This window comes from Streptomyces sp. NPDC041200, from assembly GCF_055591805.1.
In genome coordinates this window covers 55,282-112,952 of record NZ_JBVIZF010000018.1, presented here as the reverse complement: position 1 = coordinate 112,952, position 57,671 = coordinate 55,282, and the positions used below count along the sequence as shown (strand labels likewise).

The 57,671-nt window shown below is 68.8% G+C and carries 47 protein-coding genes and 5 pseudogenes (2 of these 52 only partly in view); 19 read left to right on the top strand and 33 right to left on the bottom strand.

Features of this window, described 5'->3' with window-relative positions; all coding sequences use genetic code 11:
• On the bottom strand, positions 1 to 772 hold the 5' portion of the coding sequence (locus ACZ6CL_RS30260) for a PP2C family protein-serine/threonine phosphatase (protein ID WP_468941266.1). Its footprint begins 431 nt before the window's first position; the window shows 772 of its 1,203 coding nt (coding positions 1–772); it begins with the start codon at positions 770 to 772; the stop codon falls past the left edge of the window.
• 1,191 nt (positions 773 to 1,963) lie between these two features.
• On the opposite strand from ACZ6CL_RS30260, the gene ACZ6CL_RS30255 reads away from it, so the two are divergent.
• Positions 1,964 to 2,671 (top strand): tyrosine-type recombinase/integrase, encoded by a 708-nt coding sequence (locus ACZ6CL_RS30255; RefSeq protein WP_468941263.1) that lies wholly within the window; start codon positions 1,964 to 1,966, stop codon positions 2,669 to 2,671.
• Between the two features lie 106 nt (positions 2,672 to 2,777).
• Positions 2,778 to 3,467: a GntR family transcriptional regulator gene (locus ACZ6CL_RS30250; protein WP_468941260.1), complete on the top strand. Its 690-nt coding sequence runs from the start codon at positions 2,778 to 2,780 to the stop codon at positions 3,465 to 3,467.
• 308 nt (positions 3,468 to 3,775) lie between these two features.
• Here ACZ6CL_RS30250 and ACZ6CL_RS30245 read toward each other — a convergent pair whose 3' ends face one another.
• The 12 genes and pseudogenes from ACZ6CL_RS30245 to ACZ6CL_RS30190 all read right to left on the bottom strand — a co-directional run bounded on the left by ACZ6CL_RS30245 (position 3,776) and on the right by ACZ6CL_RS30190 (position 15,594).
• Positions 3,776 to 3,910: a hypothetical protein gene (locus ACZ6CL_RS30245; protein WP_468941257.1), complete on the bottom strand. Its 135-nt coding sequence runs from the start codon at positions 3,908 to 3,910 to the stop codon at positions 3,776 to 3,778.
• Positions 3,911 to 4,044: 134 nt separating this feature from the next.
• The gene (locus ACZ6CL_RS30240) at positions 4,045 to 4,812 is read right to left on the bottom strand and encodes an SDR family NAD(P)-dependent oxidoreductase (protein ID WP_468941255.1); all 768 of its coding nucleotides are present in this window, start codon (positions 4,810 to 4,812) and stop codon (positions 4,045 to 4,047) included.
• A gap of 64 nt (positions 4,813 to 4,876) precedes the next feature.
• Complete coding sequence (locus ACZ6CL_RS30235) at positions 4,877 to 5,902, bottom strand: transketolase family protein (RefSeq protein ID WP_468941252.1); 1,026 nt, start codon at positions 5,900 to 5,902, stop codon at positions 4,877 to 4,879.
• Entirely contained in the window at positions 5,899 to 6,813 is a 915-nt protein-coding gene (locus ACZ6CL_RS30230) for a transketolase (protein ID WP_468941249.1), read from the bottom strand. Before ACZ6CL_RS30230 ends, ACZ6CL_RS30235 begins: the two co-directional genes overlap by 4 nt.
• A 44-nt stretch (positions 6,814 to 6,857) precedes the next feature.
• Positions 6,858 to 8,210, bottom strand: coding sequence for an MFS transporter (locus ACZ6CL_RS30225; RefSeq protein WP_468941246.1), 1,353 nt, complete (start codon positions 8,208 to 8,210; stop codon positions 6,858 to 6,860).
• 182 nt (positions 8,211 to 8,392) lie between these two features.
• Entirely contained in the window at positions 8,393 to 9,181 is a 789-nt protein-coding gene (locus tag ACZ6CL_RS30220; protein ID WP_468941244.1) for a cyclase family protein, read from the bottom strand.
• Between the two features lie 31 nt (positions 9,182 to 9,212).
• A complete protein-coding gene (locus ACZ6CL_RS30215; RefSeq protein ID WP_468941241.1) occupies positions 9,213 to 10,256 on the bottom strand; it encodes a substrate-binding domain-containing protein in 1,044 nt (347 codons plus the stop codon).
• Between the two features lie 133 nt (positions 10,257 to 10,389).
• Positions 10,390 to 11,415 carry an ABC transporter permease gene (locus ACZ6CL_RS30210; protein WP_468941238.1) on the bottom strand — a complete coding sequence of 342 codons (1,026 nt, stop codon included), beginning with the start codon at positions 11,413 to 11,415 and terminating at the stop codon, positions 10,390 to 10,392.
• On the bottom strand, positions 11,412 to 12,953 hold the full coding sequence (locus ACZ6CL_RS30205) for an ATP-binding cassette domain-containing protein (RefSeq protein ID WP_468941235.1): 1,542 nt from the start codon (positions 12,951 to 12,953) through the stop codon (positions 11,412 to 11,414). The genes ACZ6CL_RS30210 and ACZ6CL_RS30205 overlap by 4 nt, the downstream gene beginning before the upstream one ends.
• A 349-nt stretch (positions 12,954 to 13,302) precedes the next feature.
• Positions 13,303 to 14,395, bottom strand: a pseudogene (locus ACZ6CL_RS30200) (integrase core domain-containing protein).
• 310 nt (positions 14,396 to 14,705) lie between these two features.
• Positions 14,706 to 15,222 (bottom strand): annotated as a pseudogene (locus ACZ6CL_RS30195) (deazapurine DNA modification protein DpdA family protein).
• Positions 15,223 to 15,435: 213 nt separating this feature from the next.
• Positions 15,436 to 15,594, bottom strand: a complete 159-nt coding sequence (locus ACZ6CL_RS30190) for a hypothetical protein (RefSeq protein WP_468941232.1) — start codon at positions 15,592 to 15,594, stop codon at positions 15,436 to 15,438.
• 205 nt (positions 15,595 to 15,799) lie between these two features.
• Here ACZ6CL_RS30190 and ACZ6CL_RS30185 point away from each other — a divergent pair, with 205 nt between their 5' ends.
• Complete coding sequence (locus tag ACZ6CL_RS30185) at positions 15,800 to 16,111, top strand: STAS domain-containing protein (RefSeq protein WP_468941331.1); 312 nt, start codon at positions 15,800 to 15,802, stop codon at positions 16,109 to 16,111.
• Positions 16,112 to 16,219: 108 nt separating this feature from the next.
• Here ACZ6CL_RS30185 and ACZ6CL_RS30180 read toward each other — a convergent pair whose 3' ends face one another.
• Together ACZ6CL_RS30180 and ACZ6CL_RS30175 are read right to left on the bottom strand one after the other, a co-directional pair.
• Positions 16,220 to 17,662, bottom strand: a complete 1,443-nt coding sequence (locus ACZ6CL_RS30180; protein ID WP_468941229.1) for an NF041680 family putative transposase — start codon at positions 17,660 to 17,662, stop codon at positions 16,220 to 16,222.
• Between the two features lie 265 nt (positions 17,663 to 17,927).
• A complete protein-coding gene (locus tag ACZ6CL_RS30175) occupies positions 17,928 to 18,353 on the bottom strand; it encodes a MerR family transcriptional regulator (RefSeq protein WP_468941226.1) in 426 nt (141 codons plus the stop codon).
• 61 nt (positions 18,354 to 18,414) lie between these two features.
• On the opposite strand from ACZ6CL_RS30175, the gene ACZ6CL_RS30170 reads away from it, so the two are divergent.
• Complete coding sequence (locus ACZ6CL_RS30170; RefSeq protein WP_468941328.1) at positions 18,415 to 19,185, top strand: methyltransferase domain-containing protein; 771 nt, start codon at positions 18,415 to 18,417, stop codon at positions 19,183 to 19,185.
• 158 nt (positions 19,186 to 19,343) lie between these two features.
• On the opposite strand, the gene ACZ6CL_RS30165 is transcribed toward ACZ6CL_RS30170, so the two are convergent.
• A complete protein-coding gene (locus ACZ6CL_RS30165; protein ID WP_468941224.1) occupies positions 19,344 to 19,688 on the bottom strand; it encodes a hypothetical protein in 345 nt (114 codons plus the stop codon).
• 51 nt (positions 19,689 to 19,739) lie between these two features.
• Between ACZ6CL_RS30165 and ACZ6CL_RS30160 the strand changes: the two genes are divergently transcribed.
• Entirely contained in the window at positions 19,740 to 20,330 is a 591-nt protein-coding gene (locus tag ACZ6CL_RS30160) for a LysR substrate-binding domain-containing protein (RefSeq protein ID WP_468941221.1), read from the top strand.
• A gap of 336 nt (positions 20,331 to 20,666) precedes the next feature.
• On the opposite strand, the gene ACZ6CL_RS30155 is transcribed toward ACZ6CL_RS30160, so the two are convergent.
• On the bottom strand, positions 20,667 to 22,298 hold the full coding sequence (locus ACZ6CL_RS30155) for an MFS transporter (RefSeq protein ID WP_468941219.1): 1,632 nt from the start codon (positions 22,296 to 22,298) through the stop codon (positions 20,667 to 20,669).
• A 300-nt stretch (positions 22,299 to 22,598) separates the two neighbouring features.
• Between ACZ6CL_RS30155 and ACZ6CL_RS30150 the strand changes: the two genes are divergently transcribed.
• Positions 22,599 to 23,183 carry a TetR/AcrR family transcriptional regulator gene (locus ACZ6CL_RS30150; RefSeq protein WP_468941326.1) on the top strand — a complete coding sequence of 195 codons (585 nt, stop codon included), beginning with the start codon at positions 22,599 to 22,601 and terminating at the stop codon, positions 23,181 to 23,183.
• 549 nt (positions 23,184 to 23,732) lie between these two features.
• Here ACZ6CL_RS30150 and ACZ6CL_RS30145 read toward each other — a convergent pair.
• The 5 genes from ACZ6CL_RS30145 to ACZ6CL_RS30125 form a co-directional block, all read right to left on the bottom strand.
• The gene (locus tag ACZ6CL_RS30145) at positions 23,733 to 24,383 is read right to left on the bottom strand and encodes a TetR/AcrR family transcriptional regulator (protein ID WP_468941216.1); all 651 of its coding nucleotides are present in this window, start codon (positions 24,381 to 24,383) and stop codon (positions 23,733 to 23,735) included.
• A 539-nt stretch (positions 24,384 to 24,922) separates the two neighbouring features.
• The gene (locus ACZ6CL_RS30140) at positions 24,923 to 25,930 is read right to left on the bottom strand and encodes an NmrA family NAD(P)-binding protein (RefSeq protein WP_468941213.1); all 1,008 of its coding nucleotides are present in this window, start codon (positions 25,928 to 25,930) and stop codon (positions 24,923 to 24,925) included.
• 225 nt (positions 25,931 to 26,155) lie between these two features.
• Positions 26,156 to 27,172: an NAD(P)/FAD-dependent oxidoreductase gene (locus tag ACZ6CL_RS30135; RefSeq protein ID WP_468941323.1), complete on the bottom strand. Its 1,017-nt coding sequence runs from the start codon at positions 27,170 to 27,172 to the stop codon at positions 26,156 to 26,158.
• 186 nt (positions 27,173 to 27,358) lie between these two features.
• Positions 27,359 to 27,598, bottom strand: a complete 240-nt coding sequence (locus ACZ6CL_RS30130; protein ID WP_468941210.1) for a hypothetical protein — start codon at positions 27,596 to 27,598, stop codon at positions 27,359 to 27,361.
• 615 nt (positions 27,599 to 28,213) lie between these two features.
• Positions 28,214 to 29,155 carry an alpha/beta fold hydrolase gene (locus tag ACZ6CL_RS30125; protein WP_468941207.1) on the bottom strand — a complete coding sequence of 314 codons (942 nt, stop codon included), beginning with the start codon at positions 29,153 to 29,155 and terminating at the stop codon, positions 28,214 to 28,216.
• Between the two features lie 293 nt (positions 29,156 to 29,448).
• Between ACZ6CL_RS30125 and ACZ6CL_RS30120 the strand changes: the two genes are divergently transcribed.
• The 3 genes from ACZ6CL_RS30120 to ACZ6CL_RS30110 all read left to right on the top strand — a co-directional run bounded on the left by ACZ6CL_RS30120 (position 29,449) and on the right by ACZ6CL_RS30110 (position 31,026).
• Positions 29,449 to 30,072 carry a TetR/AcrR family transcriptional regulator gene (locus ACZ6CL_RS30120; protein WP_468941206.1) on the top strand — a complete coding sequence of 208 codons (624 nt, stop codon included), beginning with the start codon at positions 29,449 to 29,451 and terminating at the stop codon, positions 30,070 to 30,072.
• Between the two features lie 239 nt (positions 30,073 to 30,311).
• Entirely contained in the window at positions 30,312 to 30,677 is a 366-nt protein-coding gene (locus ACZ6CL_RS30115) for a linalool dehydratase/isomerase domain-containing protein (RefSeq protein ID WP_468941203.1), read from the top strand.
• Positions 30,678 to 30,741: 64 nt separating this feature from the next.
• The gene (locus tag ACZ6CL_RS30110; protein WP_468941334.1) at positions 30,742 to 31,026 is read left to right on the top strand and encodes a hypothetical protein; all 285 of its coding nucleotides are present in this window, start codon (positions 30,742 to 30,744) and stop codon (positions 31,024 to 31,026) included.
• 48 nt (positions 31,027 to 31,074) lie between these two features.
• Here ACZ6CL_RS30110 and ACZ6CL_RS30105 read toward each other — a convergent pair.
• Positions 31,075 to 31,308, bottom strand: a pseudogene (locus tag ACZ6CL_RS30105) (integrase core domain-containing protein); the annotation flags it as partial.
• 297 nt (positions 31,309 to 31,605) lie between these two features.
• A complete protein-coding gene (locus tag ACZ6CL_RS30100; RefSeq protein ID WP_468941202.1) occupies positions 31,606 to 31,779 on the bottom strand; it encodes a hypothetical protein in 174 nt (57 codons plus the stop codon).
• A gap of 1,286 nt (positions 31,780 to 33,065) precedes the next feature.
• On the opposite strand from ACZ6CL_RS30100, the gene ACZ6CL_RS30095 reads away from it, so the two are divergent.
• The 6 genes from ACZ6CL_RS30095 (at position 33,066) to ACZ6CL_RS30070 (ending at position 44,775) form a co-directional block, all read left to right on the top strand.
• Positions 33,066 to 34,499, top strand: coding sequence for an arabinofuranosidase catalytic domain-containing protein (locus ACZ6CL_RS30095; protein WP_468941199.1), 1,434 nt, complete (start codon positions 33,066 to 33,068; stop codon positions 34,497 to 34,499).
• Positions 34,500 to 34,823: 324 nt separating this feature from the next.
• A complete protein-coding gene (locus tag ACZ6CL_RS30090) occupies positions 34,824 to 36,656 on the top strand; it encodes an RICIN domain-containing protein (protein WP_468941322.1) in 1,833 nt (610 codons plus the stop codon).
• A gap of 140 nt (positions 36,657 to 36,796) precedes the next feature.
• A complete protein-coding gene (locus tag ACZ6CL_RS30085) occupies positions 36,797 to 39,205 on the top strand; it encodes a ricin-type beta-trefoil lectin domain protein (protein ID WP_468941197.1) in 2,409 nt (802 codons plus the stop codon).
• Positions 39,206 to 39,273: 68 nt separating this feature from the next.
• A complete protein-coding gene (locus ACZ6CL_RS30080; protein WP_468941195.1) occupies positions 39,274 to 41,256 on the top strand; it encodes an alpha-L-fucosidase in 1,983 nt (660 codons plus the stop codon).
• A gap of 305 nt (positions 41,257 to 41,561) precedes the next feature.
• Complete coding sequence (locus ACZ6CL_RS30075; RefSeq protein WP_468941192.1) at positions 41,562 to 43,205, top strand: glycoside hydrolase family 27 protein; 1,644 nt, start codon at positions 41,562 to 41,564, stop codon at positions 43,203 to 43,205.
• A 130-nt stretch (positions 43,206 to 43,335) separates the two neighbouring features.
• Positions 43,336 to 44,775, top strand: coding sequence for a glycoside hydrolase family 43 protein (locus ACZ6CL_RS30070; protein ID WP_468941190.1), 1,440 nt, complete (start codon positions 43,336 to 43,338; stop codon positions 44,773 to 44,775).
• 100 nt (positions 44,776 to 44,875) lie between these two features.
• Here ACZ6CL_RS30070 and ACZ6CL_RS30065 read toward each other — a convergent pair whose 3' ends face one another.
• The 5 genes from ACZ6CL_RS30065 to ACZ6CL_RS30045 all read right to left on the bottom strand — a co-directional run bounded on the left by ACZ6CL_RS30065 (position 44,876) and on the right by ACZ6CL_RS30045 (position 48,073).
• A complete protein-coding gene (locus ACZ6CL_RS30065; protein WP_468941319.1) occupies positions 44,876 to 45,220 on the bottom strand; it encodes an FCD domain-containing protein in 345 nt (114 codons plus the stop codon).
• 134 nt (positions 45,221 to 45,354) lie between these two features.
• Positions 45,355 to 45,678 (bottom strand): hypothetical protein, encoded by a 324-nt coding sequence (locus ACZ6CL_RS30060; RefSeq protein WP_468941186.1) that lies wholly within the window; start codon positions 45,676 to 45,678, stop codon positions 45,355 to 45,357.
• Positions 45,679 to 45,766: 88 nt separating this feature from the next.
• The gene (locus ACZ6CL_RS30055) at positions 45,767 to 46,498 is read right to left on the bottom strand and encodes a FadR/GntR family transcriptional regulator (RefSeq protein ID WP_468941184.1); all 732 of its coding nucleotides are present in this window, start codon (positions 46,496 to 46,498) and stop codon (positions 45,767 to 45,769) included.
• A 78-nt stretch (positions 46,499 to 46,576) separates the two neighbouring features.
• Positions 46,577 to 46,912, bottom strand: coding sequence for a transposase (locus ACZ6CL_RS30050; protein WP_468941182.1), 336 nt, complete (start codon positions 46,910 to 46,912; stop codon positions 46,577 to 46,579).
• Between the two features lie 147 nt (positions 46,913 to 47,059).
• On the bottom strand, positions 47,060 to 48,073 hold the full coding sequence (locus ACZ6CL_RS30045; protein ID WP_468941179.1) for a LacI family DNA-binding transcriptional regulator: 1,014 nt from the start codon (positions 48,071 to 48,073) through the stop codon (positions 47,060 to 47,062).
• 425 nt (positions 48,074 to 48,498) lie between these two features.
• On the opposite strand from ACZ6CL_RS30045, the gene ACZ6CL_RS30040 reads away from it, so the two are divergent.
• From ACZ6CL_RS30040 to ACZ6CL_RS30030, 3 genes and pseudogenes are all read left to right on the top strand, one after another.
• Positions 48,499 to 49,464 (top strand): glycoside hydrolase family 6 protein, encoded by a 966-nt coding sequence (locus tag ACZ6CL_RS30040; RefSeq protein WP_468941176.1) that lies wholly within the window; start codon positions 48,499 to 48,501, stop codon positions 49,462 to 49,464.
• A gap of 212 nt (positions 49,465 to 49,676) precedes the next feature.
• A pseudogene (locus ACZ6CL_RS30035) lies at positions 49,677 to 50,579 on the top strand (non-reducing end alpha-L-arabinofuranosidase family hydrolase); the annotation flags it as partial.
• Positions 50,580 to 50,631: 52 nt separating this feature from the next.
• Positions 50,632 to 50,910, top strand: a pseudogene (locus ACZ6CL_RS30030) (integrase core domain-containing protein); the annotation flags it as partial.
• Between the two features lie 117 nt (positions 50,911 to 51,027).
• Here the strand turns inward: ACZ6CL_RS30030 and ACZ6CL_RS30025 are convergent.
• Together ACZ6CL_RS30025 and ACZ6CL_RS30020 are read right to left on the bottom strand one after the other, a co-directional pair.
• Positions 51,028 to 52,329, bottom strand: a complete 1,302-nt coding sequence (locus ACZ6CL_RS30025; protein ID WP_468941317.1) for an RICIN domain-containing protein — start codon at positions 52,327 to 52,329, stop codon at positions 51,028 to 51,030.
• Between the two features lie 100 nt (positions 52,330 to 52,429).
• Positions 52,430 to 53,860, bottom strand: a complete 1,431-nt coding sequence (locus tag ACZ6CL_RS30020; protein ID WP_468941174.1) for an endo-1,4-beta-xylanase — start codon at positions 53,858 to 53,860, stop codon at positions 52,430 to 52,432.
• Positions 53,861 to 54,766: 906 nt separating this feature from the next.
• On the opposite strand from ACZ6CL_RS30020, the gene ACZ6CL_RS30015 reads away from it, so the two are divergent.
• Positions 54,767 to 56,233, top strand: a complete 1,467-nt coding sequence (locus ACZ6CL_RS30015) for a non-reducing end alpha-L-arabinofuranosidase family hydrolase (RefSeq protein WP_468941171.1) — start codon at positions 54,767 to 54,769, stop codon at positions 56,231 to 56,233.
• 85 nt (positions 56,234 to 56,318) lie between these two features.
• On the opposite strand, the gene ACZ6CL_RS30010 is transcribed toward ACZ6CL_RS30015, so the two are convergent.
• Positions 56,319 to 56,567: a hypothetical protein gene (locus ACZ6CL_RS30010; protein WP_468941169.1), complete on the bottom strand. Its 249-nt coding sequence runs from the start codon at positions 56,565 to 56,567 to the stop codon at positions 56,319 to 56,321.
• Between the two features lie 44 nt (positions 56,568 to 56,611).
• A protein-coding gene (locus tag ACZ6CL_RS30005; RefSeq protein WP_468941166.1) for an integrase core domain-containing protein crosses the window boundary here: on the bottom strand, positions 56,612 to 57,671 show its 3' portion. The gene runs 29 nt beyond the window's last position; the window shows 1,060 of its 1,089 coding nt (coding positions 30–1,089); its start codon lies beyond the right edge, outside the window — the gene reads right to left on this strand; the stop codon is at positions 56,612 to 56,614.

Genomic DNA, 57,671 nt, shown 5'->3' with positions numbered 1-57,671 from the left:
ACTGATCTGGGAGCCAGGTCGACAGCGCCGAGTCCACGGCACCGACGAGCGAGGCCAGGTCGGCGCCCGTGCGCCGGGCATTGCGTGACCCCGCCATTGCCACGGAGGTGGCGAGGCCGGACGCCAGATCGTGGCCCATGGCGTCGAGGATCGTGGCGTGCAGCACGTCCTCGGTGAACGAATGGTCGAAGGCATCGCCTCCCAGCTCGTACGCGGGCTCCAGGACCGCGGTGGAGATCACCCGGCCGGTGCCGATCGAACGTGGTGGCAGAAAGGCCCGCACCATCTCCGTGGACAGCTGCATGGGCCGGGTCCGGGTGCGCTGCGCGAACGTGTCGATGTAGGTGCGCTTGGAGGTGATCACCAAGCCGAGGAGCGAGGCCAGCGCCCGCGAGCGCCACAGCCGCAGCCCGTCCAGGGACTCCATCCGCAGTCGCAGGACTCCCAGCCGCTCGGCCCCGTTGGCCAGCGGCAGCCATACGACCAGCCCGCCCGAACCGTCCTCCTCCACCCGCAGGGAGTCCGTGCGGTACGCCCATCCTGCGAGGGAGGCGTCTACCGGGAGTTCCGTCTCGTCCTCGGCCAGCGGCAGCAGCAGCCTCTGCTGGAGATCGATCAGATGGACGACGGCACGGCCCAGGCCCATGGCCCCGGCATAGCGGTTCAGGACCTCCGGGAACTCCGCAGGGGAGGCTTGCTGGGTGGCGCTGACCAGCTCCTCGAGCAGCTGTTCGGCGGCCCCGGCCGAGGTCGACACATCCGCGTCCACCATACGAGCAACTGTACGGCGGGCTCTCTTCCGACGTCGTCCGCGGCCACCGTCCCGGCCGCCCCGCGGGGCGGCCCAGCCGTCCTCCGTCGGCGGCCGGGGCGCACCCTCGCGCTCCGCACGGGCCACCTGTCTCTCCGCCTCATCCAGCTGAGCACGCCGCTCCTGCCGGGCCGACTCGACGTCTCGCCCCCGAAACCCCCGAGCAGGCCGACAGCAAAGGCGAGGCCGGCGCCGGCGCCGCAGCATGACCCCGAGCCCCGGCAACTGACGTACCAGTTGAGCCACACCGTGGACACCCCGTCCACTCCGTACGGTCCATCGGACACCGATCGTCCCACCTGGGTACCAGAACTCCCGCTACCTCGGCACCCTGCACGCCCAGCCCAACATCGACGGCCAGCGGCAGGTCCAACCCGAGCGCGAAGCCCACATCCTCCTCGGCGACGCCGTGCGCGCACTGTGCCGCCCTGTATCCTGGCCCGGCGCCCGACGACCGCGACGCGTACGCCGGTAGGCTCCTCAGCGCCCCCGGCTACTCGTTCTCAACGTACAGACGACCGACCTCGCCGTGGGACTCGGCCTGAACCGTCGGCGTCGGGTCGGGCCCCGAGCCCGGAGTGAATGCCTGCTCGGGGCCCTGCTCACTGCCGCCGGGGGCGTACGAGCAGCGTGCCTCCACGCTTCATGACTGCCGCCCACGGTGACAGCGACTGGCTGTGGGTGAGCGGCATGCTCACCTCCTCGGCGGGGTGAACCTTCCGATCCCGTCGTGCGGTGGGGCTCTCCTTCGGACACCCCGCGCGACGGGGTCTGCGAGCTGTCCTTGGCGGCGAGGAGCCTGGCCAGGTGACAGTGCAGTGTCGTCACCAGTGGGGCCCAGAAGGCAGCCGCTTCACGGGCGAGCAGTTGTGCCGTCAGCGGACCGACCACGAGAACTCTGGCGTCAAGCCGAGGAGGCAGCGTGCCTTGCCCGACAGCACTGGCAGCGCTGCCGCGGCTGGCGAGCATCGGATCACGCCGACGCGAGGTCACCGACCGCGCCCTTGAGCACGCGGACAGGGTCTGACACTCATGAGTCGCTTGGCACTCTATTTATGAGGCAACACAACCTTCGGCCATCGGAACACCGACGACCGCTGCTCCGCACTTGTCGCCCGACCAAGGGATCGCCGCAGGTCAAGAAGGCTACAGATGCCGTTGTGGTCGCATGCGGTCGCAGAATCGCCCGGGCCGTGCGCGACAATGGGCGTAGCGGTTCAATGTGCAACTTTTGGAAGCGATCACCATGCGCTCCGCCACCGCGCCCGGGAGAAGTGCTCCTCGGCGACACAGGGACTTCGGGGCTACTTCGTCTTCCACCGCCCCGACGGCAGGCCGCTCCACCCGCAATACGCACTCAACCGCTTCCACCTACTGTGCCGAGACGCCCACGTCCCCCGCACGACACTTCACGACCTCCGCCACCTCGCGGCCACCATCTCGATCATCGCCGGCGTCCCGCTGACCGTGGTCTCGAAAACCCTGCGGCATTCGACCCCGTCCACCACTGCGAACATCTACAGCCACCTCACCGCGCAAGCAGCACGCGAAGCCGTTGACGCCATCGACAAAACCCTCACCCAGGCCGCCCGGCCGACCACTCCCCCACAGCCAATACCGGCACCGCGACCACCCTGCGACCACATCCCGAAACGGCACAACCAGGTGACCATCATCAGGCGGCCCAAAGGAGCCACGAGTTGCAGCAGCCCGGCCCCGAAACGCTCGGGCGCATGCGACCACCTTGCGACCACAAGCCGACAAAACGTCAGGAAGGTCGTTCCCTCACTTCGAGGAAACGGCCTCCGACCTGCGAAAACGCTGGTCGGGACGACAGGATTTGAACCTGCGACCCCTTGACCCCCAGCGCGAAGCTTCGCGCCGATACCGCTCCCTGCCGACCGTCAACAGATGACACCATTTCCGGCTACTATGATCACGCGAGGACTTGAAGGAGGGTTAAGCCGTGTCTGGTCAGGCGCTTGCCAGTCTCACCCGCTCGACGACCCTCCGGGAGCGTGCGCTCGTGGCGCTGCGGACGGCCATCACCACCGGCCAGTACAAGCCCGGCGACCACCTCGGAGAAGTAGAGATCGCCGAGCACCTGTCGGTGAGCCGCGGCACGGTACGCGAAGCCCTGCGCCACCTCCAGCAGGAAGGCCTCGTCACCGCGGGAGCACGTGGCATGTTGCGCGTGTCCCGGCTGACCTCGACCGAGGTCCGGGAACTCTTCCAGGTCCGGGAAGCGCTGGAAGGACTCGCGGTGGCACAGATCATCGCGTCACCGCGCAGGCAGGACGCGGCCGAGGCCCTGCGCAAGGCCCTGGAAATACTCAAGGAGGCCTTCGCGTCAGGCGCGGATCTGGCCTCGAAGGTCGAGGCCGATCTCGGCTTCCACCTCCTGTTGTGCGAGCTTTCCGGTAACTCGGTACTCCTCAAGACCTGGCGGCAGCTCGAGGGGCCGATGCGCGTGGTGATCATGAGCGCCGCCAGTGAACGCCGCGACGTGGCCATGTCCGCAACAGCCCACGAGCCCATCGCCGACGCGATCGCCCGCGGAGACGCCGCGGCGGCCCGGGAGATCCTGCACACGCACATGGCCTCGGCGATCGAGCAGCTGGGCATCGAACGCGAAGGCACTCGCGAGACCGCCTGACCACCACGACCTGAGGTGCCGTGTTCACGCCGGGGCGCACTCAGCCAGGTCAGGGCGAGGGGCGGGAGTCGGGTCGGCCCGCTCCGGGCATCGGCCAATACGGAGACAACATCTTTCCGGGCTGCGCGCATGGACGCCTCCATTGGTGCGGCGGAAGGCTCGACAGCCCTTTGATCACCCGACCGAGCAGGCCCGCCCGCTGTTCCGTGGAGGGGCCTGCGGGGACGGCGATCCCACGTGGAGTGCGGACGAGCGCCGCCGGGTCTTGCTCGGCCTCGGAGGCGATGACACCGAGCATGCCCTGGAACTCAGGCAGCGGCAGCGCGGCGAACACTCTTCGTCTTCCCGTGCAGGTGGTCGGTGCCCTTGCCGATGCGGGCGCGGCGCGCGATTTCGTCGACGGTGAGCCGCTGCGGATCCTGCTGGGCAGTGACCTGGGCCATCGCTCAGGACCGCCACCAGGGGACCACGGGCCCCGGGCGAGAATGGCGCGGAGCGCTTCCGCCGGAGAGGTCCTGGGTCCGCTCGCCCCCGGGCTCGGGTCCCAGAGGTGAGCGAACGGCCCCGAAGTCTCCTCTCAGTGCAGGTGGGATCCGCCGTTGACGTCGTAGGTGACGCCAGTGAGGTAGCCGGATTCGGGCCGGGACAGGAAGGCGATGACGTCGGCCACGTCGTCGACGCTGCCGGTACGGCGCACGGGGATGTCCGCGATCATGGCTGCCTTGCGGTCCTCGTCCAGCTTGCCCTGGGTGATGTCGGTGTCGATCAGACCGGGGGCGACAGAGTTGACGGTGACCCCGGTGGGCCCGAGTTCGCGGGCAAGCGCCTTGGCGAAGCCGAGCAGGGCGGCCTTGGCGGCCGAGTAGGCCACTCCCCCGAAGACGCCGCCGCCGCGCTCGGCCGAGACAGAGGAAAGGAAGACGATGCGGCCGAACCCACGCTCGGCCATACCCGCGGCCACCCGGTGGGTGACCAGGTAGCTGCCGCGGACGTTCACCTCGAAGATCTTGTCCCACTCGGTGGGCGTGACATCGAGGAAACGGGTCGGCGAGGTGATGCCCGCGTTGTTGACGAGGGCACCGATCGGCGGGAGTACCGCCTCGGTCTGCGTGATCGCCGCTTCCACCGCGTCGGCGTCGGTGATGTCCGCCACCAGGCCCAACGCCTGTACGCCGTGCCGGGCGGCGGCCTCCCGGGCGGTGTCCTCGGCGGCCTCCTTGTCCAGGTCGAGGACGGCGATGTGGTAGCCGGCGGCGGCCAGCGCGTGCGCGGTGGCGCGTCCGATGCCGCGACGTGAGCCCGCCCCGGTGACGACGGCGGTGCGGGGGGTGTGATCGCTGGCCATGCGGTGCTCCTGAGGGGTGGAATGGGGAGTGGAGAAGGGAGTGAGCGCGGATGCCCCGCGCGGGTCAGAGTTCGCGGCGGACGCGTTCCTTGATCGCCGCGACGGAGAGGCCGTAGCGGTCGTGGAGGGTGGGCAGTGCGCCCGCGGCGAGGAACTCGTCGGGCAGTCCGATCGGGACGATGCGGGCCGTCTGCTGGGCGAAGGCCAGGCTGGAAGCCACGGACTCGGCGAGGCCTCCGACGACACTGTGGTTCTCAAGGGTCACCACGAGGCGCCCCGTGCCGGCCTCCCGCAGCACCGTCTCGCGGTCGAACGGCTTGATCGTCGGCACGTGCAGAACGGCGACGTCGACATGGTCGGCTTCGAGTTCCGCCGCCGCCTTCAGGGCCCGTACCGTCATCAGACCGGTCGAGATGAACAGCACGTCACGGCCGCCACGCAGCTGCGCCGCCTTGCCGAGTTCGAACCGGTAGTCGTACTCGTCCAGGACGGTGGGCACCGCCCCGCGCAGCAGTCGTGTGTAGGTGGGGCCGGGGTGGGCGGCCAGTGCCGGGACGGCCTGTGCGATGTCGACGGAGTCCGCGGGGTCGACGATCGTCAGGCCGGGCATGCCGCGCAGGATGGCCAGGTCCTCGGTCGCCTGGTGGCTGGGCCCGTAGCCGGTGGTCAGTCCGGGGAGCGCGCCGACGACGTTGACGTTGAGGTGCGGCTCGGCGATGTCCAGGCACAGGAAGTCGTAGGCGCGGCGGGTGGCGAAGACGGAGTAGGTGGAGGCGAACGGGGTCAGGCCCACCTCGGCCAGCCCCGCTGCCGCGCCCAGCATCACCTGTTCCGCCATGCCCATCTGGAAGAAGCGGTCGGGGTGGGCCTCGCGGAAGATGTGCATGTCGGTGTACTTCGCCAGGTCCGCCGAGAGTCCGACCACGTCGGGGCGTTCCTCGGCGAGCTGTGCCAGCGCGTGCCCGAAGGGTGCCTTGGTGGTGCGCTGTCCCTCTTCGGCGATGGAGGCGATCATCGCGGAGGTGGTGAGCCTCCGCTTGGGGGCCTGGGCCGGCGTGGGTGCGGCGTGAGTCGGCGCGGGGTTGTTCATCGAGCGAGTCCCTCTCCGTGGGTGGTTGCGCGGTCGGAGTCGGCGCCGCCCCGGTGACGCTGGGTCAACTGATCGCGGGCGGCCTGCCATTCGTGTTCCTCCACCCGCATGAAGTGCGCCTTTTCCCGGGTCTCCAGCATCGGCACACCGCACCCGATCCTGGTGTCGCAGATGAGCGCAGCAGGTGATCCGCGGTGTTCGCGCAGGCTGTCGAAGGCCGCGAGGAGCGCGTCGATGTCGTTGCCGTCCACGCGGATGGCATGCCAGCCGAACGCCTCCCACTTGGCCGTGACCGGCTCGGTGCGCAGGACGCCCGTGGTCGGGCCGTCCGCCTGAAGGGCGTTGACGTCGACGATGGCGGTGACGTTGTCCAGCCCGTGATGGGCGCAGGCCAGCGCGGCCTCCCAGGTGGAGCCCTCGTCGAGTTCGCCGTCGGAGAGCAGGTTGTACACGCGGGCGTCGCTGCCCTGGTGGCGCAGGCCGAGGGCCATGCCGGTGGCTACGCCCAGACCGTGTCCCAAGGAGCCACCGGAGATCTCCATGCCGGGGGTGTACGAGGCCATGCCCGACATGGGCAGACGCGAGTCGTCACTTCCGTAGGTGGCGAGTTCGCCGGCGTCCAGCACGCCCGCCTCGGCGAGCGCCGCGTACAGCGCGATCGCGTAGTGCCCGATCGACAGCAGGAACCTGTCACGCCGCGGCCACTCCGGATCGTGGGGACGGTGGTTGAGGACGTCCTGGTAGACGACGGCCAGGACGTCGGCCACGCCCAGGGCCTGTCCGATGTAGCCCTGCCCTTGGGTCTCCCCCATGTCCAGCGCGTGCATACGGATGCGGTAGGCGGATTCCTTCAAAGCGCGCACCCGCTCGGCGGGCGACACCCCCGTCACGGGGGTGGCCTGAGTGGTCATCGCGGACATCCTCTTTTCTTCTCTCGGTGAGCGGTCTTGAGGTCTCAGTGGGCGGCCTTGAGCGCGGGTTCGGTGGACGCCGTCACGGCCCGGTCGGTCTCCCGGCGCTCCGCCTCGCCCCATGTCTCGCGCGTCACCAGCGTCGCCACGAAGCCCAGCAGGCCGTAGCAGGTGAACAGCACGGCGGGGCCGATCCACCCGGTGCCGGAGTACAGCGCGGTCGCGATCATGGGCGTGAATCCGGAGACCACCGCGGACAGTTGATAGGCCAGGGACGTTCCGGCGGTGCGGGTGTTGGTGGCGAACAGCTCGCAGAACCAGGCCCCCTGGACACCGGCCAGGCAGTTCTGGCAGACGACATAGCTGATCACGAAGGCGACCATGACCAGTGCCGCGGTCCCGGTGTTGACGAACAGGAAGAGCGGGATGCCCCAGACGACGCTCACGGCGCAGCCGAACAGGTAGACCGGGCGCCGACCGACCCGGTCCGACAGGCGGCCCCAGAGCGTGGTGGCCGCGATGCCGAGGGCCGCGGCCGTCACCAGCGCGGTGAGGGTGGTGGTGCTCGATACGTCGGGGGCGTCGCCGTCGTCCAGGTAGGACAGGACGAAGGTGACCGAGACGGCGTATCCCGCTGTCTCCGTGGTCCGCAGGCAGAAGGCCCGCAGAACGTTGCGCCAGTCCTCGCGGATCACTGTGAACAGCGGGTTCTTGACGAGTTCGCCGGACTCCTTGACCTCCTCGAACTGGGGCGACTCGTCGATCTTGAGCCGGATGAAGATACCCACGGCGATCAGGACGGCGCTGAGCAGGAACGGCACGCGCCAGGCCCAGGTGTCGTCCAGGGTGTGCCGGCTCAACAGGAACGCGAGGTTGGCGAGCAGCAGTCCGACCGGGAAGCCGGCTTGTGTGATGCCCGTGTACAGGCCGCGCCGGCGCCACGGGGCGTGCTCGAAGGTCATCAGGATGGCGCCACCCCACTCGGCGCCGAAGGCGAGCCCCTGGATCACGCGGACGGCCACCAGCAGGACCGGAGCCCAGACCCCGACCATCTGGTAGGTGGGCAGACAGCCGATCAGCACGGTCGCGATGCCCATCAGCAGCAGGGATCCGACCAGTACGGGCTTGCGGCCGACGCGGTCCCCGAGGTGGCCGGCGACGATACCGCCCAGAGGCCGGGCGGCGAAGCCGATCCCCAGCGTCGCGAAGGACAGCAGGGTCGCCGACAGCGGGTCGGAGTCGGGGAAGAACACGTCTCCGAAGTAGAGCGCCGCGGCCGTCCCGAAGCCGATGAAGTCGTATGTCTCGATGGTCGCGCCGACCCCGCATCCGACGGCGACCCTCAGCCGCTCGGGCGACCCGTGCGCCGCCTGTTGCGGCGCCCTGGACTCAGCCATGCCGATCCTCCTCGATCGTAAGCGGGTCATCTGTCCCCGACAATGGCAACTGCTGTCTGTTGACAGTCAACAGTCGAGAGAGATGCTGCGGCGCTGATGAAGCGCTGTCAACCCATCCGGCGAAGACCTATGTCATCTACTCGGGTAGCGCGCAGTTGCCTCCACGACGGGGAGGCGCCCCTCTACCGGGCCGCGGGCAACCAGCCGACCGCCCTGCCCGGCCCGCCGGACGACCTGGAAATCTTCAGCGGGAGGAACTGGAAGTGGGCTCCGGTGGCGGGAAGTTGGTCGAGTCTGGCGAGCCCTTCGATGAACACGGCACCACCGCCCAGGCCCTCGACATGGACCGGCCCGCCGTCGTGCGCGGCTCCCATGCTGGGGCCGTCCGTGCCGACGCAGCGCACTCCGCGATCGAGCAGGTGACGCATACAGTCGACGTCCGGTGCGGGCCACCCGGGCGACTGTTTCAGCACGGCGACGTCGTAGGCGTATCCGCGCCCGCCGTTACGGCTGGTGTAGTGGCGGTCCCAGCCGGTGCGGAACAGGGCGATGTCACCGGCTCGCAGCGCCCGGTGCCGCTTCTCCCAGGTCTCCACGTCGCTCTTGGTGATGAAGGGGCTGGCACCGGGATCGGCACCGCGCTCCTCGACGGCCGTGACGCCGATGACCGCGGCGGCGCCGCAGAAGACCCGCACATCGACCATGTCACCGGTGATCGGGTCCGATCCCGTGTGGGCGTGCTTCTCGACGAAGTGGGCCGGGGCGTCGAAGTGGGTCCCGATGTGCTCGTCCAGCAGCAGCGCCTCGGTGAAGTACGAGCCGCAGTGGCTGCGCAGCACGTGGTGCCCCTCGTCCACGTCATCGAACCAGTTCCAGATGTGCCGGAGAAAGGGGACATGAGGCGGCCAGGTGGTGGGCAGTCGTTCGTCGAGGGTGAGGGTGAGGTCGACGAGATCGTGATCGGTGAACATATCGGTCTCCGCGATGTCGGTTTCCGGTGGATCAGCTGTAAGGACCTGCCGACGGCGGGTAGGTCCGCCGCAAGACCTTCTGCGAGTCGGGCGAGTTCAGTGACTTGGTGGTGACCAGGGGCTCGGCGAGGGGGATGTTCTTGGTGATCGGCTTGCCGAGCATGGCGTTGACGTCCTGGGTGACCGCCTGCATCCCCTGTCCGACGGCCTCCTGCAAGAACAGTCCCTGGAGGGCGCCCTCCTTGAGCAGCGCGACGGTGGTGGGGCTGCCGTCGGCGGTGGCGAGAGCAACCTTGCCGACCAGCCGACGGGTCTTGAGTACCTTGGCGGCCCCCGTGCCGGCCGCGTCGTACATGCCGTAGATACCGGTAATGCCGGGATGGGCGGTGAGCAGGTCGTTGGTCTGGGAGACCGCCTCGCTGACGGTCAGGGTGCGGGCCTGCAGGATCTGCACCAGCTTGCAGCCCTCGCGGGCGAAGCTCTTCCGCGCTCCCCGCAGGTACTTCTGCGCGTTCTCCCTGTCCTGGGGCAGCGACAGCATGCCGACCTTGTTGCCGCCGCGCTGTTTGGCCTGTTCGCAGACGAAGCTGCCCTCCTCAACGCCGGTGCGGTAGTTGTCGGCGGTGATCGCTGAGGTGTAGTCGGTGGCTCCGGGCTGGGGGCCGATTCCGGCGAAGGAAATGGGCACCTTCGCGGCCTTGGCCGCCGCGAGGACCGGCGGGGTGCTGGTGGAGCTGACCGGACCGATAACGATCATGTCGGCTCCGGCGGCAATCGCGGTCTTGACGTTCGCGAGCTGTGCACCGGGCGAGTTGTTGGCGTTGTACTGGGTCACCCTTATGCCGTGTTTGCGAGCCTCCTGCCGGACCCCCGAGTAGACCCACTGCCAGTATGAGATGTCGAGTGACGGGGCGAGGTAGGCAAGCTTCAGACCCTTGACGGTCTTGGCCTGCCCTTGGGCGGCCGAGTTGCTGTCCTGACATCCGGCCGCGGCCAGGACCGTGGCCAGGACGGTTGCCGACAGGGCGAACGATCTACGAGCCCGACGGGCACTGCGGGAGCGGGTGGAGCGCATGGGGGCGTCCTTTCCGGAGGACGGGATGGGGAACTCGGGAGGGGGATCTGAAGCCGCCCATGGGGAAACCGTGGACAGGGAGCTGGGGCCTTGGTGGAGCCTGGTGGCAGGAGGTCCCTCGTCGGCCGGGTCATCAGGCGCCGCGGGTGCGGCCGCGGCGGGTGACGCGCTCGGCGAGTACCGCGAGGAGGATGACCAGTCCGGTGATGGTGCCCTGGTAGAAGCTGTTGACCCCGAGCAGGTTCACCGCGTTCTGGATCACCGTGACCAGTACCGCGCCGGTGAGGGCGCTGGCCGCGGAGCCCACCCCGCCGAACAGGCTGGCGCCGCCGATGACGACGGCGGCGATGGCCTGTAGCTCCAGGCCGTTCCCGGCGGTGGCTTCGGCGTTGGCCAGATAGGACACCGACAGGACGGCGGCGAACGCGGCCAGGAGCCCGGAGGCGGTGTAGGCGACCAGCTTGATGCCGCGCACCGGCACCCCGATGAGCCTGGCGGCACGCTCGTTGCTGCCCACCGCGTACAGCCAGCGGCCCTGGGTCGTGCCGGACAGCACCAGTTGCAGCAGGACGACCAGCACGATCACGTACAGCAGGTAGTTGGGGACCCCCAGGTAGTGACCGGAGTTGATGGAGCCGAAACTGGTGGAGGCGACCGGCTGGGAGTTGCCGCTGGTGACCACGAAGGCCAGGCTGGCCGCCACCGAGTAGGTGACCAGGGTGACGATGAACGGGGCCAGTCCGAGCACGGCCACGCACACCCCGTTGACGAGCCCGCACAAGGCGCCCACGGCGAGCGCGCCCAATACCGCGACGCCGGCGGGAACGTGGTGGTTGACCAGGGCGGCGGCGACGATTCCGGTCAGTGAGAACACCGATCCGACGGAGAGGTCGATCCCGGCCGTGACGATGACGAGCAGCTGGCCCAGGGCGATGATGACCAGGGGCGCGGCGCTCTGGGCGATGTTGGCGATGTTGCCGCTGCTGATCGCGGCTGATTGAACGGTGCTGAGCAGGAGTTCGACCAGGATGCAGGCGAAGGCGATGACCAGCTCCACCCGGAACCGGGCGGCGGCCCGCAGCAGGCGTGGACCACCGCGGTGAAAGGGCTGGACCGGGCCGGATGTGATGTCGTTCGGGTCGGTGCGGACAGTGGTCACCGAGTTCCTCCTTCTGCGGATCCTGCGTGGCCTGCGGGGCGCACGGGCTCTACGGAGACTGCGGGCAGAGGTCGCGTCCCGGCGGTGGGGATGCTGCTCGCGTTCAGGGCGTCGACGATCTGCGTCTCGGTGAGCTGGGCGCCGGAGAGGGTCGCGGTGACCTGGGCACCGACGAGCACGTGCACGCGATGACAGCGGGCAGCCAGCTCCTCGGGGTCGGAGGACCACCACAAGGCGCCGCCGCCGTCGGCGGCGATTTCGTCGATGGCCTGGAAGATGTCCACCTTGGCGTGGAGGTCGACGCCCCGGGTGGGATCGTCGAGCAGCAGCAGCCGTACTCCCAGCGGGGCCCAGCGGGCGAACAGCATCTTCTGCTGGTTGCCGCCGCTGAGTGCCCCGGGCGGGGCGGTCAGATCGGGCAGTTTGATGGTGAACCGGTCGACCAGCCGCCGAGCGGCGGCCACGTCCGGGCGAGCGATCAGGCGTCGTCGGGCGACTCGCTGCGGGCCGACGAGATGTTCCAGCACGCTGAGGTTTCCCCAGACGCCGTCGCGGGCCCGGTTGCCCGAGACATAGCCGACGCCCGCGCGCAACGCGCGCTGTGGCGACCAACGGCCAGTGGGCCGGCCCAGGACCCGCATCGTCTGACCGGGCGGGTGGGGGCGGTCACCCCAGGCCCGAAGCAGCAGGTCGCTGGCGGCACTGGGATCGAGCGAGGTGATCCCGACGACTTCGCCGGGGCCGACTCGCAGGGGCGCCTCGGCGTCAGGCAATTCAAACAGGGGCGGCCCACCGGTCACCGCGTCTGCCACCGGCGTCGGCCGGTCGAGCGCCCGGGCAGCGTCCCCGACCATGGCCGTCAGCAAGGCTTGGTCGTCGATGTCGGTCAACGGCACCCGATCCGTCACCGTGCGCCCGTCCCGCAGCACGGTGGCCACATCGGCCACCTCGCGGATCTCCCGGAAGCGGTGACTGACCAGCACCACGCCCACCCCGTCGGCGGTCAGCCCGCGCAGCACGGTGAACAACCGCTCCACCTGCGGCCGGTTCAGCGAGGCGGTGGGTTCGTCCAGGAGCAGCAGGCGGGAGCCCTGCGCGAGCCCGCGGGCGATCTCCACCATCTGTTGGCGGTCCAGCGGGAGGTCGCCGACCCGGGCGTCCAGGTCGATGACGGTGTCCTGGCCCAGGGAGGCCAGTGCCGCGCGGGCGGCTGCACGGGCTCGGCGTCGACGCCCCCGTGCCCGGCCGGCGAGCAGCAGTTCGTGGGTTGCGATGTTCTCCAGCACCGACAGATGCGGCAGCAGCGACAGCTCCTGGTAGACGATGGCCACCGACGGGCGATCGCGGGAGCCGCCGGCTGTGACCTCCAGGTCACCGGTGTCCGCGCTCTCGATACCGGCCACGATGGCGAGCAGAGTCGACTTGCCAGCGCCGTTGGCGCCGAGCAGCGCGTGCACCTCGCCGGCCTTGACGGTCAGGTCGACTCCGTCGAGCGCGCGGGTGGAGCCGAACGCTCTGGTCAGGCCGCGAACGGCCAAGAGAGAAGTATGGAGCGGAGGAGAGGGGGCGGTCATAGCTGTGACCTCGATTCGAGGTTTTCCAGGCCGATGGCGCGTGGCTGTGCGTACTCGCGCACCGAGACCGTGCCATTTGACCGAAAAATGACTTTCGGCTAACCATGAATCCTTTGTCGCGGTCATAGTGAGCGACCAAAATGCCGACTGTCAACAGACAGCAGATGATTGTTGGTCATCGTGACCGGGGACCGTGATCCTCGTCGGCCGGCACCAGCCCGGATCTCGGCTTCCACCTGCCGCCATGCCGGGCCGCCCGTAGCGCGCGAGGGGCCTCAGCATCCTGTGCCGCTCGAAAAGTGATCGCTGCACGTCATGCCGCATGTCTGTATTCGTTGATGAGGCCGCCGAGGATCCGGGTGCGCAGGACTTTATGGATGTGGAGGTCATGCGCCGCGGCGGGTTGTTCGTGAGCGTCGGGTGGTAGCTGGCAGCGGGCCTGATGGGGTCGGTGCTCGTTGTAGTGCCGCTCGTAGGCTGCGAAGACGTGGCGCGCGTGGGCCTCATTCATGATCAGGACGTGGTCGAGGGCTTCGCGCCGGATGCTGCCGATGATGTGTTCGCAGTGCGCGTTCATGCGGGGAGCTTGTGGCGCACTGTTGAGGATCTCCATCTCCTCGGCCTGGAAGACGGCGTCGAACGCCTCGCCGTACTTGCCATCGCGGTCGCGCAGCAGGAAGCGCAAGGAGTCGAGGCGTATGCCCAGGTCAGCGGTGAGGTTCCTGGCCTGCCGCACTGCCCAGTCCCAGGTCGGGCGGACGGTGACCCCGGTGATGCGCAGCCGCCGGGTGCCGTGCTCGAGGAACACCAGCGCGTACAACCGCCTGCCGAGTGCGGTGTCGATGTGGAAGAAATCCGCCGCGATGATGCCCTCGGCTTGCGCGGTCAGGAACGCGCGCCAGGTGGGACCTGAGCGACGTGGCGCGGGGTCGATGCCGACCGTGTTGAGGATCTCCCAGACCGTCGAAGCGGCGATCCGATACCCGAGTCGGGCCAGTTCACCTTGGATCCGCCTGTGCCCCCACCGCGGATTCTCCCGGGCCAACCGCACAACGAGTGTCTTGACCGTTGCCGGGGTGGGTGGGCGACCAATGCCCCGGCGCGCGGTGTAGTCCCACTTCGCGGCGATGAACCCGCCGGTGCCAGGCAAGCAGGATGCCGGGGGCGGCAGGGAAGAACTCGCGCCAGTGGCGTCGGGGTATCAGCCCGGACAGGGCGGCGAACCAGAACCGGTCGGCAGGCTCATAGCGGACCGGTCCGGTCAACTGGCGGCGCAGGACCGCGTTCTCGTGCCGCAGCACCAACAGTTCCGCGTCCTTCGCCGTCCCACGGCGGAGGAGTACCGATGGAACCGTCAGCAGCTTCCGGGTCACCTTGTACAGCAAGGACACGATCTTAGAAGGCATCATCCCAGCGGCCCGACCGCACCCCGCTCACCTGCGGCGATGACTTTTCGAGCGGCACAGAAAATGGCCTCCGACCTGCGAAAACGCTGGTCGGGACGACAGGATTTGAACCTGCGACCCCTTGCCCCCCCAGCGTGCGGCAATTCTCCCTCTATATTCTATTTTAGGAGTCTCGCAGACTTGCCGCACCGTCAAGCTCCGTACGATGCCGTACACGGAAGCGGTCAAGTGGCACATGGAGCAGCTTCGACGCGGCGCATCGCGCCCCACCGAACAACGCAACTACCCAGGTTTCGAACCTATGAGACCGCTACCAGCACCCGACACCTGACCAGGGCGGATGTAATATTCGGCACCCACACTGTCGGCGGCACACGCTGCCCAGCCCCACAGTCGGGTAGGTCATCAGGTCGATTCCGGCCGCTGCGTAGAGGTCCATGCAGCCCAGGTAGTCCTCGATGCCCCACCCCTGGATCACCGGGATGAACGGCAGATCCGGCGCCAAGTCGCGCAGGCGCAGGAAGTTGTCCACGGTGCGGCGCTGGTGATCAGGCACGTCGAGACCGGTCTTTGGCGAGCATGACCGGCTCGCACATCCAGTCCATCGGCGCGGCCCACTCCAGGTTGCCGTTCTCGGTGGCGTACCGGCGCACCGCCGCCACGTAGTCCTCCGCCGCCGTACGCGACCCACCGAACATGCTCAGCTCGGTGAACCCGCCGGAGTCCAGCGCCCAGCCGGTGCGGGCGCGAGGAAGGGTACGGCGGCCGGCCAGACGGCGATGCGAGGCGAACAGCGGCACGTCCAGCTCGGCCAGCCAGTGCGGCATGTGCGCACCGAGGAGATCCGCCGGCTGCGGGCGGAGAACCGTCGGCTCAACCCCCGCAACGGCTGCTCGTCGCCTTCATCGACGAGCAGCGTTCACCTGACGGTTCTGACCGACCGGGTTGAAGGTTGCATCGCTGGTCACCGGACGGAGATCCGCCCCATCCCGCCGTCCGCAACAACGCCAGACGATGGACAAGATCGAGTGATCCGACAATCAATTGGCTGGTACTGGCTCGGTGTGGCCGTTGAGAGCCTTCTCGACGTCGGCGGCGACCAGATAGTGGTTGTTGAGCGCGATGGCGGCGGCGGACCCGGCGGCCGCGGCGTTGATCAGCTGGGCGGTGTGGTCCACGACGTTGCCGGGCGCCCACACGCCGTCGATGCTGGTGTCCGGGGTCGTTGCGCGAACAGTCCCTCAGCCTCGGCCGCGGAGGAGCGCTTACCCCCGCGGAGACGCCCCCGCATCCCGCATGGCCGCTGACCTCTCCGGTGGGGTGGACAGGGCCACTGGTCTGGGCGTTTCCTGGACGCAGCCTCGCGCCGAGGAGGCAGGCCGGTGCACGAGATGATCAGGGTGGATCGGAAAGCCACCGCGACCCGGCAGCTGCCGGGTCGCGGTGTCGGGGGAGCTTGACCTTGTGACCGCCGGCGACGTGCGTCAGGCACTCCAGAACGCCGTCGGGGAGAACCATGTGGTGGTTGTCGACCTCGGTGGGCTGACGTTTTGCGACTGCACGGGGCTGAGCGCGCTGCTGGCCGCCGCCCGCACCGCTCGAGCTGGTGACGTCGAGCTGCGGCTATGCGCCGTCCCGCATTTCCTCGCCCGCATCCTGCGGCTGTCCGGCACCCGCGGTTCGTTCACCATCGAAGAGAGACACGGCCCGTCATAGAGCTGCCCCTGGAACATCGGCTTCGGGCGGAACCGTCCGAAGCGACGCCCCCCTGAGCTGCACGAACCAGGCCAGGGATGAGAAACAGCTTCTCAACTTGTTCTTTATCTACCAAGATCTTCCGGGCTTGCCGATGGCCTTGAGGGTCTCGGGGCGTTTGACGGTTTTGCCGACGTCGTAACGGGGTGCCCGGTGTCTGTTCTTGGCGCCGGGCGGCCGTCCGGGGCCGACGCCTCGGGGTTGGGGAACACGGGTCGGGCAGGCGAGGTGAGCGCGGATGTTCCTGAACCCCCGGCGGACCCGGGCGGGCGTAAGCCGGTCGGTGGCGGTGGGCTTCTCCCACGGGCGGCGGAGGTCGGCGGCGAGGGGACGGGCGAGCCGGAGCTGGGTGTGAGCGACGATCAGGATCCAGGTCCAGCGGTCCGCCGCCTCCGGGCTGCGGAGTTTCGGAGTGGTCCGGCCGAGGGTCTGCTTCGCGAAGCGGAAGGTGTGTTCCAGGTCGAAGCGGCGGAGGAACGCCTGCCAGCAGCGGTCCACGTCGTCCGGGGCGGCGCCGGTCCTCGAGGACCAGAGCCAGACCGGTGGAGCGTCCCGGTCCTTCGACAGGTGCCCGACGCTCAGCCGGATCAACGTTCCCTCGACCAGGGGCAGTTCACCGTCGTGGTCGAGCCAGGAAGAGCGGTGGGTGAGCCGGGGATGAACCCGATCCCATGCCTGGGTCCGAGCCTTGCCGTAGTTGGTGGTGGCGGCGACGGTGGTGATCGCGGGCTCGGGCCAGGCCTCCGGCTTGGCGAAGCGGAATTCCGGGCCGTGCTTGGGAGGCCGGCCGTTGACACCGTGCCGCCGCGGCGGCTTCGGCAGACGCATGACGCGGTCGGAGCGGACACGGCCGACCATCTCGACGGGCAGGTCGCGCAGGACCCAGGCCAGGCGGGTGACGTCGTATCCGGCATCGCCGACGATCATGATGTCCGGGTCCCCGGCCCGCCACTGGCCCGCGGTGATGAGCCGCTCGACGACTCCTCGGAGCTGGTCGGCGGTGACCGCGGTCGCGTCGTCCGCCGGTCCGAGCCGGACCGCGTCCAGGATCGCGGTCCAGGACGTGGCCCCTGGCTCCAGCACGGCCACGAAGGAGTAGGGCCAGCCTGGGATGAACTGCGAGGCCGCCTTCGCGCGGCCGTAGACGTGGCAGAACAGCCGTTCCGCCGAGCACGGCGCGTCCGAACGCAGCCACGGCGACACGTCGACCGCCAGGACCAGGCGCCCGCCGTCGAAACGCGGGAGCGACAGCCCGGCCAGGACAGTTCGCAGCCGGTCCATGTCGATCCGGCCGTGATTCAGGCCGCCGTACATCGCTCCGTGCCCACGTCGATGCTCGGGCAGCAGTGTCAGGTCCACCGGAGACCTCACCGCCCCCTCCGCGCACAGCACAGCGTCCACCAGCTCGAACAACTCATCGCGCCGGGCGGTCAGACACTCGTAGAACTCGCCCCGGAAGCGTGACGCTTCCCCGAACGCTTCCCTCCGGACGGCATCAGGCAGCAAACTCACCCTCACGGCCTTCGTCTTGATCGGTGCACCTTGGTCGGAGCACAGGATCAGACGAAGGCCGCCCCCACGTCCGGCGAATCCCCAGGTGAGCGACCCAGTTCGAGGCGTCGTTCGAGGCCGGAAGCAAAAGAACAAGTTAAGTGCGTGTTTCTGATCCTCGGCCAGTGTCAGTGCCGTCGTACGAACTCAAGCGGCTCCGGCTCGTCGTCGGTCAGACCTGTACGCTCCTCGCCCGGCTCGGGCCGGGTCGTGCTCAATCGCCCCGCTAAGCAGGCGACTTTCCGCCTCGCGCTCGCCCGTGCGCCGGCACTTGGGAGCTGACCTGCTCGGCGATGAGCCGCCGGTAGTTCGGGCACTGGGTGACGTCCTCGTACTCGCAGTTCAGGCCACCCTCGATGAGCTCCAATGAGGCCCGGGCGGCGGCGATCCTCGATCGGAGCCCTTCGGCCTCGGCACGCAGGATCTCGTGGCGGGTAGCGCGCTCGACGGTGGCGGACAGGCTCCTGATGGTGTCCAGGCCTAGGCCGGCGTCCTTGAATATGAGGATCGTCGCCACGCGGGTGAGGTCGTCCGCGCCGTAGCGGCGGCGTCCGCCTGCGTCCCGTACGGGGTGCAGCAGGCCCATCGACTCCCAATGCCGCAGGACGTGCGTGGCGAGACCGAACCGTGCCGCAAGAGATCCGATGCTCATCGCGCTCGCGCCGTTGTCTCCGCTTGACTTCATGTTGACATTAAGTCGTAGCTTGGCGTCCATGTCCAAGAACCAGGAAGCGGTGGAAGAGCACCGCGACACCGAGGCCATGCTGGCCCTCCTCGACGCGGCGGACCAGATGCCGAGCGCCAGCCTGCTGCGGGCCCGCTCCTACGAACTGCTGTCTCTTGTCCCGGGCTCGTCTGTCGTGGACATCGGCTGCGGTGCCGGGCGGGCCGTCGCCGAGCTGGCCGAGCGTGGCGTCCACGCGGTGGGCGTGGATCCCGATCCGTGGATGCTGGCCGCGGCCCGGAAACGGTGGCCGGCGGCCGAGTTCCGGGAGGCGGGGGCGGAGGATCTGCCGTTCGCTGACGGAAGTGTGCGCGGCTACCGTGCCGACAAGGTCTTCCAATTTCTTCAGGAGCCGGGGCGCGCGGTGGCGGAAGCGCGGCGCGTCCTCTGCCCGGGCGGCAGGATCGTCCTGGTCGGGCAGGACTGGGACGCCATCATGGTCGACTCTGATGATGCGGCGCTCACCCGCACGATCGTGCACGCCCGAGCCGACCTCCTGGGCACGCCCCGCGCCGGCCGCCAGTACCGCAACCTGCTCCTGGACGGCGGCTTCAACGACGTCACCGTCGAGGTGCACACCAGCGTGTTCACCGATCCTGCGATGCTGTCGTTGCCCACCATGCTCGCCGAGCAGGCCTGCACGAGCGGTGCCGTCGGCCGTGATCAGGCCGATGAGTGGCTCGCCGAACAGCGCCGACGCGCCGAGGCCGGCCGCTTCCTCATTGCCATTCCGTTCTTCGTGGCTGCCGCCTCCGCTTAGAGAGCAGATGGAGCACGGGCTGCGGGGATCCGCTTGACCGGGGAACGGTGACCACGCCTGTCAGGCACTCGTGGCCGATGTGGGTTTCCTTGGCCAGCTGGGGGTGGCCCCCTTCCGTGCGAGACGCCTGGTCATGAGGGTGATGACGGCCCAGGTGATCAGGGTCTCAGTACTGGATGCCGTTCGTAGTCCCGGGCATGGCGGCGTGCGTGCATCATCCACGCGAGCGACCTCTCGACGACCCAGCGGCGGGGCAGCACGACGAAGCCAGAGGCGTCCTTGGGGCGGCTGACCGGCTTGACGGTCAGGTTGAGGTGCTGTTTCGCCCAGTCGACGAGCTTTCCGGCGTAGGCGGGCGAGGGCGGCGAGGGCCGGGACGAGCAGATGCCCGAGGAGAACGCGGTGATCGTCACCGGCCCTGTCGAACGGCCGGTGAGCTCGGCGAGTTCACGGCGGGCCTCCGCCTGGTCGTCGAGTACGACGGCGACGATCCCGATCCGCACGAGCAGTGGCGCGACCTGGCGTCCGCGCCGATCGCCGACGACGAGTACCGCGTGGTCACCCCGGCCGACTGGTCACCGTCGCCCCGCTCGGTCAGGGACCTCGCCGACCGCCCCTGGGTGACCGCCCCGCCCGGCACGGCGTGCGGCCGTGCCCTCGCGCGCATCTCCGTGCAGTACGCCTACACCCCGAGCCGTGCCCACACCGCTCGGGGTGTAGGCGTACTGCCCCTGGTCCGGGCGGGCCTCGGCGCGGCCGTGGTCCCCACTCTCGCCCTCACCGGCGCCCCGCCCGAAACCGTGGCCCTGCCCACGGTCCCGGTGGCGGGCCACCGCCGCATCGCGGCCGTATGGCCCGTTTCCCCGTCCGGCCCACAACCCCGAACCGCGGCCGTGGTCGAGGCCCTCCGCCAGTCGGCCGAGAGCTGGGGCTCAGGCCTGCGCCTTGAGGGGGACGGGTGTGACGTGCGTGGCTCCGTCGCGGGGGTGCGAGCAGCTGAGGGTGACGGCGGCAGAGGGGTGCCGACGCGAGCGGCGCCGTGGGGCGCGAGGCTCAGAGGGCGGGGGCGCGAGCAAGGCCGCAGGGCCGCAGGGCGGTGGCACGACGCCGCCGCGTGGGTGCGAGCAGCGGCGGGTGCGGCATAGCGGAGTGCGGCGTAGCAGTGGGTGCGGCGTAGCGGAGGAGAACGGCGGTCGCCTGTCGTCGCAGGGCGGCGTCTGCGGCGACTGCCGCTGTCACCTCACGGCCCTTGGCCTCCGGGCCGCCCCGGAGGAGAGCCCCGGGGCGGCCCGGAGGCCAAGGACGGTGAGGTGTTCCGGCAGGAGACCCGCTGGCCGTGGACCGTGGACCACGCCCGCGCCCTGCGCGTCTCGCGCCGCCGGGCTCCTGCCCGACGCACCCGGCGGGCGATCCGGCGGAGGCGGTGCCCGGCGACCCGGCGGACGCGTCCCCGGCGATCCAGTGGACGCCCCGCCGGCGATCTAGCGGGTGGACCCGGTGTGCTCCCGCACAGTCGCCGCCTCGCTCGCCGTCGTCCCGGTCCCCGGCTCGGCGCTCTTCCTCGCGAACCCGCGCCGGCCCGGCAGGACCGCGAGGACGATCAGTGTTCCGGCGGCCATGATGATCCCGCCGATGAGGCTGGCCTGGGCGACTCCGTGGGCGAAGGCCTGGTGGACGGCGTCCACGGCGGCCTGGGCCTGCTGGGGCCCGGCGGAGGGATCCTGCGCGACCCGCTCCGCGACGGCCAGGCCGGCGCCGACCGAGTCCTTGGCGGTCTCCATCGCCTCCGCCGGGAGCCGGTTGCCCACCAGGTCGGTCAGCTCGTCCCGGTAGGCCGTGCCCAGCAGCGAGCCCAGCACCGCGATGCCCAGCGCCCCGCCCAGCTCCAGCGCGGTGTCGTTGACACCGCCGCCGACGCCCAGCTCGGACTCGGGGAAGGAGCCCATGATCGTGTCGGTCGCCGGGGAGATGGCCAGTCCGAGCGCGAGGCCCAGCATCATCATCGGCGCCAGGAAGTCCCCGTACGTCGACCCCTTGTCGATCTGGGTGAGCAGGAACATGCCCGCCGTGCCGACGGCCAGGCCGGTCACGACCATCGCCTTCACCCCCAGCTTCGGGGTGAGCATCCCGGTCACCGCGGACCCGAGGAACACCGCACCGGCCAGCGGCAGCAGCCGTACACCCGTGTCCAGGGCGCCGTAGCCGAGGACGAACTGCAGGAACTGCGTCGCGTAGTAGATCACGGCGAACATACCGAAGAAGAAGAACATCACCGCGAGCATCGAGCCGCTGAAGGGCCGCAGCGCGAACCTTCGGACGTCCAGCATCGGGTGCGGGTGCCGCAGCTCCCAGGCGACGAAGGCGGCCAGACCGACACCGGCGACCACGGCGGCGGTGACGGGGCCGACGCCCCAGCCGGAGTGCGGGCCCTCGATGGCGGCGTAGATCAGGGAGCCGACGGTGACGATCGACAGCAGACCACCGACGTAGTCGATCCGGCCCATGCCCTCCGCCTTGGACGGCGGTACCAGGGCGAGCGCGCCGAACACGGCGAGGACGGCGATCGGCACGTTGATCAGGAAGGTCGAGCCCCAGGCGTGGTCCTCAAGCAGCCAGCCGGAGACCAGCGGGCCGACGGCTACCGCCAGCCCGGAGGTCGCGGCCCAGGCGGTGATGGCCTTGGTCCGCTCGCTCCGGGGGAAGGTCGCGACCAGCAGGGACAGCGTGGCCGGCATCACGACCGCGGCACCGACACCCATGATCGCGCGGGCCGCGATGACCAGCGAGGTCTCGTCGACCATGCTCCCCATCACCGAACCGCCGGCGAAGATCAGCAGCCCCAGCACCAGCGCGCCGCGCCGGCTGTACTTGTCGCCGATCGAGCCCAGCACCAGCATCAGCGCCGCGTACGGAACGGTGTAGGCGTCGACGACCCACTGCAGATCACTGCTGCTCAGGCCCAGGTCGGTGGTCATGTCGGGGGCGGCGACGATCAGCGACGTGTTCGCCATCACCGTGATCAGCAGGCTCAGGCACAGCACGAGCAGCGCCCACCAGCGCCGCGCGTACGGCCCGGTCATCTTCTCCACGGGGGTGTTCGCAAGGAAGGGCATCAGTAGCTCCTAAGAGGGACGGGGTGGACGAGCGGAAGCACTTAATTGCCCATCGATGTGCAGATTAGTTTATTGCCCCTCGCTGTGCAACTATCACGATGACTCCCTCCTCCCACCCGCCCTCGAGGTACCGACGTGACCAGCCGACCAGCACGAACACCGACGACGAGGCCGAGACGGTCTCCGGCCCGGCCCCACGAGACGCCGCCCCCTCCTGCTCCGACTCCGACTTCGTCCCCCTCGCCGACTTCGACCTCGACTTCGGCGCAGCGTCGGGACGCGCGGGCCACCCGTGCCCGGATCCTCGACGCGGCTCGGCGGGAACTGACCCGCGACCCCGACAGCCGCCTGGAGGACATCGCCGCCGCCGCCGGTGTGGCCCGGCGCACCGTGTACGTCCACTTCGCCTGCCGGGCCGCGCTCGTCGAGGGCCTGGCCGCCGAGGCCGCGGAGGCGATCCGGCGCGCCGTCGCGGGTGCCCCGGCCCCGACCCCCGACGCCGTCGCGGACCTGGCGCGATTCGTCCTCATGGTGTGGCCCGTCGGCGACCGCTACCGCACCCTGATCCGGCTGGCCCGCGGCCATGACCTCGCACGCGCACGCGTCGACGAACTGCTGACCCCCGCCCGCGACATGGCCACGAGGGTCTTCGCCCACGGCTGTCGACAGGGCGTCTTCCAGACCACCGTCCCGCCCGTCCCGCTCGGCCGAGCCATCGAGGCCCAACTGCTGGCCCTGCTCGACTGCGTCGACCGCGGCCTGTGGTCCGACGACGGCACCGGCGCCGCCACCGCCGCCCTCATCGCCGCCGGAGTCGCCCCGGACACCGCCGCCGCGAAGGTCGATCAGGTACGGAAGTCCGGGTCGCCCCCGAGTCCCGTCTGAAACCCCGCCCCCGTACCCCAATCACCCGAATGTCCGCCCCGAACTCCCCGCCCCCCGAACTCCTTTGAAGGATTGCCGATGCACCACCCCCCTCGGCCGGCTGGACATCACGGCAACACACGACATCCCCGCCCATGACTCGGACCGCCCGCTGCCGGTGACCGAACTCGCCGTACGGATGGACGGGTTGGAGAAGTCGGACGACGCAGCAAGGCCCGGGTCCGCTCGGCGGAGGCGACCGTCTTCCTGTCGTACGCGGACCTGCCCTCTGCCTGGAACTGCCCCAGGGCTACGGCGGCCTCCGGCAACCGCGTCACCTTCAAGGACTTCAAGGTCGCGGGCCGCGTCGCCCTGCCCGAGGCCGGTGAGAAGTTGCTCGGCCAGGTCTTCGCCGAGCCGATCGCGCCGCGGAACATCCCCGACGGCCTCCGACTGCGCTCGGTCACCACCACGGAGCAGGGCCTCACCGCCCACTTCTCCGGCTAGTCGGTCACCTTCCGCCGCGACGACACCCGGGACACCTCGTCGAACGGGTCGGCCGGAGAGAAGTCAGGTGCCGTTGGCCGGAAGAGCCGTAGCCATCGCCGACGCAACCTCCTCGACCACCGCGCTCGCCCGATCCTCCGGCACGCCGGCCGCGATGAGGGTGGCCGTGGCGATCCGGTGCCCGTCGTCCTCCAGCGCGCCGGTGTTGACGGACTCCACCAGAGCCACGATCAACGCCATCAGGCCTGCGCTCTGCACGGCCGGCGGCAGATGGGAGTGGAAGACGCCGTCCCGCTGCCCGCGCTCCAGGATCCCGATGGCGGCCTCCCGGGCCGGCGCGAGCACCTCGGCGACGCGCTCGGAGCCGAGGTCCCGCCGGGTGAGCGCCAGCAGCATGCGGTAGCGGTCGCCCACGGGCCACATCCGGAGTACGAACCACGCCAACGCCCGCTCGGCCGACTCCCCCGACTCCGGCCCGGCCTCCACCGCGTTCCGCAACGTCTCGGCGGCTTCCTCGGCGAGCGCCTCCAGCAGCGCCGCCCGCCCCGGGAAGTGCCCGAAGAGGGTGCGCCGGACGACCCCGGCGGCCCGCGCCACCTCCTCCAGCGTGACATCGGGGTTCCGCCCCAGCTCCTCCCGGGCCGTGGCCAGGATGCGCGCCCGGTTGGACCGCGAATTACGGCGCAGCGGCTCGCGGGCCACGTGCTTGCTCACGGAGAACCTCGCAGCATCAAAGGACGGACGAACGGCCCCCCATTTTGCCACGCCGAGCCGAAGCCCCCGTATCACGCCCCAGCGGCCGCTGCCTCACGCGGGACCCGCCCCACCTCGTGGCCCCGAAGCTCGGCCGACGCGGAACCGAGCGCGCCCGGTGCGGCCCTCGCGCTTGTTCCTCGACGAGAGCCCCGGCGCGCCGGGCGCCGCCGCCGACCTCGTCCGTCGCGGCCATCCCACCGGCCACCCCCCGTCGGATCAGACCGCGAACTCCCGGATCACCATGTTCCGGAACACCTCCTGCCCGTCGATGGTGAACAGGGCCAGGCCTGGTGTCGGACACGTCGGGGAAGACCACGGTCGAGTGCGCGTACCGGCCGTCGTCGACGAACATCTCGACGGCCCCGACGCCTGAGAGCCACCCCCCACCCGCGACCAGCGATCCTTCCTCAACCTCAACCACGAAACTAACAAGAGCTCACGTTCCGCACTCTCAGTCTGAGGACTCCGGTGTGGCGTCATGTTCTGCTCCGGAGCGCTCAGGGGTTCGGAGCAACCGCCAGTTCGCGCAGGCGCGTATTGTTCTGCAGCGCCCACCGCATGGTCCGCGGTGGGCGCCCGAGCAGGGTTTCCAGTTGGTCGGAGAGGACGTCGTACCGCCCGCTGGCGATCAGCCTGGTCTGGATCCTCAGGTGCGCCGCCACGTGCCGGGCCGCAGCCGGATCGCCCAGGGCCTCCTGCAGGACGGTCTCGTCAATGAAGGCCTCGTTCCAGGCCTCCACTTCCTCAGGGATGTAGACGACCTGGCGTCCCAGCACGGCTGCGTAGTCCTCAGCGAACCCGTACATGTCCTTCAGCTCCGGGCCGGTGAGCGCGTAGGACTTCGAGATGTGCGGTGCGGGGTCGACCAGCATCTTCACGCACACCTCTGCCAGGTCGTGAACGGCGATGGGCGCGAGCCGCTGGTTGCCGAAGGGCAGGCGCAGTTCACCGTTGCTCAGCGTGCCCAGTAGCATCCAGGTCAGATGGGGGTTCTCGGCGAACAGGGTCGCACGCACGTTGACGGTCGGGATGCCGGACCAGTCCAGCACCCGCTCGCAGACCCAGTGCGCCCGCTGCTGCGGTGACCAGTCCGTGACCAGTCCGCCGAGCCAAGAACGCCGCTCCTCATCCGGTGTGGTCATTTTCTCGAGCGTCATGTACGACTGCTCGTAGTTGGACAGGTGCACGAAGGCCTCGATGTCGCCCTGGGCTCGCGCCGCCGCGGCCATCAAGGTGAGGGCATCGGCGTAGTACGGCTGCGGGGTCATGCTGAAGTAGATGCGCTTGACACCCTTCAGCGCGGCGGCCACGTCCGCGAGTTTGAGCAGGTCGCCGACGAAGACCTCGGCCCCGGCCTCGCGCAGCGACTGCGCGCGTTCGTCGTCCCGTCGCACAAACGCGCGCACCGGGTGGCCTTGTTCGAGCAGCATGTCGACCATCACCCTGCTCACGCCACCGACTTGGCCGCCGGCGCCGGTGATCAGAATGGGATTGCGCTCCGACATCGTTGTGTCCTCCATCTGGTTGGGGTGGGTCGGCCGTTCAGGAAGCCGAGGATGTGGAGTCGTCGAGGCGGGCGAGGAAGTCGAGGAGGGTGGCGTTGACCTCGGCGCGACGCTCCTGCTGCCTGCTTGCTGGGCATGACTGAAAGCCGTCTGGAAACTGATTGGTTTCCTCGCCGATGAAGGTGAGGCGAGCGGGTGACGGGCTGAGATCTCAGGGCTTCGAGATCATCGTGTGGCCGCTTTGGGGCTTGCCTCGGCGATCCTCTGGAGGGCCGCGTCGGTGTCCGCGGTGGCCAGCGTGCTGTTGATGTCGGCGCCGGCCAGTGCGCCGGCCGCTGCGGAGGCCCCGACCTGGGCGACCAGATCGGTGGCGTTGCCGGCCACCCACACACCCGGCACGTCGGTGGTGCCGGCCAGGCCGGAGGCGAAACCGCGGCCTTTCGGCAGGTCCTGCACCGGCAGGCCCAGACCTTCCAGGCCCTGGGTGCGGGCCTGCATCGGCGCGGCGACCGCGACGACGCGGCGGGCCACGACCTGGCCGTCGGCCAGGCGCACCCCGGCGAGGGCACCGTCCTCGTCGTTGACGACCTCGGTGACCGGGGTGTCGATGATGCGGATGCCGCGGGCGGCGAAGCGGGCGCGGCTGTCCTCGTCCAGGTCAGTGCCGTGGGTGAAGTAGGTCAGGTCCTCGGTCAGCTGCCGGAACAGATACGCGTGGCCGATGGAGGCCGCGCCGGTGGCGAGGATGCCGATGGGCTCGTCGCGCACCTCCCAGCCGTGGCAGTACGGGCAGTGCACCACACTGTGCCCCCAGTGCTCGGCGAGCCCGGGCACCTGTGGCAGCACATCCGTGAGGCCGGTGGCCACCAGGATGCGGCGGGCGGTGATGCTGCGGCCGTCGGCCAGGGTGACGGTGAACCGAAGGTCCCCGTCCGCCGACGGGGCGGCGGACTCGGCCGAGACCACCTCGCCGAACACGACGCGTCCGCCGTACTGGCGCACCTGCTCCCGGCCCCGCCGAAGGATCTCGGGCGGCGGGGTGCCGTCCAGGGCGAGGAGGCCGTGCACGGCCTCCGCGGGCGCGTTGCGCGGGGAGCCGCTGTCGATCACGACGACCGAGCGGCGGGAGCGGGCGAGGATCAGTGCGCCGTTCAGCCCCGCGGCGCCCCCGCCGATCACCACCGCGTCGACGGTCCCCTCGGCCAGTGCGTCGCTCGCGTACGGAGGAGTCGTCACAGCCATGGCCTCCTGCCTTTCCTTGTCAGTCATGGTTTGGTCAACCTTTCGAGTTCTGGGTGATTGGAGGGGGTCAGCTGTTCAGAAAGCTGGAAGGCGTCGCACGCCGGGCGGCGCGGAGGAGTTCAAAGGCATGGGTTGCTCTCCATCGCGCCAGGCGTGCACGCGGCCTGTCCGGTGAGCTCAGGGCGGTTATGTACTGAACAGTTGGAAACCTAGGCGGTTCTGTACCGAGTTGTCAAGTACGGCAGGTCGGCCCTCGCTCACCACGACGATGCCCGGAATGCCGAGTTTGGGCTTCTTGGTGATCACGGGCTTGGCCAGCAGCAGCAATGCACCGGCGACATCGACCCCGACGCGGATCCCGATGACCTCGCGTACCTTCTGCTGACCATCATCCGCGGGATCGATGTCGTAGGCGAGTACGGCCACAGTCGCGCCCGCCTGACCTCAATCGCAGAGAGCGCGTTCGCCTTGCTGCCTCGCCGACACCACCGCTGAGAAAGGGCACGGCCGGCCTCGTCGCACAGGCACCTGATCCGGTCGGCCCCCTTCGACGCCGCGCAGGCACAGCCCGTAGGTTTACCCGCCGCCGGGCGGTCGTCTGGGCGGTTAGCGAAAAACTGCCCCCGCATCCCGTCGAGTTGCTCCACCGCATGCGCGGTATCGCCGGGCTTGAACCGCACGGTCAGTCGCCGAACGCCTCGCCGCCAGCAGACGATGGCACTTCGGCCGCCGCTCCGCACCTCGGACCGCGTTTGCACGAATTCGTGCCAGTGCTCCGCCTCGGTCCTCGCAGAGCTGGGCGCCGTCCCCGCGCCGCGTCCTGTGCTGCGGATTGGGAGTCGCGGGGCCGACGCGGCGGGCCATGCCGTCCCACCCCCACGCGGCGGCATGCGCGAGGTCCCCGACGCGGAGCACCGCCACGTCACGCGAGAGGTAGGTCCTCACTCGGACATGCCGGAGAAGGCTACGGCCTTGTCGATGTGGGCGCCTCGCTCACGTCGAACGGCCGGCTCCGCACACGCGGAACCGGCCGTTCGGCCTTCAGGTGCGCGCGGACGTCTGCAGGAACAGTTCGAGCAGTGCCAGCAGCGTCTCGGGAGCGTCCTCGGTCGGGAAGTGGCCGGCGCCCGGGATCTCGACCACAGGTGCGTCGGGGTAGCTGAGCTTGAACGCCGGGATCACGTACTTGGGCAGCAGTGCGGTGTCGCGCATCCCGACCGCCAGCATCGCCGGCAGGCCTCGCAGCGCGGCGACAGCTTCCATGGGCGGCGGGCCGGGCGGCGGGCCCTGCGGGCCCTCCAGGACCTGCCGGGGGAACGCGATGACACCGCGGCACTGCTCCGGGGTTGGGAAGGGGCTGGAGTACGCGCGGATCCAGGTCGGCGTGGCGATCTCCGGTCGAGCGACATGTTGCAGGTCGATCATCAGGTGGGCGATGGTGTGACCCGCCTGTCCGAGGATCTGCTCGAACGAACCGTCCGCGAGCGCCGACTGGGCCCACTGGAACCACCGGCTCTCGGCGCCGTTGGCCTTCATCAGATCGTCGATGCCCTCGGCGAGAGGCAGCACGGTGTTCACCGCGAAGATCCGGGAGATCCGACTGGGATTACGCAATGCGAACCCGGTGCCGATGGGGCCGCCCCAGTCACGGACCACCAGGGTGATGTCCGCGAGGTCGAGCGTGTCGACCAACAACGATTCGAGATTCAGGATGTGTTCGCTCGCGTCGTACGTGCGATCCTGGGGCGTCTCGCTCTTGCCGAAGCCCATGTGGTCGGGAACGACCACCCGATGGTGACGTGACAGCGGCCCGATCAGGTGGCGCCACTCGTAGCCCCACGTGGGCTCACCGTGCAGCATGACGATCGTCTGACCGGGCCGCTCGGGGCCCTCGTCGACATAATGCTGACGGAAGCCGGCAGCCTCGTTGAAACGGGCGGGATACGGCCACGTGCCGTCGAACGTCTCGTCAGCAGCAATCACGGGACATCGTGCCTTCCGGTGCGGTGTTGTCCGTACTGACCGCGGTCATGAGGTCCTCCGATGTATTGGTTCTGAAGCAGCCTTCATCGGCTGGCTCGTTCTTGCACCGGGCTGCGTGCGACGCCCTGAACGTCATGGGTTCAACGTCCAAGCCGCCTTCGCGGCGTCGCGGTCCTGCAAGCCCGGACCAAGGTGGTCCGGCAAGCTCAGGATGGTTGTGTACTGAATAGTCAGAAACCTAGGGGTTCTGTACTGAGTTGTCAAGAAGGGCGGGTCGGCTTTACCTTCTGTGTATGGCGAGACCACGAAGCTTCGACCGCGACCACGTCCTGCATGCCGCCGAGCGGCAGTTCCGCACCTCGGGCTACAACGGCACGAGCGTCGACGACATCAGCGCCGCCACCGGCCTGGGCCGCGGCAGCCTCTACGCCGCGTTCGACGGCAAGCACGGCGTGCTGCTGCAGGCGATGGCCGGGTACTTCACCCGGCTGGGGCAGTTTGCGCCGAAGGCGCTCGCCGGACCGGACGAAGGCGCCCTGGAACGACTGCGCGGGTACTTGCTCCGCGCCGTCCACGGGGTGCCACTCGCCGCCGACGTACCCCCCGCCCCTGACCGGGCGGCGGCGGCCTGCTTCGCCGCCAAGATGGCCCTGGAGATCGGCGCCTCCGACCCCGAGGTAAGACGTCTGGCCAACGACTGCTTCTCCGCGGTCGCCACGGCGGTGGCCGAGTGTGTGCGAGCGGCGCAGCGCAACGGCGACATCGACCCCGACGCGGATCCCGACGACCTCGCGTACCTCCTGCTGACCATCATCCGCGGCATCGACGTCGTAGGCGCGTACGGCCACAGCCCCGCCCGCCTGACCTCGATAGCGGAGAGCGCGTTCGCCTTGCTGCCTCGCCCGCGCCACCACTGAGAAGGGCACGGCCGGCCTCGTTGCGGAGGTGTCTGATGCGGTCTGCCCACTTCGACGCCGCGGAGGCACGGCCCGTAGGTTTACGCGCCGCCGTGACCTCGTGTGTTGGCGCGTGCTGTGGTGTTCCGGGGGTATGCGGGGTGGGCACTGCTCGGCGCTTCGGACGTGAGGCGGTTCCATGGATGCTGCTGCCCAAAATGAGGGCCAGGACCCGCTTGCCGACCGTCTGATCAGGGCCGGTGCCGCGTTCGAGGCCGGACGGCACGCTCTCGGTACCTCCGGCGTCGCCCGCGGACATGAATGGCCAGCAGGTGACCCGGGAGAGCGACGGCAACTTCGGCTGGCTGGCCGCCTGGGCGTCCGAGATGGGCGACGAACACACACGGGACGGCCTGCTCGGCCACGCCGACCGGTTCATGAACCCCACCTGGCGCGACGGCGGCCTGTACTACCCCCGCAACGACACCACCACCGACGCCGACGGGAACCTCGTCGCGATGGGGCCCATGACCGGCAACGTCCTGCTGGGGTACGCACGGCTCAACGTGCCCGACGGGCTGTGGGGCCTCTTCAACCTGTGGGGCTCGAAAAGTCATCGTTGCTAGTCAAGCGGCATAGCGGTACTCGTTAATGACGCCACCGAGGACATCGGAGTCCACTGCCTACGCCTTGGCCGCAGACAGCGGCCACGGGAGCTGGACCTTCGCCGTCGACCTCCCCTCCCCCGGACACCGGCGCACCACCATCCGCCGCGGCGGCTTCCTCTCCCAGAAGGCCGCCCGCACCGCGCTACGGCGCATGCTCGAAGGCGAAGCCGGCGGGTTCTCCGCCGACCTCAACCAGACCGTCGCCGACTACCTCACCACCTGGCTCAAGGCGAAGGCGTACGTGGCGGCGCCTGACCGTGGCTGTCGGCAGGGGGATGACGTTCGGGGCATCGTCTGGGGCACGTAGGTCCAGGTCGCGGTGGGCTCGTCCGGCGTTGTCGCGCTCGGCGTACTGGTCGAGGACCGTACGCAGGTGTCGTTCACCGGTGATGAGGAGTCGGTCGGTGCACTCGGCGCGGGCTGTGCGTATCCATCGTTCCGCGTAGGCGTTGGACCGTGGGCTTTGTGGCGGAGTCGGGATGACGGCTGTGCCGTTGCCGGCGAAGACGGCGTCGAAAGGGGCGGTGAACTTGCTGTCCCGGTCACGGATGAGGAACCGGAAGCGCCCCGCTCTGTCATCGAGGTCCATGAGCAGGTTGCGGGCGAGTTGGGTGACCCATGCGCCGGTCGGGTGGGCGGTGACACCCAGGACATGGACGCGCCGGATCGTGGCGGCGGCAACCCGATAGCCGAGCCGTCGAAGCTCACCTTGGATTCTCACGTATCCCCAGGTGGGGTTCTCTCACGCCAAGCGCTGGATGAACGCCGCAATCTCCTCCGCAAGCGGTGGCCGACCGGGCGCGGTTGGAGTTTGGCGCCCACTCCAGCACACCAGACGACGGTGCCACGTCAGCAAGGTGCCCGGTGTGACCAGCCGATGGCGGCGTTAGACAGGTGGCAGGTGCCGGGCGAGAGCGGAGAGCACGGCACGATCAGCCCATGAGAGGTCCGTCGGCTGGGCCTCCTGGGCCGCGCCGGCGAGCAGGACCTCGGCTTCCGTCCCCGACCAGGTGCGGGCCTCCACATCGAGAGCGAGCGTCAGCCGTGCCGCCGGGGTCATCGCTCACTCATCCGCGGCTGGATCACCAGCAGTCAACGGGTCGGCCAGCGGGACGTACGGCTGCCGTTGGCGGTAGATCTCGCGGATCAGCTCAGGCAGCGAGCGTTGCCCGGCAACGGCGGCTTCCAGATGCTCTCGTCCGAGGACGACCGCCCCGTTCACCTGTAGAGCGAGCCGATTCGGCTCACCCCGTACTGGAGGATGTCATCGCGTCCTTCGAACTCGAACCTGGCCCCGGCCCAGGGGCCAGCCGGATGGAGGTGCGTGGAGTCGCCGGGTGCGGAACACGACCCAGCGGCGCCGCCACGATGCCTGGAATTGTTCAAGCCAGCTGCGCCTTGACGCGGTGTCGTCCCGACGCCACTGGCCGTACTCAGCCAGCAGCCTCCGCATCTCCTCCACAGCCCCCGTCCCCCTCTCCACCGGGCGACGGCAATTCGCCCCCGGCTAACCTCTGTTCGAGGGGGCTAGGCCAGAAGGGGCGTTGACGCCGAAGAACTGGGCGAAGACGCCGCCGGCTGCGCCTCCGGTTCACCGCCATGATGGCGAGTCACCCGGGCGAATGCCTGCGCGGCCCCCCGCGGCGCACGGCGAGAGGATACGCCGCCACCTGCCTGCCCCCAGGTCGGACCTGTTCGAGCGCGCCGATCGGTCCCGATCCACGGAAATCAGCAGGTGGGGTGATCGGCGCCAAACCTGCCGCCGGCCCATGGAACTCTCCGGGACCGGAACGAAGACCCGCGCTCGACACGACGGCCGTCGCTGGGCGCGGTTTCGGCATACCGTCACGGCGGGCTGACCAGCGCAAAATGAAACATGGGATGGATCAGGTTCCGATTGAGGGAGAGATGCCTATTGACAGTGCGAGCGACCAGTGGAATCACTATGGGACATGGGATGTCTGAGAGTTCTCTGTGGATGCTCTCGGGCGCCCTTACCCCTGAGGGAGAGTCGCCCCATGGCCTCGTCCGGATCGCACCCTCGCCCGCGCCCGCCACCGTCGACCGCACCCTGACGGGAGTGGTCGGCGGGCTGCGCACAGCACGCCCTCCCGTGAGTCGACTGGAAGGGCAAGTCGAACGCACTGGCGGCAACGCCAACAGGAACGCCCGGGTCCCGCGGCCATGCCGATGGCGGCGGCCTTGAGCGTTTCCCTTCGGACGGACACGGCAATCTTTGTCCCCTTCCCCACATATTCAAGGAACAGAATGCAGCTTTCCTCTGTTTCGCTCCGGAGCCCTGAGGCTCGTGGACCACGCTTACCGGCGGCCGCCGCCGTGTGCGTGATGGCGCTACTGACCATGTTGCTGGCGACCACGCCGACATGGTCGGCATCGGCACCGGCGGTGACGACCCCCTTGGTGAGCTCGGCATCGGGGCGGTGTCTGGACGTCAAGGGCAACACCGACACCCCGGGAACGGCGTTGGGCATATGGGACTGCAACGGCCAGGGGAACCAAGCGTTCGAGTTCACGTCGGCGGGTGAGCTCAGAACGATGGGCGGCACCCGGTGCGTGGACGCCCGCGGCAGCCAGACGGCTCCGGGAACCCCGCTGATCATTTGGTCGTGCGACGGACGGCCGACCCAGTTGTGGCGACAGAACTCCGACGGGTCCATCACCGGTGCCCGGTCCGGCTTATGTCTGGACGTCAACGAGTCGGGCACCGCCAATGGCACCGCGGTCATCCTGTGGACCTGCAATGGCCAAAGCAACCAGAAGTGGAGCGTGCCGACACCTCCGCCCGGGTCCGGCGGGTCCGGACCGTGCGACATCTACTCCGAGGGCGGTACGCCGTGCGTGGCCGCGCACAGCACGGTGCGGGCGCTCTACGGTTCGTACAGCGGCACCCTGTACCAGGTCAGGCGCTTCTCGGACAACGCGACCAGGGACATCGGCGTGCTGGCGCCCGGCGGCTTCGCCAACGCGGCGGCGCAGGACTCGTTCTGCGCGGGTACCTCGTGCGTGATCACGGCGGTCTATGACCAGTCCGGACGCGGCAACGACCTGTGGTACCAGGGATCGGCCCAGGTCCCGGGATCGAGTCAGAGCAGCCCTGCGAAGGCGACCTCCGAGTCGCTGACCGCCGGGGGCACCAAGGCGTACTCCCTGTACATCAATCCCGGGAACAGCTACTGGCGGGACGGCCATCTGACGGGCGTGCCGACCGGCGCCGCACCCGAAGGGGCGTACATGGTGACCAGCGGTACCCATGTCAACAGCGGCTGCTGCTTCGACTACGGCAACAGTGAGACGGACAGGAAGGCCGACGCCGCCGGGGCGATGGACGCGATCAACTTCGGCACCGAATGCTGGTTCGGCGGCTGCTCGGGAAGCGGTCCCTGGGTGCAGGCCGATCTCGAATGGGGCCTGTACTCCGGAGGCAGCCAGTCCTGGAACACCAACCAGCGGGCTTTCCCCAGCAAGTTCGTCACCGCGATGCTCAAGAACAACGGGACGTCGAGATTCGCTCTCAAGGGCGGCAACGCGCAATCCGGCGGCCTGACCACCATGTGGAACGGCCCGCTTCCCAGCGGTTACAGCCCCATGAAGAAACAAGGAGCGATCGTCCTGGGAAGCGGCGGCGACTGCTGCAAGCCCGGCGGCGGGGCCAACCTGAGCGCCGGCACCTTCTACGAAGGAGCCATCGTCGCCGGCTACCCCTCCGATGCGACTGACAACGCGGTACAGGCCAACGTCACGGCGGCCGGTTACCGCTGAGCTCCTTTCACATCCGCGGGAGGTGGCGGTCCCCCCAGCACGTCCATGGAACGGCCACGAAACTGCCCCGCTGCCATGCGTGCCCTTCCCCAGCGGCGGCCGCAACAACCCGTGTCCGTTGTTGGGATTCCTCGTCGGATGACTGATAGCCGCGATTCCGGCGCCCACTTGGCGCCGGATCCGGTCAAGTTCCCCGACGGCATCAAGGGCACCCCGGACGTGCCGGAAGTGCCGCCGGCGTCCGCGCTGCGCGCCGCCTCCGGAAGCTGGCCCCGTCCATCACACGCGCCGCAGCCCAGCGGCGCCGAACCGCAGGAGGACCGGATGAGGACGAGAGCGAGACCCCGCCGTCTGGCACTGGTGGCCGGCATCGTGCTGGCACTCGTGCTGCCGCTGCTGGCGACGGACACGAGCCAGGCCGCCCCGGCCACGTCGCTGAGCGTGAACCTGGCGTCGACCCGCGGGCCGTCGACCGGCGTCGGGGAGGGGTTCCTCTACGGCTTCAGCGAAGACGGCAGCCGACCGGCGGACCAGTTCATCCAGCCGCTGGGGATCAACGCCTTCCGCGGCGGCGGTTGGTTCTCCGGCGGCTGGATCAGGGACGGCTACCAGTACGGCTCGGCCACCCGGGCCGACCTCGATTCGATCAGCGCCCAGGCGAAACGGCTCACCCGACCGCCCTATCACGCGCAGTACCAGGTGCTGGTGAGCGACATCTACGGCGCGAACGGCGGCCAGCCGTCGAACACGAGATATCCGTGTGACAACGGCGACTGCTCCAACTGGGTCAGCTTCATCGACTCCACCGTGGGAGCACTACAGGCTTCGGGGCTCACGTTCTCCTACGACATATGGAACGAGCCGGACATCTCCGCTTTCTGGACCCGGGGGGTGAACAGCCCCCAGTACTTCCAGATGTGGGACACCGCCTACCGGGAGATCCGGCGCATCGCCCCCGGAGCGCAGATCGTGGGGCCGTCGTTCGCGTTCACCCCGGAACGCAACCCGGGTGAATGGCGGACCTGGCTCGCGCATGTGAAGGCGGCCGGGACGGTGCCGGACATGATCGCCAACCACAACGAGGGCGATGTCGACGACCCGGTCACCGTCGCGCGGGCCCTGAACGGCGCCCTGACCGCGGCGGGCATCGGTCAGCTGCCGCTGTCCTCGAACGAGTACCAGCCGGCCGACCGGCAGACAGCCGGTGTGACCGCCTGGTACCTGGCGCGGTTCGCGCAATCCGGGTACACCAACGCGATGCGCGGCAACTGGGTGTGCTGCGTCACCCCGAACCTGACCGGAGTCCTGACCCAGAGCGGGGGCAGTTGGAAGCCGACCGGCAACTGGTGGGCGCTTCGGGACTACGCCGACATGACCGGCACCCTCGTGGACACCTCCGGCCAGGTGGGTTCGACGGCGATCTCGGCCTCCGTGGACTCCTCCGCCAAGCGTGCGGTGGCGGTCATCGGCGATTCGAACGGGTACACCGGCGCCGCGTCGGTGACCTTCGGCGGACTGGCGTCCGTGCCCTGGCTGGCGAACGGCGGCGGCGTGCACGTCACCGTGCACCGCATCCCGGACCAGGCGCCGCTCAGTGCGCCACAGACCGTATACGACCAGAACGTGAGCGCCTCAGGTGGCTCGATCACCGTGCCGTTCACGTTCCAGGGCTCGCACGACGCGTTCGCCGTCTATCTGACACCCGCCTCGTCGGGCGGCGGCGGCTTCCCGGACGGCTACCACCAACTCGTGGTCGCCAGCAACAACCTGTGCATGGACGTGTACGGCGACTCCGGCAGCGCCGGCGCCGCGATCGACCAGTGGACGTGCAACGGGCAGAGCAACCAGCAGTTCCGGTTCGTGCCCGCCTCCGGCGGCTACGGCGAACTGCGGGCGCAGAACTCCGGCCTGGACGTGGCGGTGGCCGGCGGTTCCACGGCGGCGGGCATCCCGGACATCGTCCAGCAGGCCCCCGGCGCGGCGGCCAACGGCCTCTGGCTGCCCGTGCGGCAGTCCGACGGCTCCTACGCGTTCCAGAACAAGAACAGCGGTCTGTGCCTGGACGTCTACGGCGCCGGGGGCAACCTGGGGCAGCAACTGGACCAGTGGCAGTGCAAGAACACGCCCGGCACGAACCAGGACTTCATCCTCCGCTGACCGCGGCTGCACGACGCCGGCGGCGAGCGACCTCCGGCAACCGTGCAGCCACGGCCACCACGAGCAGCACAGCCATCACGCCCCAAGGCCGGACCACCCCGGCGGCCACGGGACACCTCCGACCTGCGAAAGGAACCCACGTGTCAGCATTAAGCCGGTTGTTCCGGCGCCTGCGCGCCTCGACGGCCCTGCTCGCGGGCCTCCTCCTGACCGCCGGCGGCATCGTGGGCACGGCCGCCGCGCCGGCCCAGGCCGCCACCTCCATCACGATCAACGGCGCGTCCGGCGGCCGGACCTTCGACGGCGTCGGCGCGATCAGCGGCGGGGGCGGCAACAGCAGACTCCTGATCGACTATCCCGAGCCCCAGCGCGGCCAGATCCTCGACTACCTGTTCCGGCCCGGCTACGGCGCCTCCCTTCAGATGCTCAAAGCGGAGATCGGCGGTGACACCAACTCCACCTCGGGGGCCGAGCCCAGTCACCAGCACACCCGCTCCGACCTGAACTGCGACCGGGGCTACGAATGGTGGCTGATGGAGCAGGCCAAAGCCCGCAACCCGGACATCAAGCTGTACGGGCTCGCCTGGGGCGCGCCCGGCTGGATCGGCGGCGGGAACTTCTGGTCCACCGACATGGTCAACTACCTGGTCTCGTGGCTGGGCTGCGCCAAGCAGCACGGGCTGAGCATCGACTACCTCGGCGGGTGGAACGAGCGAGGCTACAACGTCTCCTGGTACCAGCAGCTGCGCGGCGCGCTCAACAGCAACGGCTACGGCAGCGTCAAGATCGTCGCTGCCGACTCGGACTGGTCCGTGGCGGGCGACATCAACTCCAACCCGGCATTCGCCTCCTCGGTGAGCGCCATCGGCACGCACTATCCCTGCGGCTACCGGTCGTCCCAGTCCAACTGCTCGGTGCCGTCGGCCGCCATGTCGTCCGGCAAACCGTTGTGGGCGAGCGAGAACGGCTCGGACGACTACAACGCGGGAGCACAGGCCATGGCCCGCGGCATCAACCGCGGATACATCGACGGACGGATGACGGCGTACCTCAACTGGCCGGTGGTCGCCGCGCTCACACCCAACCTTCCCTACCCCACCATGGGTCTCGCCCTGGCCTCGCAGCCGTGGTCCGGCTCCTACTCGATCGGCAAGAGCACCTGGGTGATGGCACACACCAGCCAGTTCACCGCCCCGGGGTGGCGGTACCTCGACGCCTCCAGCGGCTACATCGGCGGCAACCGCAACAACGGAAGCTACGTCTCGCTCAAGTCCACCAACAACTCCGACTACTCCACGGTCATCGAGACGATGGACGCCGGCAGTGCGCAGACGCTGAACTTCAACGTCACCGGGGGGCTGTCCGCCGGAACCGTCCACGTCTGGTCCACCGACGTCAGGTCCGGCAACCCGGCCGACCACTTCGTGCACGCCACGGACATCACCCCGTCCGGCGGTGGTTTCAGCCTGACGGTACAGCCCGGCCACATGTACACCCTGACCACCACGACCGGACAGGGCAAGGGCACCGCCGCCGGTCCCGGCCGCGGCACACTGAAGCTGCCGTACAGCGACTCCTTCGACGGCTACGCCACCGGCACCGAGGCGAAGTACCTCATGGACTGGCAGGGCGCTTTCGAGGCGGTGGGCTGCGGCGGCGGCCGCAGTGGCAAGTGCGTGCGCCAGATGAGCCCGCAGAAGCCGATCACCTGGGACGCGCTGACCGATCCGCACGCCCTGCTCGGTGACGTGAGCTGGGGCAACTACGCCGTCTCGTCCGACGTGATGCTGGAACAGCCCGGATATGCCGAGTTGATCGGCCGTGCGGGCGGGCACGACTACGACCGTACCGGCGGGCAGAACGCCTACCGTCTGCGGGTGAGCGACACCGGGGCCTGGTCGATCCTGAACTCGAACACCAACGGCAGCGTCGCCACCTTGGCCCGCGGCACGACCGGCGCGCTGGGCACCAACCGGTGGCACACCCTGGCGCTCACTTTCTCCGGCACCGCGATCACCGCCGTCATCGACGGCACCACGGTGAGTACCGTGAACGACCGCACCTGGGCCGCCGGGCAGATCGGCTACGGGACCAGCCAGGGCGAGACGGCGCAGTTCGACAACCTGTCCCTCACCCCCGGCAGCGGCGGGAACGACGGCGGCACGACCGGCGCGATCGTCGGGGCCGCCTCCGGCCGCTGCGTGGACGTGCCGAACCAGTCGCAGACGGCCGGCACCCAGGTGGCGCTGTGGGACTGCAACGGCGGCAGCAACCAGCAGTGGACGGACACCTCCGCCGGTGAGCTGCGGGTCTACGGCAACCGCTGCCTGGACGCCGCGGGCCAGGGCACCAGCCCCGGCACCAAGGTGGACATCTGGGACTGCAACGGCGGCACCAACCAGAAGTGGACGCTCCACGCCGACGGCACGATCACCGGTGTCCAGTCCGGCCTGTGCCTGGACGCCACCGGCGCGGGAACGGCCAACGGCACCTTGCTCCAACTGTGGACCTGCAACGGCAGCAGCAACCAGAAGTGGACGCGCGACTGATCCAGGTGACCGGCTGACGATCACCGACTCCCACACCACCTCCGTCAATTCCCCCGAGAGGCCCCCACATGTCCTCCTCTTCCCTGCCGCTCAGCCGGCGCCGACTGCTGGCGGCGGCCGGCGCGGCCACGGCCTTCGGCCTGCTGCGGTTCGCCCCCGAGGCTGCCGCGACCGACGGCCCCGGAAGCTACACCCCGAGCTGGTCCTCCGTCGACCAGCACCCCCCGGCCCCGGCCTGGTTCCAGGATGGCAAGTTCGGCATCTATTACCACTGGGGCGTCTTCAGCGTCCCGGCGTTCGGGAACGAGTGGTATCCGCGCAACATGTACATCGGCGGCTCGGCCGAGAACCGGCATCACATCTCCACCTACGGCGACCCGTCGACATGGCCGTACCACAACTTCATTGACGGCGCCCGCGACAAGGCCGGCAACCACGTGCAGTTCGCCCCCAGACTCGTCTCCCAGGGCGGCAAGTTCGATCCGGAGGCCTGGGCGAAGCTGTTCAAGGCCGCGGGCGCCAGGTTCGCCGGACCGGTCGCCGAGCATCACGACGGCTTCTCCATGTGGAACAGCCGCGCCAATCCGTGGAATTCGCTACAGCATGGCCCCCGACTCGACCTGGTGGGGCTGCACGCGCAGGCCATCCGCGGGCAGGGGCTGAAGTTCATGGCCTCGCTGCACCACGCCTACAACTTCAACGGCTACTACGAGCACGTTCCGTCCCAGTCGGACCCCACCCTCCGCGTCCTCTACGGCCAGCTGGGCCCGGCGGCGGAGAACAAGCTCTGGTACGACAAGCTGGTCGAGGTCATCGACGGCTACCAGCCGGACCTGGTCTGGCAGGACTTCGCCCTGGACCGGGTGCAGGAGTCCTACCGGCTCCAGTTCCTCGCGCACTACTACAACCAGGCCGTCGCGTGGAACAAGGACGTGGTCGCCACCTACAAGGACGGCCTCAACAACAAGGGTGAGGTCTTCGACTTCGAGCGCGGCGGCCCGGCAGGGCTGCTCACCCCCTACTGGCTGACCGACGACAGCATCTCCTCCTCCAGCTGGTGCTACACAGTCGGCATCGGCTACTACTCGACGCAGGCACTGCTCCACTCGCTGATCGACCGGGTCAGCAAGGGCGGCAGCATGCTGCTGAACATCGCCCCGATGGCCGACGGCACCATCCCCTCCGGGCAGCAGTCCATCCTGCTCGCGATGGGCGACTGGCTCGGCCGCTTCGGAGAAGCGGTCTACGGCACCCGCTCCTGGGCCAGTTACGGCGAGGGCCCCACCAAGATGGGCGGAGGCTCGTTCAGCGGACCGGTGGCCGGCAAACCGCAGGACATCCGGTTCACCCGCAGCCGGGACAACAAGGTCCTGTACGCCACCGCGCTGGGCTGGCAGGGCGGCACCATGACCATCACGACGCTGAACTCGAACCAGATCAACCTCAGCAGCCTGACGGGCGCCAAACTGCTCAACAACACCGCCGGCACCTACATCGACCTGCCCGCACCGACCCAGGACGCGTCCGGCCTGCACCTCACCATGCCCTCGTCCAACCCGCCGTTCAGCGCCCTGGCGTACACGGTCAAGCTCACCTTCTCCGGTGAGATCCCCGTCCTGGGCGCGCCGGGCGGCTCCACCACCTGGGTGAAGATCGCCAACGTGACCAGCGGACTGGTGCTCGACAGCGGGGGCAACGTCGCCTCCGGCTCCAATCTCAAGCAGTGGAACTACGACGGGAGCACCAACCTGCAATGGCAACTGATCGACCTCGGCAACGGCTACTGCCGCATCATGAACCGCACCAACGGCATGGCCGCCGACAGTGGGGGCAACTCCGCCAACGGCGCTCCCGCCCGTCAGGAGGTCTGGAACGGCGGCAACAACCAGCAGTGGTCGCTCAACGGCCTCGGCGGCAACCGCTACCAGATCATCAATCGGGGCACCGGTACCGCCCTTGACGGCAGTGGCAGCACCACGGCCGGCTCGACCACGGTGATGTGGACTCCGAACTCCAGCACCAACAACGCATGGACCATCACCGGCGTCTGAACCGTCCCACAGGCAGTGCGGCCCGCGCCGCGGCGGACACCGCCGTGCCCGGCGGACCGGGGATCGTGTCTCTTGAGTACCCGGAGGCCGTGCAGGCCAACATCACCGCGGCCGGCTACCGCTGAACCGGGGCGCTTCCCGTTCCCGACGACCGCTGCCCTCTTCTGTGACCATCCGGGCCGGACGTCACCACGCACCACCGGGTGCGGCGGCTGTCATGCCGGGTCAGCAGTCTGCCCGGGCATCCGTCGGCCGCCGCACCGCGGGCAATCGCCTCGCCACGTCCTTCAGGAAGGAACCATCTCGTGCCGGAACCACGCAGACGATTACTCCGCTTCCTCACGGCTGCCGCGCTGATCGGCACCGTCTTCACCACGGCCTCGGCCCACTCGACCGCCCAGGCGGCCCCGGGCAGTCCGGCGCTCACCCCGCCCCTGGGCTGGAACAGCTGGAACAGCTTCGGGTGCGGGGTCACCGAGACACAGGTCCGTCAGGCCGCCGACGCGATGGTCTCCTCGGGCATGCGCGACGCCGGTTACCGGTACGTGGTGGTCGACGACTGCTGGTTCGACCCGCAACGCGACACCGCGGGTAACTTGCGGGCCCACCCGACAAAATTCCCGAGCGGGATGAAGACGCTCGGGGACTACATCCACGGGAAGGGCTTGAAGTTCGGCATCTACCAGGTGCCCAACGAGCGCACGTGCGCGCAGGGCGGGGGCAGTTACCCGGGGTCCACCGGCAGCAAGGGTCATGAGACCCAGGACGCTCGCACGTTCGCCTCGTGGGGTGTGGACTACCTCAAGTACGACTGGTGCTCCTCCGCCGGCACCCGGGACGAGCAGGTCGCGCGGTTCACGCTCATGCGCGACGCACTGCGCGCGACCGGCCGCCCGATCGTCTACAGCATCAACCCGAACAGCTACCACGCCATCACCGGGGACACATACAACTGGGGTGAAGTCGCCGACCTGTGGCGCACGACCGAGGACCTGCTCGACATCTGGCAGAACGGCAAGACCAACAGCTATCCGATGGGTGTGGGCAACGTCGTGGACGTCACCGCGCCGCTGGCCGCACAGTCGGGTCCGGGCCACTGGAACGACCCCGATATGCTCGTCGTCGGCCGCCCCGGGCTGTCGCTGACCGAGTCCCGCTCCCACTTCACCCTGTGGGCGCTGATGGCCGCGCCGCTCATGGCGGGCAACGACATCCGCACCATGTCGGCCGATGTGAGCGCGGTCCTGCGCAACCCGCGCCTGCTGGCGGTGAACCAGGACCCCCTGGGCGCGGGCGGGCGCAGGGTGCGCGACGACGGAGACACCGAGGTGTTCGCCAAGCTCCTGTCCGACGGCTCGGTCGCCGTAGGCCTTTTCAACCGGGGGAACAGCACGGCGACTGTCACCGCCACGGCGGCACAGGTCGGTCTGTCCGGCGGGCCGTTCGCCCTCACCGACCTGTGGACCGGCGGCACATCGAGCACGACCGGACAGGTCTCGGCGAGTGTGCCCGCACACGGCGTCGCCGCGTTCCGGATGACCGGCGGCACTCCGGTGGCCGCCACCACATCCCGGCTGCGCGGTGACGGGTCCGGCCGCTGCCTGGACGTGGAGAACGCCTCGACCGCGGCCGGGGCGAGGGCGCTGATCCGGGACTGCCACACGGCCGCCGGCCAGCTGTGGACCACCTGGGCCGGCGGCGAGATCCGCGTCTTCGGCGACAAGTGCCTGGACGCCTACGACCAGGGCACCGCCAACGGCACACACATCATCACCTGGCCCTGCAACGGACAGGACAACCAGAAGTGGACACTCGACGCGAACGGTTCGATCCGCAACGTCCACGCCGGTCTGTGCCTGGACGTCGACCACGCCGGCACCGCCAACGGAACCCCGCTGATCCTTTGGACCTGCAACGGTCAGGGCAACCAGCGGTGGACCCGCGGGTGAGGAGCGCCGCACACCGACCGGCCCCGAGCCGCCCACCACCCGGCCGTCAACCCACCCCTTCCGGGCCGTGACGATACCCGCCGCCGTGACCATCGGCTTCTGTCCACCCGACCCCCGACAAGAGGCGCTCATGACTCCGACACGGCTCCGAACCACTGACACGAGACTGACGCGAGCGGTCGCCTGGGCGGCGAGTCTCCTGCTGGCCTTCGCCCTCGTGCCCGCCGCGGTGTATCCCACGGAGGCCAAGGCGGACAACCCGATCGTGCAGCACGTCTACACCGCCGACCCCGCGCCTTTGGTCCATGACGGCCGCGTCTACCTCTACACCGGACACGACGAGGACAAATCGACCAACTACACCATGAAAGAGTGGCGGGTGTGGTCCTCCGCCGACATGGTCAACTGGACCGACCACGGCTCTCCGCTCAGTGTGGCCTCCTTCAGCTGGGCATCCGCCAACGCGTGGGCGGGCCAGGTCGTCCACCGCAACGGAAAGTTCTACTGGTACGTGCCGACGACGGAGCGCGCGACCGGCCGCATGGCCATCGGCGTGGCGGTGTCGGACAGCCCCACCGGACCGTTCCGCGATGCCCTGGGCCACCCGCTGGTGGGAAACGGCGAGATCGACCCGACCGTCTTCATCGACGACGACGGACAGGCATATCTGTACTGGGGCAACCCGAACCTCTGGTACGTCAGGCTGAATGCCGACATGATTTCCTACTCCGGCAGTCCGGCCAAGATCCCGCTCACCACGGCGGGCTTCGGCACCCGCAGCGGTGATCCCAACCGGCCCACACTGTTCGAGGAAGGGCCCTGGGTCTACAAACGAGGCGGCCTGTACTACATCGTGTACGCCGCCAAGTGCTGCTCGGAGTTCATCGCCTACTCCACCGCCCCCACCCCGACCGGACCGTGGACCTACCGCGGAACGATCATGCCCACGCAGGGCTCCAGCTTCACCAATCACCCGGGCATCGTCGACTTCAAAGGCAGTTCATATTTCTTCTATCACAACGGCGCACTTCCGGGCGGGAGCGGATACACCCGCTCGGTCGGCGTGGAGAAGTTCTCCTACAAGCCCGACGGCACCATCCCGACGATCAACATGACCAGTACGGGGGCGCCCCAGGTCGGCACGCTCGACCCATACATCCGTCAGGAGGCCGAAACGATCGCCTGGGAATCCGGGATCGAGACGGAGCCGTCCAGCGAGGGAGGCATGAACGTCGGATACACCGAGAACGGCGACTACATCAAGGTCAAGGGGGTCGCCTTCGGCGCGGGCCCGTCCTCCTTCACCGCACGCGTGGCCTCAGCGACCGGCCGCAGCGCCATCGAACTGCGCCTGGGCGGCCCCAACGGAACGGTCGTGGGCCGGTGCGACGTGCCGAACACCGGCGGCTGGCAGACCTGGACGACGGTATCCTGCCCGGTCGGCGGCGCCACGGGCACGCAGGACCTGTATCTGCGGTTCGCGGGCGGCAGCGGCTACCTTGTCAACGCGGACTGGTGGCGGTTCACGGCCGGCGCCACCACTCCCGTGCCGGGGCGGCCAGGCGGATGATGGCTGACGCACTGTCAGGCCCCCGCCGTGCGACTGCCTCGTCGTGGTAGCGGCGGGCGCGCCTGACCGCGCGCCGCCGGGGCGGCATCGGTTCCGCCGATCAGCCGAATACTCCGCGCCGGATCTCGCGGCGGTAGTCATCGAGCGTGTTGTCCAGGTGAACCGTGGCGGCCTCGGCCGCCGCCTGCGGGTCGCCCTCCCGGATGGCCCGGCACATGGCGGCGTGCTCCTCCACCGCCTCCGCGGCATGGCCGCCGACTGTGCCGTGCAGTCCGATCGTGCTGGACTGGCGCTGGAGCCGGCGTGCTTCACGCACCGCCGCGACGAGTAACGGGTTGTGCGCGGCGGTGGCGATGCTGATGTGGAAGTCCTCGTCGCCGCGGTCGAACAGCGCGCGCCGGCCTGTCAGGTGACCCTCGCGGCACATCTCGGCGGCGGCCTCGATGACGCGCGGCTCGGAGGGAGTCGCCCGGGTGGCGGCGTGTCCGGCGGTCGGCAGGTGACCGGCCGGCGATTCCGGAACGCGGCGTCGAACATCTACGTCGCACAGGTGCCGCAGGGCAAGGATTCACGGCAGCTCTATGTGAACGGCACCCTCGCACCCCGCGCCTCGATCACCATCTCACGCAACGATGTCAAGGTGACGCAGACCGGGCTGACTATCGTCAACCCCGCCCTGAACCACCTCGCGTCGCTGCCCCGGCAGAACCGCACCGAAGTGGAGAGCCAGAACTCCTTCACCGACCGGTACGCGCCCGTGCAGAGCATCAGCGGCACCACCATCACCATGCGGCAGCTCCTACAAGGCACCCCCGGCCAGGACCCGGGCGACAGCGACACACCGGACCTCCTGAATCCGTCCGGCCGGATGCGCAGCATCATCGACAGCCAGGTGCTGCGCATCCGACAAGTCACGTCCCCGGCACGTCCTCACTCTGAGATCGTGGCAGTCCGGTGGGGGCGGCGGCCCGGACATTCTCGTACGGCGCTTCTACGCCACGACGTCGCGTCGGCCGGCCGGGCCCGGCCGGCCGACGGCCTCGCCGTGGTCCAAGTGCTGACGCAGCCACCGCTCCGTCGTGCTCACATGCATCAGCGCCGCGGCCTCGGCCAGTGCGGAGTCCCTGCGCACCAGGGCGGCGTAGATCGCCTCGTGCTCGGCGATGGTCTGGTCACCGGCGTGGTCGTCGACCATGCCGCGCCAGACCCGGCCGCGCACGGTGCGGCTGGAGATGCCCTCCAGCAAGGTAGCCAGCGTGCTGTTCCCGGCGGCTGCGATCACCGCCCGGTGGAAGGCGGCATCGTGCTCGTTGAGCAGTTCGACATCGTCGCGGGCGGCCCTCATCGCGTCAAGGTGGCGCCTGACCTCGACGAGGTCGTGGTCGGAGATCCGGATGGCGGCAAGGCCCGTGGCAACGGGCTCGAAGAGCCTGCGCACTTCGGTCAGTTCCAGCAAGGTGTCATCGTGGAGCAATTCCACCGCCGCACCCAGCCCCTCGAGCAGCAGCGCGGGCTCCAGACTCGTCACATAGGTCCCGTCGCCCCGCCTGACATCCAGAACCCGCGCGACAACAAGCGCTCTGACCGCCTCACGCATCAGGTTCCTGGACAGACCCAGCTCCGTGGCCAGCTGCTGCTCCGGCGGCAGCTTGGCTCCCGGCGGCAGTTCGCCGGACTGGATCAGCTCCCTGATGCGGGCGATTGCCTTGTCGGTCAATGACATAGGCGGACTCCACATCCCCTGCTCACGCCGTGCCACGCTAACAGGACCTCCCATGTTCCAAAAGGTACGGGAAGTCCTTCAGGAGCGACATAGCCTTCGCCTGCCAGCCGGACGGCGCCCCGGGCGGGTCTTCACGGCGTCGAGTTGCACGCCACCACGCAGTACCTGTTCGAGCCGTTCCCCAACTCCGAGGTCAACGACCCCACGACGTTGCTTCAACTCCTCGCGCTCCGCGGTGGTCAGCCGGTCGCCGCATCCCCCGGCGTCCGGCTCGGCCTGGCGGACCCAGCCGCGCAGGGCCTCTTTGTGGATGCCCGGATCCTTAGCGACATGCGCGATCGGACGGCCGGTGGTGCGGACCTCACGGACGGCCCGCTCACGGAGCTCGTCCGGGTATTTGCGTGGTGCTGGCACTGCTCGTGGTTCTCCTTCGGGCCCGGATCCGGGGTGGCGTGGTGTGGTACTCGTTGAGCAGTGCACCACGTACCTGTCGGCCCGGACCGCAGGCCGAGGCGGAACGCCGGCCCACCCCTCACGGACCTTCTCGTCAGGACAGGGCCGTCAGGCGCTAGCGCGAGTGACCAAGCGGGTGGGCAGGATCAGCGGGGTGGGGTCCTGTCCGCCGATGAGTGCGACGAGCATACGCGCCATCTCCCGGCCGAAAGCCGCTATGGGCTGATGGACGGTGGTGAGGGTCGGATCGGCGATCTGGGCGACGGCCAGGTCATCGAAGCCGACCACTGCGACGTCGGCGGGGACCAGTCGGCCTGCCTCGCGCAACGCGCGCAGCGCTCCCACGCCCATGTTGTCGTTGGCGGCGAACACCCCGTCTACGTCGGGGTGGTTCGCCAGCAGTGCGGCCATGGCGGCGGCTCCGCTGGGCTCGGTGAAGTCCCCCTCCTGCGGAGGGAACGGACCAAGACCAGCCGCCAGCATGGCGTCCCGGTAGCCGCGGTACCGGGCGCGTCCGACCTCGGTGTCCAGACGCCCGCAGATCGCGGCTACACGAGTCCGGCCGCGCGAGACCAGGTACTCGGTTGCCTCGCGGGCTCCACCGACGTTGTCGACGTCCACGTACCACCGGGGAGCCGTACCGACCGGGCGTCCGCCGAACACCACGGGCATCTCCGTCTCCTCGGCCATACGGGCCAGCGGATCGTCCTCACGCAGCGCCATCAGCATCATGCCGTCGGCGCCCTTGGACCGAAGGAGCTCCCCCACCCGCTTGCGGCTCCGGTCGGAAGCGGCCAGGCACAGCATCAGATGCAGGTCGGCCTCCTCCAGAGCAGCCGACGCTCCCACGATCACCTGGGCGAAGAACGGATCCGCGAAGATCGACGGATCCTCTCCCGAGACGACCAGGGCGGCCGCTCCTGTCTGGCGGGTGGCCAGAGCACGGGCGGTCGGATTGGGTACGTAACCGAGTTGCCGGACGGCCCGCTCGACCGCCTCGCGTTTGGCGCGGCTGACGTGCGGCGCGTTGTTGATCGCGCGGGAGGCCACGGAGCGGGAGACGCCGGCGAGTTCGGTCACCTCGTCGAGCGTCGGCGGCCGACGCGGCGCGTCTTCCGTCATGAGTCATGAGCCCTTCCCTCTCGATCGGACGGAAGCGTCTCACCCCGGCCCATGCCGCTGCCCCCCGCCCAGTGGGCGACGGAGGACGGGTACGGAGTCCCCAGAGACCGGAAGGTTGGGAGCGCTTCCAATTGTGGGACTGTAGGGCCTTGTTCTCGCTCTGTGAAGGGCGAGTTGCACGTCGGCTCTTGACAGCTTGACCAGCCCGCAACACGATACGGGCCGCACCGCAAGTGCTCTCAATGCTTTTGGGAGCGCTCCCAATGGGAGCGCCCCAATGCTCGCTGCCGACCTTCGGCCCTGTCGTCCTTTGCCGGAGTGTCGCCGGCACAAGGGGGCGTTGTACCACCGCACTTCCTCAGCGCGTCGCTCGCTCGTGACCGAGAGCGTGCGACACATCCCTGTCAGGAACCCGAGGTACAGTCATGCGCCACAGATTCCGCGCTCTGGTGACAGCGCTCTTCGCTCTGCCGCTGGCGCTGGCCATCGCACCGTCCGCCCACGCGGCCGACCCGACCACCATGACCAACGGGTTCTATGTGGACCCCGACTCCAGCGCGAAACGGTGGGTCGCCGCCAACCCCGGCGACGGCCGGGCGCCCGCGATCAACGTCTCCATCGCCAATACCCCGATGGCCCGCTGGTTCGGCTCCTGGAGCGGCACCATCGGCACCGCTACCGGCGCCTACGCGGGCGCCGCGGACTCTGGAGACAAACTGCCCATCCTCGTCGCCTACAACATCTACAACCGCGACTACTGCGGCGGGCACTCCGCGGGCGGGGCCGCTTCGCCGTCCGCCTACGCGAACTGGATCGCCCAGTTCGCGGGCGGGATCGCCAACCGCCCGGCCGTCGTCATCCTCGAACCGGACTCACTCGGGGACTACGGTTGCATGACCCAGGCTCAGATCGACGAACGCGAGGCCATGCTCACCGGCGCCCTCGCACAGTTCAGCCGCCAGGCCCCCAACACCTGGGTCTATCTCGACGCCGGCAACCCGGGCTGGGCGGGCCCGGCAACCATGGCCCGGCGCCTCCACGAAGCCGGCCTCCGAAAAGCCCATGGCTTCTCCCTCAACGTCTCCAACTACTTCACCACGAACGAGAACACCGCCTACGGCAACGCCGTCAACAGTGAACTCAACGCCCGCTACGGCTACACCAAGCCGTTCGTCGTGGACACCAGCCGCAACGGCAACGGCTCCAACGGCCAGTGGTGCAACCCCTCAGGCCGCCGCATCGGCACCCCCACCCAGCTGGGCGGAGGTGCCGAGATGCTCTTGTGGATCAAGGCCCCAGGCGAATCCGACGGCAACTGCGGCGTCGGAGCCGGCTCCTCGGCCGGACAGTTCCTCCCCGAGGCCGCCTACAAGATGATCTACGGCTACTGATCCAGGACCACTCCGCGATGCGGGACGAACCCGTCCGGACAGCCTCTGACGGGGCCAACCGGAATCACTTACTCAAGAATCAAGAGGTCCTCATGCGCAGAGGAAGGTTCAGCCGCAAACGTCTGCCTGTGCTGTTCGGCGCATCGGTTGCAGCCCTGGTCTCGTTGGCGGCGACGCTAGTCGCCAGCCCGGCCCAGGCGGCCACCAGCGCGTGTTCTCTTCCGTCGACGTACCGGTGGACGTCGACGGGTGTGTTGGCGCAGCCGTCGAACGGGTGGGTCTCGCTGAAGGACTTCACCAACGTGGTGTACAACGGCAAGCACCTGGTCTACGCGTCAAACGTGTCGGGATCGTCTTACGGCTCGATGAGGTTCAGTCCCTTCACGAACTGGTCGGACATGGCATCGGCCGGCCAGACCGGGATGGGCCAGGCCGCGGTGGCGCCCACGCTGTTCTACTTCGCACCTAAGAAAATCTGGGTGCTGGCGTACCAGTGGGGTGCGTGGCCCTTCATCTACCGCACGTCGAGCGACCCCACCAATCCCAACGGCTGGTCCTCTCCGAAGCCGCTGTTCACCGGTAGCGTCTCCGGCTCCGGCACCGGCCCGATCGACCAGACCCTGATCGGTGACGGCCAGAACATGTACCTGTTCTTCGCCGGTGACAACGGCAAGATCTACCGAGCGAGCATGCCGATCGGGAACTTCCCGGGCAGCTTCGGCTCGTCGTACACGACGGTCATGAGCGACTCGACGAACAACCTGTTCGAGGGGGTGCAGGTCTACAAGCTTCAGGACCAGAACCAGTACCTCATGATCGTTGAGGCGATCGGTGCGCATGGGCGCTACTTCCGCTCGTTCACGGCCTCCAGCCTGAGCGGTTCGTGGACCCCGCAGGCCAGCAGCGAAAGCAACCCCTTCGCGGGCAAGGCCAACAGCGGTGCCACTTGGACCAACGACATCAGCCACGGTGACCTGGTCCGCAACAACCCCGACCAGACCATGACCATCGACCCCTGCAACCTTCAGTTCCTCTACCAGGGCAAATCCCCCTCCGCAGGCGGCCCCTACGACCAACTGCCCTGGCGGCCGGGCGTCCTTACCCTCCAGCGCTAACCTCGTGCTTTCATCGGGTGGGCTGCCCGAGGTTTGATCACCGACGCGAGAAGTGCTTCTGACCTGCAACGATAGGGCTTGTCGAGCATCCTGTTGGTTGCGAGGAAAGAAGCACTTCTCAGGTGACCGAGCGCCTCGAGCCATACCCGCGTGTCCGTTCACCGCCCCTTTCGACGCCGTCTTCGCCGGCAACGGCACGGCCGTCATCCCGACTCCGCCACAAAGCCCACGGTCCAACGCCTACGCGGAACGATGGATACGCACAGCCCGCGCCGAATGCACCGACCGCCTCCTCATCACCGGCGAACGACACCTGCGTACGGTCCTCGACCAGTACGCCGAGCACGACAACGCCGGACGAGCCCACCGCGGCCTGGACCTACGTGCCCCAGACGATGCGCCGAGTGGAGCCAGGATCATCCTGGCTCCACTCCGTGGTGCGGGCGTGTCACTGGAACTGTGCGAAGAACCTCCAGATCTCTGCTTTGGTCCAGGTGGCGACGCCGCTTTCGCCGGGGGAGCCGTCGACCGGACCGGGTGTGTGGCCTCCGTCGAACGCGGCCCATTGGACCGGGTATCCGGCACGGCAGCCCGAGTAGGTGGTGGTGATGTGCGTTCGGCTGCCCGGCGCCGGCTCGCGCGGGCCCTGGGGGGTGCAGCCGTTGTTGCTGACGAATCTGTCGCGCAGGGACCGTCCTTGCGCGATGTTGAGGACGGAGTCGCTGACGCCGTGGATTCCGAAGTAGGCGATGGGCTGGTTGCCGCCGCTGCATCCGCTGATCTGAGCGCCGGACATAACCGCGACGGCCCTGAAGACGTTCGCGCGGCTGCATGCGAGTGCGTAGCTCATACCGCCGCCCCAGCTGAATCCCGTGGCGAAACGCTGTGCCGGGTTGACACAGAGGCCGCCCTCGATTCGCCGGATCATGTCGTCGACGAACGTGATGTCCTCACCGCCCGAATTGGCCCAGCCGTTGCCGAGGCCCTGGGGGGCGACGAGGATCGCGCTGTTGTTCGATTGTTCCTGTTGGCCGTAGTAGGACCAGGCGTTCCCGCTCGTGCCGCCCGAGGCGACGTCGCCGGCGGTTCCGCCCCGCCAGTGGAACGCGAAGATCAGCCGGTAGCGGTGGCTGTTGTCGTAATTGGCGGGAACCCTGAGGATGAAGCTGCGGCTCTTGCCGCCGCTCTGAATCGTGTGCGTACCGCTCGTCAGAGTCGGGGCGCTGCCGCATCCGCCGCCGCCGCCGGACGACAGCTTGATCATCTGCCATTGCTGGTTGGCGCCGCCCCAGTCGGAGTACTGGACGACGTTGCCGCCGTCGGCGGTGGAGGCGCCCTGCACCTCCACCGCCTTGCTGCTGGTGCGGTTGATCAGCCGGACGTGGCCCGCGTCGGAGTCGGCCAGGCGGAACTGCTGGTTGGCCCCGTTGTGGTCGGCCCACTGCTGGATCGCGGCACCGTCTGCGGTCGAGGCGCCGGCCACGTCGAGCACCTTGTCCGAATGCCGGGCCTTGAGGCGGTAGAAGCCGTCGCCGGAGTCCACGAACTGCCACTGCTGGTTGGCTCCGTCGTTGCGCGTCCACTGGCTGACCCGCGCGCCGTCGGCGGTGGACGTGCCAGAGACGTCCAGCGCCTTTCCGCTGTTGCGATTGACCAGGACATACCAGGCACTGGTGTCCACCGTCGCCGCCTCGGCGGGCGCCGGATTCACCGCGGCGAGCATGCCGATCGCGAGGGTCGCCGCCACCACGGCGGCGACCCGGGACCACCAGCGATGTCTGCGTGGAGGGGCGGAGGAAGCCGCACCGTAGGTCTTCATCGACTCACCCTTTCGTCTGTGGCAGGCCCCATCAGGTGCGGGTCCAGCGTTGGTTGCTGCCGTTCGAGCAGGAGTAGAGCTGGATCAGGGTGCCGTTGGCGGTGCCGCTTGCGACGGCGTCGAGGCACAGGCCGGACTGGACGCCGACGATGGATCCGTCGGAGTTGAGGCGCCATTTCTGGTTGTCGCCGCCCCAGCAGCTGTAGATCTGGACTTTGGTGCCGTTGCCGGTGCCAGCGGCGTCCAGGCACTTGTTGCCGTAGACCCTGAGCTCGCCGGCGGCGGTGTACGTCCACTGCTGGTTGGTGGCGTTGTGGCAGTCCCACAGGTTGACCTGGGTGCCGTCGGTGGTACTGGTGCCGGGCACGTCCAGGCAGCGGCCCGAACCGACGCCTTTGATCGGTCCGGATTCCGAAGGGGGCGTGGTGGTACCGCCGTTGAGTGCGTTGAGGACGGCGGTGTAGGCGGGCTTCTTGCTTCCGTTGCCGTTGAACAGCAGCGGTGTGTCCCCCGGTCGCCAGGAGTCGGTGTCGCGCACACCCCAGACGGTGATGCCGAGGCAGCGCGGGACGGCCAGGCAGTCGTTGGTCACGTTGGCGTAGGTCGTGGCCGGGGCGCCCTGGATGTCGAGTTCGGTGATGGCCACGTCGACGCCGAGGGCGGCGAAGTTCTGAAGGGTGGTGCGGAAGTTGCTGTTGTAGGGGCTGCCGCTGTTGAAGTGCGACTGGAAGCCGACGCAGTCGATCGGCACGCCGCGCTGCTTGAAGTCTCGGACCATGGCGTACATGGCCTGGGTTTTGGCCCAGGTCCAGTTCTCGACGTTGTAGTCGTTGTAGCAGAGCTTGGCGGCCGGGTCGGCGGCGCGCGCGGTGCGGAAGGCGACCTCGATCCAGTCGTTGCCGGTGCGTTGCAGGTTGGAGTCGCGCCGGGCTCCCGAACTGCCGTCGGCGAAGGCCTCGTTCACCACGTCCCACTGGGCGATCTTGCCCTTGTAGTGGGCCATCACGCCGTTGATGTGGCCGATCATCGCCTGGCGCAGGTTGCTGCCGCTGAGGCTCTGCATCCAGCCGGGCTGCTGGGAGTGCCAGGCCAGGGTGTGGCCGCGCACCTGCTTGCCGTTCTGTACGGCCCAGTTGTAGACGCGGTCACCGGCGGCGAAGTTGAACTGGCCCCGCTGCGGTTCGGTGGCGTCGATCTTCATCTCGTTCTCGGCCGTCACCGAGTTGAACTCACGGCCCGCGATCGTCGTGTACGCCGAGTCGCCCAGTCTGCCCGAGGCGATGGCGGTGCCGAAGTAGCGGCCGCTCTGCGCCGCCGCGGCGCCGAGCGTGTTCTCGGCGGCGTGTGCGGTCGGCGGCGCGACCAGTGCGGCGACCGCCCCGAGGGCGCCGACGACCAGCGCCAACAGCAGGCCGCGGATCTTCCGGCGGATATCGGGTCTGGGAAGGGCATACGAGCCCATGACTGTGCCTCCAAGGTAGAAATCACGGAAGGACTGAAGCGCAGGGGTGTGCGTCGTCCGCTCCCACTCGGCAGACGGACGGGGCGGGCCGGACCCGGGCAGCACGGAATCACCGGACACCGCGGTCATGGGACCGGGACGATCTCAACCGGCACGGACGGCACCCGGTCGGCCGTCGGGTGACGTACGGCGGGTGGCGGCGGTGTTGCGACACAGGCATGGGGGTACTCCATCGCGGCTCAGCCGGGGGACCGCCACGCGGCGTCGCGTACCTCTCCAACTGCGCGAAGAGCCAGGATGCGCTGGTGCGAACCTCACCGGAACGAGACTGGGTGGCGCAGGTGCTCTGGTGCGCGGATCTGTCGTGCAGCTGTGCGTGGATCTGCCGTGCAGCACAGATCGTCCAGGGCCGACGTGGTTCGATATCTCGAACTATGGCCGGGTTCTCAGGCAGGGATGATTGAGGTGTTGACGAGAGTCGTCAATACTCCCCACAGAAAAAGTTTCCGTTCCTCGCCCGAAACTTTCCGGAATCCCGGCGAGCCGGGCGGCGAACCCTCGGCGCCGCCGTCGGCGGATGCCGTAGGGCCGGGGCCGGGACGAGTGTGGGGACGCCGCTTGCTCGGCTTCTCGCCTCCGCGCGGACGCCCTGGACTGGCGAGCTGTATCGCAACCTGCGGAGTGTTTCCGATCGGTGTGACGGCCTGTCAAGCCCGAAGGGGAGGCGCAGTTTGTGGACAGATCGGCGACAGGCCTTGACCAGAGGGCCCCACATTCCTAGCTTGTGGCGTCAAAGCTTCCGGGAATTCTTCGAAACGTTGCGGGATTGTCCCCGCCCCCCCCGGCACGTCCGCCCCGCGGTTCATCGGGGTCACCTGACCCCTGCCCCCAAAGGAGTGCCCTCTGATGTGGTTTCGCCACCCGTCCCCGGTCCGTCCAAGACGCTTACTCGCCATCCTTGCGCCCTTGCTGCTCGTGGCTACCTTCCTCGGTGCCCAGCCCGCCGGCGCGGCGACCGTAGACCCCAACGCCTCGTATGTGCTGGTCAACCGCAACAGCGGCAAGGCCCTGGACGTCTACAACATGGCGACCAACGACGGCGCCCGCATCACCCAGTGGACCAGGAACGATCAGAACCAGCAGCAGTGGCAGTTCGTCGATTCCGGGGACGGCTACTACCGCATCAAGTCCCGCCACTCGGGCAAGGTGCTGGACGTCTACAACTGGTCCACCGCGAACGGCGGCTCGATCGTCCAGTGGGCCGACCTGAACGGCACCAACCAGCAGTGGCGGCTGGCCGACAGCTCGGATGGCTACGTGAGGTTCATCTCGCGCCACAGCAACAAGGCCCTCGAAATACAAGGCGCCTCCACCGCCGACAACGCGAACACCGTCCAGTACGACGACTGGGGCGGCACCAACCAGCAGTGGCAGCTCGTCAAGGTCGGCGACGACAGCCCCGGCCCGTGCGATCTTCCGTCGACATACCGCTGGACATCAACGGGCGCGCTGGCGCAGCCCAAGCCGGGATGGGTCTCGCTCAAGGACTTCACCGTCGTCCCCTACAACGGCAGGCAACTCGTCTATGCGACGACGCACGACACGGGGACGAGTTGGGGTTCGATGAACTTCGGCCTGTTCACCAATTGGTCGGAGATGGCCTCGGCCAGCCAGAACACGATGTCAGCTTCCACCGTCGCGCCCACGCTCTTCTACTTCGCGCCGAAGAACATCTGGGTGCTCGCCTACCAGTGGGGCGGGACCGCCTTCTCCTACCGGACGTCGAGCGACCCCACCAACCCGAATGGCTGGTCATCCCAGCAGGTGCTCTTCTCCGGAAGCATCCCCGACTCCGGAACAGGACCCATCGACCAGACGCTCATCGGTGACGGGACGAACATGTACCTGTTCTTCGCCGGTGACAACGGCAAGATCTACCGGGCCAGTATGCCGATCGGGAACTTCCCGGGCAGCTTCGGCACGACCTCGACAGTGGTCATGAGCGACACGAGGAACAACCTGTTCGAAGCCCCGCAGGTCTACAAGCTCAAGGGCCAGAACCGCTACCTCATGATCGTCGAGGCGATCGGCTCGCAGGGCCGCTACTTCCGCTCGTTCACGGCCACCAGTCTGAACGGCTCATGGACACCCCAGGCCACGACCGAGAGCAATCCCTTCGCCGGCAAGGTCAACAGTGGCGCCACCTGGACCAACGACATCAGCCATGGCGAACTGATCCGCACCAGCCCCGATCAGACCATGACCGTCGATCCCTGCAATGTGCAGTTGCTCTACCAGGGGCGCAGCCCCAACTCCGGTGGCGACTACGGCCTCCTGCCCTACCGTCCGGGTCTGCTGACACTGCGGCGCTGACGGCGTGACACGAGTCCGGCTCCGGTAGGGAGCCGGCGTGGCGGGCTCGGCGGAAGGCCGAGCCCGCCCGGGTCACGCGACGACGTCAGCGCTCATACGGCGACTGAGCGCGGGGTCGGGCAACGCTCACCAGCCCGAGGGCCATCCCGTAACGCGGTACCGCCGCCGACGGCGCCTGCTGACGGTCCAGGCGCACCGGGTCGCCTGGTGCGCTGCGGCGGACGAGCCAGGCCTCGGTGATGTGGGTGAACATCGCCTCGGCCGCACCGCTCGGGTCGTGGGCGGCGATGCGCTCGTACACGCGGCGATGGCCGCGGTTGGAGGCGACGCACATGGCACGCTCCGGCCGTGTGCCGTTCAGAAACCCGTCGCGGCTTGTCAGGCCGCGTATCTGTACTCGTTGATCAGGCCGCCAAGGACACGCGTACGGAGTAGCCATCGCTTGCTGTCCAGGTCAGTCAACGGCGCGGTCTGGTCGTCGGCGAGGGGAGGCAGTTGCCCTCGGGCCTGGTGTGGGCGATGCCCGTTGTAGTGCTGGGCGTAGGTTTCGACAACGTGTCGAGCCTGGGCCTCGTTCCAGAGCAGCACGTGATCGAGGAGTTCACGCCGTAGCGTCCCGATGGCTCTCTCACAGTGCGCGTTCATCCGCGGGGACTGCGGGGCGGTCTTCACGGTTTCGATGTCCTCGGCCGCGAAGACCGCGTCGAAGGGCTCGGCGTATTTGCCGTCCCGGTCACGGATCACAAAGCGCAGCGACTCGAAACGCTCGCCCATTTCGAGGGCGAGGTTGCGGGCCTGCTGGGCCGTCCACTGCGCGGTCGGATGCGCGGTCACTCCAGCGATGTGGAGGCGGCGCGTGCCGTGCTCAAGGAAGATCAGCACGTAGACGCCGCGAAGATCCACCAGGTCGACGTACAGGAAGTCGCAAGCGATGATGGCCTCGGCCTGGGATGTCAGGAACTCGCGCCATGTCGGCCCGGCGCGGCGGGGAACTGGGTCGACACCGGCTGCCGTCAAGATCTTCCATGCCGTGGACGCGCCGATCCTGTGGCCCAGCCGGTCGAGCTCTCCCTGGATCCTGCGGCAGCCCCAGCGCGGATTCTCCCGTGCCAGCCGCAGCACCAACTCCTTCACGGCTTTCGCTGTCGCCGGCCGGCCCGGCTTGATCCGGCACTCGCTGTAGTCCCACCTGCGTGCAACGAGACGCCGATGCCAGCCGACCAACGTCCCTGGTGTCACAGGGAACACCTGCGCCCAGCGGCGCCGCGGTATCAGCGAGGACAATGCCGCGAACCACAACCGGTCCGCCCACTGATAGCGCACCGGACTCGCAAGTTGCCTGCGTAGCACCCCGTTCTCGTGCCGGAGCACGAGCAACTCAGCATCTCTGGCCATCCGCCGACGCAGCAGCACCGCTGGGACCGACAGAAGCTTCCGC

Coding starts and splice junctions, on each gene's coding strand:
- ACZ6CL_RS30245 (WP_468941257.1), bottom strand. CDS start 3,910: ATGGCCCAGGTCACTGCCCAGCAGGATCCGCAGCGGCTCACCGTCGAC.
- ACZ6CL_RS30225 (WP_468941246.1), bottom strand. CDS start 8,210: ATGGCTGAGTCCAGGGCGCCGCAACAGGCGGCGCACGGGTCGCCCGAG.
- ACZ6CL_RS30090 (WP_468941322.1), top strand. CDS start 34,824: ATGAGGACGAGAGCGAGACCCCGCCGTCTGGCACTGGTGGCCGGCATC.
- ACZ6CL_RS30235 (WP_468941252.1), bottom strand. CDS start 5,902: ATGAACAACCCCGCGCCGACTCACGCCGCACCCACGCCGGCCCAGGCC.
- ACZ6CL_RS30020 (WP_468941174.1), bottom strand. CDS start 53,860: ATGGGCTCGTATGCCCTTCCCAGACCCGATATCCGCCGGAAGATCCGC.
- ACZ6CL_RS30010 (WP_468941169.1), bottom strand. CDS start 56,567: ATGTGCGTCGCCTCCAACCGCGGCCATCGCCGCGTGTACGAGCGCATC.
- ACZ6CL_RS30100 (WP_468941202.1), bottom strand. CDS start 31,779: ATGACCCCGGCGGCACGGCTGACGCTCGCTCTCGATGTGGAGGCCCGC.
- ACZ6CL_RS30140 (WP_468941213.1), bottom strand. CDS start 25,930: ATGTCGGAGCGCAATCCCATTCTGATCACCGGCGCCGGCGGCCAAGTC.
- ACZ6CL_RS30240 (WP_468941255.1), bottom strand. CDS start 4,812: ATGGCCAGCGATCACACCCCCCGCACCGCCGTCGTCACCGGGGCGGGC.
- ACZ6CL_RS30120 (WP_468941206.1), top strand. CDS start 29,449: ATGGCGAGACCACGAAGCTTCGACCGCGACCACGTCCTGCATGCCGCC.
- ACZ6CL_RS30070 (WP_468941190.1), top strand. CDS start 43,336: ATGACTCCGACACGGCTCCGAACCACTGACACGAGACTGACGCGAGCG.
- ACZ6CL_RS30215 (WP_468941241.1), bottom strand. CDS start 10,256: ATGCGCTCCACCCGCTCCCGCAGTGCCCGTCGGGCTCGTAGATCGTTC.
- ACZ6CL_RS30155 (WP_468941219.1), bottom strand. CDS start 22,298: ATGCCCTTCCTTGCGAACACCCCCGTGGAGAAGATGACCGGGCCGTAC.
- ACZ6CL_RS30055 (WP_468941184.1), bottom strand. CDS start 46,498: ATGTCATTGACCGACAAGGCAATCGCCCGCATCAGGGAGCTGATCCAG.
- ACZ6CL_RS30230 (WP_468941249.1), bottom strand. CDS start 6,813: ATGACCACTCAGGCCACCCCCGTGACGGGGGTGTCGCCCGCCGAGCGG.
- ACZ6CL_RS30170 (WP_468941328.1), top strand. CDS start 18,415: ATGTCCAAGAACCAGGAAGCGGTGGAAGAGCACCGCGACACCGAGGCC.
- ACZ6CL_RS30080 (WP_468941195.1), top strand. CDS start 39,274: ATGTCCTCCTCTTCCCTGCCGCTCAGCCGGCGCCGACTGCTGGCGGCG.
- ACZ6CL_RS30175 (WP_468941226.1), bottom strand. CDS start 18,353: ATGAGCATCGGATCTCTTGCGGCACGGTTCGGTCTCGCCACGCACGTC.
- ACZ6CL_RS30220 (WP_468941244.1), bottom strand. CDS start 9,181: ATGTTCACCGATCACGATCTCGTCGACCTCACCCTCACCCTCGACGAA.
- ACZ6CL_RS30015 (WP_468941171.1), top strand. CDS start 54,767: ATGTGGTTTCGCCACCCGTCCCCGGTCCGTCCAAGACGCTTACTCGCC.
- ACZ6CL_RS30095 (WP_468941199.1), top strand. CDS start 33,066: ATGGCGCTACTGACCATGTTGCTGGCGACCACGCCGACATGGTCGGCA.
- ACZ6CL_RS30255 (WP_468941263.1), top strand. CDS start 1,964: ATGCCGTTGTGGTCGCATGCGGTCGCAGAATCGCCCGGGCCGTGCGCG.
- ACZ6CL_RS30040 (WP_468941176.1), top strand. CDS start 48,499: ATGCGCCACAGATTCCGCGCTCTGGTGACAGCGCTCTTCGCTCTGCCG.
- ACZ6CL_RS30045 (WP_468941179.1), bottom strand. CDS start 48,073: ATGACGGAAGACGCGCCGCGTCGGCCGCCGACGCTCGACGAGGTGACC.
- ACZ6CL_RS30060 (WP_468941186.1), bottom strand. CDS start 45,678: ATGCGCAGCACCTGGCTGTCGATGATGCTGCGCATCCGGCCGGACGGA.
- ACZ6CL_RS30135 (WP_468941323.1), bottom strand. CDS start 27,172: ATGGCTGTGACGACTCCTCCGTACGCGAGCGACGCACTGGCCGAGGGG.